The sequence below is a fragment of the Frigoribacterium sp. PhB107 genome, from assembly GCF_003751515.1.
Lineage (GTDB): Bacteria > Actinomycetota > Actinomycetes > Actinomycetales > Microbacteriaceae > Frigoribacterium.
Map to the genome: position 1 here is coordinate 57089 of NZ_RJKU01000002.1, position 56348 is coordinate 113436.

Consider the following 56348-nt stretch of genomic DNA (forward strand, 5'->3'; position numbering starts at 1 on the left):
GAGGCCGACCACGATGCCGAGGAACCCCGCGCCGAGGTCGACGCTGAGGCCTGCGGCGACGAGGCCCGCGGCCGCCGTGACGAGCGAGCCGAGCACGGCACGCCGGGCACCGACGGCCGCGATGACGTGGCTCGAGAGCGTGATGCCCACGATCGACCCGACGCTGAGCCCGGTGACGAGCAGCCCCATCTCGAGAGTGCTGGCGTCGAGCGCGTCGCGGACGGCGGGCACGCGGCCGAGCCAGGTCGCGATGCCCAGGCCGGACAGGCCGAAGACGACGAAGAGGGCGTTCCGCCAGGCGACCACCTGCCGACGGGTGAGCCCGCCGTCGTAGGTGCGCTGGTCGGCGGGGGCGGCGGTCATGGCTGTGTCACCTCGGACGTCGGTGTTCGAATCGATTCGATCGCCAGCGTAGGGCGTCGGGGCGGCGACCGCCAGGGGCCCGGCGGGCCCGGTCGCGGGCGCGGCGGCCGACGGCCGTGGGCCCGGCTCCGTCGGCTAGGCTGCGGCCCATGAGCCGGGCAGAGGGCGACGTCGCCGCGAGGCCGACCCTCGCCGCGGTCGCGCGGGCGGCCGGGGTCAGCGCGAGCACCGCCTCGTTGGCCTTCAGCGGTGCCGGCCCCGTCTCGGACGAGACGCGCAGCCGCGTCTTGGCCGTCGCCGCCGACCTCGGCTACGGCGGGCCCGACCCCCGCGCCCGGTCGCTGCGCCGCGGCCGCTCGGGCATCGTCGGCGCCGTCCTCGAGGACACCCTGAGCAACGCCTTCCGCGACCCGATCAACGTGGCGATGCTCGACGGCATCGCCGACGTCACGGGCCCGGCCGACAACAGCCTGCTGCTGCTCACCGAGACCGAGGGCGAGCACACCCGCCTGCTCGACGCCCCGGTCGACGCGCTCGTGCTGTTCGGCTGCAGCACGCGCCTCGATGCCTCCGTGTCGACGGTGCGACGTCGCGGGATCCCGCTGGTGTCGATCGAGGCGCCGCCGATGGAGGGCGTCCTCGACATCGGCGAGGACAACGTGGGCGCGTCCCGGCTGCTGGCGCAGCACCTCCACGACCTCGGCCACCGCCGCGTCGCCGTCGTCGCGCTCGAGCTGGGCCCGGGTCGCGAGACCGGGGACATCACCGACGCACGGGTCGCGGCGGGCACGACCTGGCCTGCACTCGAGCGGCTGCGCGGCACGCGCCTGGTCTACCCCGACGCCGGCGGGCTCGTCACGCGCGGCAGCTGGACGTCCGAGGGGCACCGCGCCGGCACGCAGCTGCTCGACGTGCCCGCGTCCGAGCGCCCGACGGCGATCATCGCCCAGAGCGACCTGCTGGCCTCGGGGGTCATCGCCGCGGCGGCGGACCTCGGCCTCTCGGTGCCCGGCGACCTCAGCGTCGTCGGCTACGACGGGGTTCGGCTCGACGACCCCCGGGCCGCCGACCTGACCACCGTGGTGCAGCCCGCGGTCGAGAAGGGCCGCGCGGCCGGTCGAGCCGTGCTCGCGCTGCTCGCGGGCGAGGCCGCCACGGGCACGATCTTCACGAGCGTGTTCCGCCCGGGCTCGACGACGGCTCCGCCGCGCGCCTGACGCTCGGTCGCCGGTCAGCGCGCGCCGACCACCATCCACCGGTCGGTGCGGGCGCGCAGGCCGAGCGTGACCGCACGGGCACCGATGTAGCCGAGGCCGAACGTGAGCCAGAGCGCGACCGCACCGGCCGTGCCGGGGCCGACCCGCGCCTCCACCGGGAGCAGCAGCGCGAGGTAGACCAGCACGCTGACGACGCTGGCGACGGCGAGGTAGCGGGCGTCGCCGGCGCCGAGCAGCACCCCGTCGAGCACGAAGACGAAGCCGGCCAGCGGGATCCCGACGGCCATCGCGACCACCACCGAGGGCAGCAGTGCGCGCACCCCCTCGTCGCTGCTGAAGACGGGCGCGAGCACCGGGGCGAGCACGGCGAGCAGGGCGCCGAGCAGCACGCCGCCCCCGACGCCGAACAGCATCAGCCGCCGAGTGATCGCCCGCACGCGCTCGGGGTCGCCCTGGCCGAGCGCGTGCCCGACCATCGCCTGGCCCGCGATCGCGAGGGCGTCGAGGGCGAACGCGAGCGTGCTGAACAGCGTCAGCGCGATCTGGATCACGGCGAGCCCGGCGACCCCCGAGGAGGCGGCTGCCGCGACGGTCGCGACGAGCGCGGCCCGCAGGCCCGCGTTCCGCACCAGCAGCCACGCGCCCGAGCGGGCGGTCCGGCCCACCCCGGCGAGGCCGGGACGGAGGTCGGCGCCGACGTCGCGTGCCGCCCGGACGGCGATGACGACGTAGACGGCGGCCATGCCCCACTGCGCGACGACGGTGCCCGCCGCGGAGCCGGCGATGCCCCAGCCGAAGCCGTAGAGGAACAGCGCGTTGAGGGCGGCGTTGGCCGCGAACCCGACGCCGGCGACGACGAGGGGCGTGCGGGTGTCCTGCAGGCCGCGGAGCAGACCCGTCGCCGCGATGACGACCAGCATGCCCGGCAGGCCGATCAGCGAGACGGAGAGGTACGTCGTGGCGGCGCGGGCCACGTCGGCGTCGACCCCGAAGAGGCCGACGAGCGGCTCGGCGACGAACGCGCCGGCGACGGCGATCGCGACGCCGACGAACAGGGCGAACCAGAGGCCGTCGACGCCGGCGCGGATCGCCCCGCGACGGTCGCCCGCGCCCAGGCGCCGAGCGACTGTCGGGGTCGTCGCGTAGGCGAGGAAGATCAGCAGGCCGAGCGCCGTCTGCAGGATCACGCTCGCGATGCCCAGGCCCGCGAGCGGGACGGAGCCGAGGTGCCCGACGAGGGCCGTGTCGGTGAGGAGGAACAGCGGCTCGGCCACGAGCGCACCCAGCGCGGGCAGGGCCAGGCGGAGGATCTCGCGGTCGAGCGGCGACCGGAGGCGCACGTCTAGTCGGTGCCGCGGAGGCGGCCGACCACGGTCATCAGGTGGTAGACGACGATGGCGGCGACGGTGCCGAGGATGATCCCGCCGAAGCTCGCGCCGCCGAGCGCGAAGGTGAAGTCGGCGATGCCCATGATCAGGGCGACGCCGGCCGTCAGCTGGTTCTTCGGGCGGCTGAAGTCGACCTCGTTCTCGACCCAGATGCGGATGCCGATGACGCCGATCAGGCCGTAGAGCGCCGTCGTGACGCCGCCGAGGACCCCTGGCGGGATGGTGAAGATGACGGCGCCGATCTTGGGCGAGAGGCCGAGGAGGATCGCGACGACGCCCGCGACCCAGTACGCGGCGGTCGAGAACACGCGCGTGGCGCTCATCACGCCGATGTTCTCGCCGTAGGTGGTGGTCGCCGAGCCGCCGCCGAGACCGGCGAGCACGGTGCTCAGGCCGTCGGCGAAGAGGGCACGGCCGGTCAGCGGGTCGAGGTCGCGCTTCGTGAGCTGCCCGACGCCCTTCACGTGGCCGACGTTCTCGGCGATGAGGGCGAGCACGACGGGCAGGAACCCGAGGTAGATCGGCAGCTGGGCCAGGTCGAACGCGGGCGCCGTGAAGGTCGGCAGCCCGATCCAGGCGGCGTCGCCGACGGCGCTGAAGTCGACCTCGCCGAGCAGCACGGCGGCGACGTAGCCGACGACGACGCCGACGAAGATCGACAGGCGGCCGAGCAGGCCCGTGAAGAGCACGGCGCTCAGCACCACGGCGGCGAGCGTGATGACGGCGGTGAGCGGGGCCTGCGCGAAGTTGTCGCGCGCCGCGGGCGCCAGGTTGAAGCCGATCAGGGCGACGATGGCGCCGCTGACGACCGGGGGCAGCAGCGTGTTGATCCAGCGCGTGCCGGCCAGGTGCACGACGACGCCGACGATCGCCAGCAGGGCGCCGACGACGATGATCCCGCTGAGCGCGAGCGGGATCCCGCCGACCGCCGTCGCGGCGCCGATGGGCGCGAGGAACGCGAACGACGAGCCGAGGTAGCTCGGCAGCTTGTTCTTCGTGATGATCAGGAACAACAGCGTGCCGATGCCCGAGAAGAGCAGGGTCGTGCTCGGCGGGAAGCCTGTGATGATCGGCACGAGGAACGTCGCGCCGAACATGGCGACGACGTGCTGACCGCCCAGGCCGATGGTGCGCGGCCAGGTGAGCCGCTCCTCCGGGGCGACGATCTCGGTGGAGTCGACCGTCTTGCCGTCGCCGTGCAGTGCCCAGGGGAGTGCCATGGGCAGAACTGTAGCGGCGCGCTGTTTCCTGCTCGTTTCCTGCACCGCGCCTGTGGAGGGGCAGGGCGCTCTGCACAGGCCCTGCCGCGTCGGGCGCGGCGTCGCCGGCCCCGCCTAGGCTGGCGGACATGACGACCGACGCGCTGTCCTCCGGCATCACCACCGACGAGCTCGACCCGGGTGTGCGCCCCCAGGACGACCTGTTCCGCCACGTCAACGGGCGGTGGATCGAGCGGACCGAGATCCCCGACGACAAGGCGCGCTACGGCTCCTTCTACCTCCTCGCAGAAGAGGCGGAGGCGGCGGTCCGCGACATCGTGCACGAGTCGCAGTCGGCCGAGCCGGGCACCGAGGCACGCAAGGTCGGCGACCTGTTCACCAGCTTCACCGACGAGGCCCGGGTGGAGGCGCTCGGCGCCGAGCCGCTGCGCCCGCTCCTCGAGACGGTCGCGTCCGTCGACGACGTGCCCGGGCTGCTCCGCCTCGTCGGCGCCTTCGAGAAGCAGGGCGTCGCGAGCTTCGTCCAGCTCTTCGTCGACAACGACCCGGGCGACCCCACGCGGTACGTCGTGCAGGTCGAGCAGGGCGGCCTGGGGCTGCCCGACGAGTCCTACTACCGCGAGGAGAAGAGCGAGGCGATCCGCACCTCCTACGTTGCCTTCGTCTCGCGCATGCTGGGGCTCGCGGGCCTCGACGACGCCGACGAGCGGGCCTCGCGCGTGATGCAGCTCGAGACGGCCATCGCCTCGCACCACTGGGACAACGTGGCCACCCGCGACAGCGACGCGACCTACAACCTGCTGCCGTGGTCCGAGGCCGCCGCGCTCGCCGAGGGCGTCGACCTCGACGTGTGGCGCGACGCGGTGGGCGCGCCCGCCGGCGTCTTCGACGAGGTGGTCGTGCGCGAGCCCTCGTTCGTGACGGGCCTGTCCGGGCTGATGACCGACGAGCAGCTCCCGGCCTGGCAGGACTGGCTGCGCTGGCAGGTCGTCCGCTCGTTCGCCGCGTACCTGTCGTCGGCCTTCGTCGAGGCGAACTTCGACTTCTACGGGCGCACCCTGACGGGCACCCCCGTGCAGCGGGCCCGCTGGAAGCGCGGCGTCTCGTTCGTCGAGGGCGCCATGGGCGAGGCCGTCGGCCGCATCTACGTCGAGCGCCACTTCGCGCCCGAGGCGAAGGAGGCGATGGACGTGCTGGTCGAGAACCTCGTCGAGGCCTACCGTCGCAGCATCGCCGACCTGTCGTGGATGACCGACGAGACGCGGGCGCGCGCCCTCGACAAGCTCGAGAAGTTCACGCCCAAGATCGGCTTCCCCGTGAAGTGGCGCGACTACTCGGCCCTCGAGGTCGACCCCGGCGACCTCGTCGGCAACGTCCGGGCCTCGGCCGTCGTCGGCTTCGACCGCGAGCTGGGCAAGATCGGCCAGCCGATCGACCGCGACGAGTGGTTCATGACGCCGCAGACCATCAACGCGTACTACAACCCCGGCTTCAACGAGATCGTGTTCCCGGCGGCCATCCTCCAGTTCCCCTTCTTCGACGCGAGCCGCGACGCCGCGGCCAACTACGGTGCGATCGGCGCCGTGATCGGCCACGAGATCGGCCACGGCTTCGACGACCAGGGCTCGAAGTACGACGGCGACGGCAAGCTGACCGACTGGTGGACGCCGGCCGACCGCGAGGCCTTCGAGCGCCTCACGACCTCGCTCATCTCGCAGTACGACGCCCTCGCCCCGGCACAGGTGCCCGAGCACCACGTCAACGGCGCGCTCACGATCGGCGAGAACATCGGCGACCTCGGCGGGCTGTCCATCGCCTACGACGCCTACCTGATCTCGCTCGACGGTGCCGAGGCGCCCGTGATCGACGGGATGACGGGGGCTCAGCGCTTCTTCCTCAGCTGGGCGCAGGCGTGGCAGATCAAGCTCCGCGACGAGGAGGCGATCCGGCTGCTGTCGATCGACCCGCACTCGCCCAACGAGTTCCGCTGCAACCAGATCGTGCGCAACATCGACGACTTCTACGACGCGTTCGAGCTGACGGAGTCCGACGCGCTCTGGCTCCCCGCCGAGCAGCGCGTCACGATCTGGTAGCCGTGCCGCCCGCGGAGGGCCCGATCGGCCGGGAGGATCTGCCCGGTCGAGAGGGGCAGCCCGACCACGAGGGGCAGCCTGAGCACGAGGGGCTGTCCGGTCAGGGAGTCCCGGGTCGGCCCGGCCGGCCCGGCCGGCACAGCAGTCGGGCGGACGAGGCGGTCGAGGCAGGGCGGCACGCGCCGCCCTCGCCGCCGGCGGGTCTCGGGGGAGCGCTGACGGCTCTGGGCGACCTCGCGGCCGAGGGCGTGACGGTCTCCGCGTCGGTCTGGGACCTCGACGACGGTACCGAGCTGCTCGCCGTCGACGACCGCGTCGTGCTGCCCGTCGGACAGCTCGGGGCCGTGCTGCTGCTGATCGAGGTCAGCGCGCAGATCGAGGCAGGTCAGCTCGGCGCCCTCGACGAGCTCGAGCGCATCGCCGGTCCGGGCAGCCGGGCTGCCCTCGGCGGCGGTGGCATCTGGTCGTACCTGCAGCGACGTCGGCTGGCCGTCACCGACGCGGCCGCCCTCGTCGGGGCCGTGCGCGACCCCGCCGCCGTCAACGCGCTGCTCGCCAGGGTCGGGCTCGAGGCGGTCAGGGCCAGGGCCGACGACCTGGGCGTGCGCGACACCGCACTGCTCGACGAGATCCGGTCCGAGCGCGGTCCCGACGACGCGCCTGCCCCCTCCGTCGGCTCGACCCGGGAACTCGCCCAGCTGACGGCCCTGCTCGCGCAGGGGCAGGTGGTCGGGTCCGCGGTCAGCAGCCGGGTGCTCGGCTGGCTGTCGCTCGGGGTCGACCTGTCGTTCGTCGCGGCGCCCCTCGGCCTCGACCCCGTCTCGCACCGCCGGACCGACCACGACCTGCAGCTCGTCAACGCGGTGGGCAGCGACCGCGGTGTCCGCTCCGAGCTCGGGGTGCTGCGCGGGCCGCGGGGCGGCGTGGCCTACGCCGTGACGATGACGTTCGACGACCTCACGCTCGAGCGCCGCCTCCGGGTGCTCGCCGCGGCCCGAGCGGTCGGCGTCGACCTGCTCGCACGCGTCCGCTAGCGCGCGGTCGGCCTGCCCGCCCCATTCACTCCCGTCTCGCAGGTGCCACCCGGCACATCCCGCCCAGCAAATGCCGACCAGCAAATGCCGACCGTTCGGCCCTCTAAGGCTCTGCAACAGGGGGAGATCCCGTCGCTGCAGCACTCGAGGTCGGGTTCTGCAGCGGCAGCGGCAGCGGCAGCGGCAGCGGCAACAGCAGGGCGGGCCGGGCCCAGGGGCGGGGGCGAGCTCAGCTCAGCTCAGTCGATCAGGTCGAGCTCGACCGCGACGCGCAGGGTCTCGACGCCGGCGGGAGGGCACCGGTCCACGTCCGCCGACGTGACCCAGTGCAGTGCGCCGATCTCGCCCGAAGGCGACGGCTCGGCTCCGTCGTCCGTCGGCCTCGCCGACCAGAGGCGCATGTGCACCTCGCGCCCCTCGGGCTCGCCGTGGGCCTGGGTCCGGACGGCGCCGAGCTCGCGGAGCGACGAGCGGTCGAGCTCGAGACCGACCTCCTCGCGGGTCTCGCGGACGAGGGCGTCCTCGCCGGTCTCGCCTGCCTCCTGCTTGCCGCCGGGGAGGTAGAGCACGTCGCGTCCGCGAGCCGTGACCATGAGGAGGCGGCGGTCGCGCACCAGCACGAGCGCACTGACGACGATCGGGTCCATCCCCCCATCCTCGGGCACCACGGAGCGGCGCTCGCGATACGACCCTCGAGACGCGAGTGATCTGCGTTGGCACACCCCGACACGCTGCTGTCTCGAGGCCCTCACCACCGGATCACGCGCACATTGCGGGGAGGAAGAGCAGAGCAGAGCGGAGGTGCGGGGGCGCGTCAGCCGACGTCGCGGTGGCGGAGCCGCTCGTCGTCGGCAGGGCGCAGCACGGCGGGCTCGACGGCGGCCGCCCGGGTGTCGGTGAGGCCGAACAGCGACTCGAGGCCGTCACGGAACTCCTCGCCGCGCCCCTCGCGGGCGAGCTCGCGAGCCCGGACCGACGGGGTGTGCAACAGCACGCCGGCCAGGTGGCGCAGCGCCGACTCCGTGCGCTCGGACGAGTCGCCGCGCGACCGGGCGCGCTCGATCTCGGCGTCGAGCACGTCGAAGACGTGGCGACGCAGCGCGACGACGGCCGGGGTGAGCGACTGCTCGGCCGCGACGGCGTGGAACTCGGCGGCAGCGCTCGAGACGAGTGCGCGGGCGTCGTCGGCGGCGGTCAGCTCGGCCATCGGGGCGTGCAGGCTGATCGTCTCGAGGTCGAGCAGCTCGACCCCGGGCACGCGGGCGACGAGGGGGTCGACGTTGCGGGGCAGGCCGAGGTCGATGACGAGGCGGCGCGACGCGTCGACGACCTCGGGCACGACGACGGGCTCGGTGGTCGAGGTGCAGGTGATGAGCACGTCGCTCCACGAGATGGCCTCGGCCAGGTCGTCGAAGGGACGCAGGTCGTGCTTGAGCCCGAACCAGGAGGCGCGGCCCGATGCCGAGAACACGGCCAGGTCGCCCGCGCCCCGGTCGCGCAGCGCGGCCACGGTGGTGGCGGCGTACTGGCCGGTGCCGACGATGAGCACGCGCGCCTGCGACCAGTCGGTCACCCGCGACGAGGCGAGCTCGAGGGCGAGGCGGACGAGCGAGCGCCCGGCTCCGCCGACGTTGGTGCGGTTCTTGACCCCACGCGAGGTCTGGGACGCCTTCTGGAACAGCCGCTCGAGGTCACGCGACGTCGTGCCGCGCGTCCGTGCGGCCTCGAGGGCCCGGCGGACCTGGCCCGAGATCTCGTCCTCGCCGATGACGACCGACTCGAGGCCCGAGCTCACGGCGAACAAGTGCTCGACGACCTCGTCGCCGGTGATGACGCGGACGTTGTCGCGCATCTCGTCGGCCTCGATGCCGCTGGCCTCGCTCATGGTGCTGATGGTGGCCTCGACCGCGACGGAGGCGGCGGCCGTGAGGGGCTCCTCCACGTCGACGTAGGCCTCGAACCGGTTGCAGGTCGCGAGCACGACGGCCCCGCCCACGAAGTCGTTCGCGTCGACCAGGGTGCTCGCCGCGGAGGGTGCGCCGATGCTCAACTTCTCGAGGAGGTCGAAGCTGGCGTTCCGGTGGGACGCCGTGAGGCAGATGAGCACCCGTCGATGATAACTCTCATGCGCCGGTCGAACCCGGGGGTTGCCTCGATGTCGAGGCTGTGCGCAGGTGATCCGTGCACAGGCTGCACATTCCGCAGCGCGCGTTCAGGAGGTGCCTGTCAGCCTGGCAGACGGCCTCGCATCACCGGGGCCCCGCACGACCAGAGGAGCACCACCATGACCGAAGGCACCACCCGCACCACCGACGCCGGCAGCACCGCCACGAGCACCCAGTGGCAGCTCGTCGCCCGCCCGCACGGCGAGCCGACCACCGACGACGTCCGCGAGGTCGAGGTCGAGCTGCCCGCGCTCTCGGCGGGCGAGGTGCGCGTGGCCAACGAGTTCCTCTCGGTCGACCCGTACATGCGCGGCCGGATGAACGACGTGAAGTCGTACGTGCCGCCCTTCGCCCTCGGCGAGACGATGACCGGCGGCGCGATCGGCCGGGTCGTCGCGTCCGCCTCCGACGACCTGCCCGTCGGCACGGTGGTGCAGCACGACCTGGGCTGGCGCGACGTCGCGCAGGGCGCCTCCTCGTCGTTCCGGGCCGTCGAGCCGGCGCCCGGCGTCGAGCTCTCGGCCTACCTCGGCGTGCTCGGCCTGACCGGCCTGACGGCCTACGTCGGGCTGACCGAGATCGCGGGCATCCGCGAGGGCGACGTCGTCTTCGTCTCGGGCGCCGCCGGTGCGGTCGGCACGATGGTCGGCCAGATCGCCCGTCTGAAGGGCGCCTCCCGCGTGATCGGCAGCGCCGGCAGCGCGGAGAAGGTCGAGCTGCTCACCTCGAAGTACGGCTTCGACGCCGCGTTCAACTACAAGGACGGCGACGTCGCCGAGCTGCTGGCCGAGGCCGCGCCCGACGGCATCGACCTCTACTTCGACAACGTCGGAGGCGACCACCTGTCGGCCGCGCTGGCCAGCTTCAAGGACGGCGGCCGGGCAGCGCTCTGCGGCTCGATCGCCGGCTACAACGCGACCGGCGCGCCCGTCGGGATCACCGGCACCACGAACATCGTGACCCGCGGCCTGATGCTCAAGGGCTTCACGCTCGGGAACTACCGCCACGTCGCTCCGGCGTTCCAGGCCGAGATGGGCCCGTGGCTCGCGGCCGGCGAGGTCGTGCACGACGAGACCGTCGTCGAGGGCATCCACTCGGCGTTCGACGCGTTCACCGGCCTGATGCGCGGCGAGAACGTCGGCAAGATGGTCGTCGCGGTCTGATCTCGGTCTGACCTCGATCTGACCTCGAGCGGACATCGAGGTGACGCTCCGGGGGAGTGCGTCCGACGCGCACCCCTCGGCCGCGTCACCTCGATCCCGGCGCTGCCCAGCGGGCGGGTGGGACAATGGGGCACGTGACCCTGCCCGACACGCACCCGCTCCTCTCCGGCCGCACCGCCTCCTCGTCCCTCGTCCGTGCCCTGCGCGGCGACCGGCCCGAGGTGCTGCCCGTCTGGTTCATGCGCCAGGCCGGCCGCTCGCTGCCCGAGTACCGCGCGCTGCGCGTCGGCACGGCGATGCTCGACGCCTGCCTCGACCCGGCGCTCTCGAGCGAGATCACCCTGCAGCCCGTCCGTCGCCACGGCGTCGACGCCGGCATCTTCTTCAGCGACATCGTCGTGCCGATCAAGCTCGCGGGGGTCGGCGTGGACATCGTCGCCGGGCGCGGTCCCGTGCTGGACCAGCCGATCCGCACGCCCGACGACGTCGCCGCGCTGCGTCCCCTCGAGCAGGAGGCGCTCGCCCCGATCGCCGAGGGCGTCGCCCGCACCGTGGCCGAGCTGGGCGACACCCCCCTGATCGGTTTCGCCGGCGCCCCCTTCACGCTGGCCGCCTACCTCGTCGAGGGCGGACCGTCGAAGGACCACATCCGCGCCCGCGCCCTCATGCACAGCGACCCCGAGACGTGGCAGGCCCTGCTCGGCTGGGCCGCCGACGTGACCGGGGCGTTCCTCCGCGCCCAGGTGCTCGCCGGGGCCAGCGCCGCCCAGCTCTTCGACTCGTGGGTCGGCAGCCTGTCGCTGTCCGACTACGAGCAGCACGTCGCGCCGTTCTCGGCCCGCGCGCTGTCGCACGTCGCCGACCTCGACGTCCCGACCATCCACTTCGGCGTCGGCAGCGGCGAGGTGCTGAGCGCCATGCACGGCGTCGGGGTCGACGCCGTCGGGGTCGACTGGCGCATCCCGCTCGACGAGGCCTCGCGGCGACTCGGCGGCGGCGTGCCCGTCCAGGGCAACATCGACCCGGCGATGCTGCAGGCGCCCTGGCCGGTGCTCGAGGCGCACGTCCGAGAGGTCGTCCGCCGGGGCCGTGCCGCACCCGCGCACGTCCTCAACCTCGGCCACGGCGTCGGGCCCGACACCGACCCCGACGTGCTGACCCGCATCGTCACCCTGGCCCACACCCTGTAGGAGGCGCGCGACCGTGACCGAGGCGACCCGCTCCTCCGGGGCGGCCGCGCAGCGCGCCCTCGTGGTGGGCGGCGGCGTCGCCGGCCTCGTCGTCGCGCGCGACCTCGCGGCGGCCGGCGTCGCGGTCACGCTCGTCGAGGCCTCGGACCGGCTCGGCGGAGAGGTCGGCCGCCACGTCGTCGGCGGCCTGCCCCTCGACGCCGGCGCCGAGAGCTTCGCGACGCGCGGCGGCACGGTGCAGGCGTACCTCGACGAGCTCGGGCTCGGCGGCGACGTCGTGCTGCCCGACCCGCGCGGGGCCTGGGTGCAGCACGGCGCCGGACAGGCCTTCCCCCTGCCCCGCACGGGCCTGCTCGGCATCCCCGGCGACCTGACGGCCGACGACGTCGTCGCGGTCGTCGGCGCGGCGGGCACGGCCGAGGCGGCGCGGCTCGACGCGGCGGCGGGGGACGTCGGCGCTGACGAGACCTCGGTCGGCGGCCTCGTCCGCGTGCGGATGGGCGACGCCGTGCTCGACCGGCTCGTCACCCCGATCATCGGCGGGGTCCACTCCGTGCACCCCGACCTGCTCTCCGTCGACCGGGTCGCCCCCGGCCTCCGGGCGGCGCTGCGGCGGGAGGGCTCGCTGGCCGCGGCCGTCCTCAGCGTGCGGGCGCTCGCGCCGGCGGGCTCCGCGGTCGCCGGGCTGCGCGGCGGCATGGCGAGCCTGGCGGAGGCGCTGGTCGCCGAGCTCGACCGCCTCGGCGTCGAGGTGCGGCTCGGCGCCCACGTCGCAGTGCTCGACGCCCGCTCGGTGACGCTGACCGGCAGCGACGACGTCGCACACGACGAGCACGGGCCGACGCCCGAGCGCCTCGAGGCCGACGTCGTCGTGCTCGCCGTCGGCGACGGCGCGGGGCGTGTCCTCGGCGGCCGTCCGGCCCACGCCGCGGGACTCATCACGTTGGCCACGCTCGTGCTGTGCGACGACCGCCTCGACGCGGCGCCCCGCGGCACCGGGGTGCTCGTAGCGCCCGGTGCCGACGGCGTGCGCGCCAAGGCGCTCACCCACGCGACGGCGAAGTGGCCGTGGCTCGCGGAGCGGGCCGACGGTCGGCACGTCCTCCGGCTCAGCTACGACTCCCCGGTCGTCACGGCGGCCACGAGCGACGACGAGCTGCGCTCCACGGCGCTCGCTGACGCATCGGTGCTGCTCGGGCTGTCGCTCGACCCCGCCACGGTCGAGGACGCGGCGCGCGTCGAGTGGTCCGCGCCCCTCCCACAGGAGGCGGTGGGCGCCTCCTCGTCCCTGCCCGACGGCGTCGTCCGCGTCGGCGGCGCCGTGGCCGGCCGGGGGCTCGCCGCCGTGATCGCCCACGCACGTCGCGTCGCCGCCGACCTCGTCGCCCGCTGACCGCGAGCGGCGCGGCGGCCGAGCACGGGCGCGTCCGGGCGGCGGCGGGCGGCACCGGGCTACATTGGGACAGCGCGTCGGGCACCGGTCCGTGCGCCCCCACACATGAATGGAGCGACATGCGAGGCAAACTGATCTTCGTCGCCGGAGCAGCCGTCGGATTCGTGCTGGGCGCTCGCGCCGGCCACGAGCGCTACGAGCAGATCGCCGCGAACTCGTCGAAGCTGTGGAACAGCCGCGCCGTGCAGCGGCAGGTCGTCAAGGCAGAGGACTTCGCGGGCGCCAAGGCCGCCGACGCGGTCGACGCGGTCGTCAACGGCGTGAAGACGGTGGCCGTCAAGGCCGTCGGAGGCGGGAAGAAGAAGAAGTGACCGACTCCACCCGGAGCGACAAAGTGCGCCGGCGACGCGGCTCGGGGTCGCGCTCGTTCTTCGCCCTGGTCCAGGACGTCCCGAGCCTGGTCACCGACCTCGTCAAGGGCGAGCTCGCCCTGCTCAAGTACGAGATCATCGGCACGCTCAAGGCGTTCGGCATCGGCGCGGGGTTCCTCGTCGGCGCACTCGTCTTCGTCTTCGCCATGCTCGGGGTGCTGCTCACGGGCATCGTCCTGCTGATCGCGATCTGGCTGCCCGGTTGGCTGTCGGCGCTGATCGTCGCCTTCGTGCTCCTCCTCGTCGCCGCCCTGCTGGCGTTCCTCGGCTACCGGAGCATCAAGAAGGGCCTCCCGGCCGTGCCGGAGAAGACGATCGCGAGCCTCAAGCGCGACCTCAAGGCCGTCAAGGGCGTCGGGACCATCCCGGGGCACGACGTCACCGAGTTCTGAGCCGCCGCCTCCGCGACTCCCTGCGAGCCCCGCTCGATCCCTCCTCCCCGCCCGCACCGATCGGAGACCCCGTGAGCGACAGCACCGCCAAGAACGACAGCAGCGACAAGGCCGACAAGGCCGACAAGGCCGACGGCAGCGACATCCAGGCCCACATCGACCGCACCCGTGCGGAGCTGGCCGCGACGCTCAACGAGCTCGAGGACAAGCTCAACGTCCCGAAGCAGCTCGGCATCGCGGGCCACCGCGCGAAGTCGTCGTTCTCGCGCGACCCGCTGCCCTGGGTCGCGGGTGCCGGCGTCGCCGCGCTGGCGCTCGCGGGCGTCGTCGTCGCGGCCGTCCGGTCGCGCTGAGCGCGAGCCCGTCCGACGGCCCCCGCCGGACGGCCCCCGGGCGACCGGCCGGAGATCGCTCGACGACGTCGCAACCTGGTTGGGCTCCCAGCCCGCACAGGTGGAGAATGGCTCCATGAGTCACAGCGCCGACTCGCCAGTCCCCGAGCTGCCGACGTCCGATTCCCCTCCTGCCGAGAGCCCCGGCGCCGAGCGCCTCGGGTACACCCTCTGGGCAGTCCTCCGACGCGACCCCCAGAACCCGTACGCCCCCGAGCACGAGGACGTCGCGCAGCTCGACGAGCTCGTCGACTCCCTCGCCTCCGAGGGCGTGGTCGTCCGCGGCTTCTACGACGTCAGCGCCCTCCGTGCCGACGCCGACGTGATGATCTGGCTGCACGGCGAGGTCCCCGAGGCGATCCAGTCGGCGTACCGCCGCCTCCTGCGCACCGACGTCCTCGGCGGCCTGCTGCCGACCTGGAACGCGATGGGCATGCACCGCGACGCCGAGTTCTCGCGCAACCACAGCCCCGCGTTCATGCGCGGCAAGGAGCCTGAGGCGTGGCTCACGGTCTACCCCTTCGTCCGCAGCTACGAGTGGTACCTGCTGCCCGAGGCCGAGCGTCGTCAGATGCTCGCCGACCACGGCAAGCAGGGCTCCGAGCACCGCGCCGTGCTCACCAACACGGTGGCCAGCTTCTCCCTCGGCGACTACGAGTGGATCCTGGCCCTCGAGGCTCCCGAGCTCGTGCAGCTCGTCGACCTCATGCGCGACCTCCGCTACACCGAGGCCCGCCGACACGTCCGCGAAGAGGTGCCGTTCTACACGGGCCGTCGCATCACCACCACCGAGATCATCGAGGTCCTGTCGTGACCGACACCACCGGCATCACCAACGGCCAGCTCGTCCGTGCCGCCACCCCCGCCGCCGCGCAGGGGCCCGAGCACGTCAGCGTGCCCACCGACTACGACGCGATCCTCCTCGCCGGCTTCGGCGGGCCCGAGGGCCAGGACGACGTCATCCCCTTCCTCCGCAACGTCACGCGCGGCCGCGGCATCCCCGAGGAGCGCCTGGAGGAGGTGGCGACGCACTACCGCCACTTCGGCGGCGTCAGCCCCATCAACGAGCACAACCGCGAGCTCAAGGCCGCCCTCGAGGGCGAGCTGTCGCGGCGCGGCATCGACCTGCCCGTGATCTGGGGCAACCGCAACTGGGACCCGTACATGGCCGACGCCGTGCGCGAGGCCGACGAGCGCGGGTTCACCAAGCTCATCGCGGTCGCGACCAGCGCCTACTCGTCCTACAGCTCGTGCCGCCAGTACCGCGAGGACTTTGCGATGGCACTCGAGGCCACCGGGCTCGAGGGCAAGGTCATGATCGACAAGGTGCGTCAGTTCTTCGACCACCCCGGCTTCGTGCAGCCGTTCATCGACGGCGTCCGCGAGGGCCTCGAGAAGGCCCGGGCCGAGAACGCCGACCTCGACCTCGCGACCGAGGTGCAGGTGCTCTTCGCGACGCACTCGATCCCGTCGACCGACGCCGCCCGCAGCGGTCCCGAGGCGCGCGGCTTCGACGACGAGGGCGCGTACGCGGCCCAGCACAAGGCCGTCGCCGAGGTCGTCATGGCCGCGGCCGAGGCCGGTCTCGGGCTCGACCTGCCCGCCGGCGGCGGCACCACCGTTCCGTGGCAGCTCGTCTACCAGTCGCGCAGCGGCCCGCCCTCGATGCCGTGGCTCGAGCCCGACATCAACGACGCCATCGACGACCTCGCCGGCGGCCCGACGCGCGCCGTCGTCATCGTGCCGCTCGGCTTCGTGAGCGACCACATGGAGGTCATGTGGGACCTCGACGAGGAGGCGCTCGAGACCAGCGAGAAGAACGGCTTCTGGGCCACGCGCACCCCCACCCCCGGCATCGACCCGAACTACGTGACCGGCCTCGTCGATCTCGTCCTCGAGCGCGTCGAGGGCACCCCCGTCGACGACCGTCCGCACCTCACCGACATCGGGCCCTGGTACGACGTGTGCCGTCCGGGCTGCTGCGAGAACGTGCGCCTCGGGTTCAAGCCCGCCGTCTCGGGATTGGTGCCGTAGGAGCGTGGCGACACTCCGAGTAGGCACCCGGGCCAGCGCGCTGGCCGTCGCGCAGTCCACCACGGTCGCGGAGCGCCTCGCGGCCGCGACCGGCCACGACGTCGAGCTCGTCCGCGTGCACACCGAGGGCGACCGCACCCAGGCGACGGGCGAGTCGCTCTCGCTCGGCGGCACGGGAGTGTTCGCGAGCGCGCTGCGCGAGGCGCTGCTCGCCGACGAGTGCGACGTGCTGGTGCACTCCCTCAAGGACCTGCCGACCGCCTCCCACCCGGGTCTGCATATCGGGGCGGTCCCGGGCCGGGCCGACGCCCGCGACGCGCTCTGCGCCCGTGACGGCCTCACCCTCGAGACGCTGCCGCAGGGCGCGAAGGTCGGCACCGGCTCGCCGCGTCGCGTGGCCCAGCTGCTCGCCCGGCGTCCCGACCTCGAGGTCGTGCCGATCCGCGGCAACGTCGACACCCGCCTCCGTCGCCTCGAGGACGACCTGGACGCCGTCGTGCTCGCCGCCGCCGGCCTCGGCCGTCTCGGCCGCTCGGCCTCGGTGACCGACCTGCTCGGCCTCGGTCCGTGGCCCAGCGCCCCCGGCCAGGGTGCGCTCGCGGTCGAGGTGCGCGAGGGCGACCCCAGCGACGACCTGGCCCGTGGGCTGCGAGCGATCGAGCACGTCGAGACCCGTCTCGTCGTCACCGCCGAGCGCGAGGTGCTCGCCGGGCTCGAGGCCGGCTGCTCGGCGCCCATCGGCGCGACCGCCGTCGTCGACGCCGGCCTGCTGCTGCTCAGCGCCACGGTCTACAGCCCCGACGGCTCGCGCCGCATCAGCTCGTCGCACGCGGTGTCGCTCGAGGAGGGGCCCGTCACGGCCCAGCTCGCCGACGTCCACGAGGTGGCCGGCCGCGTCGTCGACGAGCTGCTCGAGCTCGGCGCGGCCGAGCTCGCGCCGATCGGCGGGGGCCCCTCGGGCGGAGACCCCCTGGGGAGCGCGTCGTGACCGCCGCCAAGCCGCTCAAGGGCGTGCGCGTCCTCGTGCCGCGTGGCGGCAAGTGGGGCGACGGCGTCTCGGCGTCCCTCCGCTCGTACGGCGCGGCGCCCGTCATCGCGCCGCTCATCAACTTCGCGCCCGCCGAGACGCCCGAGCTGCTCGCGGCCGCGTTGGCGCGACTGCAGACGGGCGTCTACGAGTGGCTCGTCGTGACGAGCGCCACCACCGTCGACGTGCTCGTCGGCAACGGAATCCGACCCATCCCCGCGACGCGCATCGCGGCGGTCGGCGAGACGACCGCCGCGGCCCTGACGCTCGCCGGCTACCACGTCGACTTCGTCCCCGAGGGCGACAACTCCGCCCGCGGCCTCGTCAAGGAGTGGCCGTCGGAGCTCGTCGCCGGGCGCGTGCTCGTGCCCCAGTCCGACATCGCCGAGCCGACCCTGGTCGCCGGCCTGTCCGCCCGGGGCTTCGACGCCGAGTTCGTCTCGGCCTACCGCACCGTGGGGGTGCCCGTCACGGACGACGTGGTGCGCGACGTCGCCTCCGGCGACATCAGCGTGCTCCTCGTCACCTCGGGCAGCGTCGCACGCCAGATCGCCGCCCAGCTGGCGCCCCTGCCCGAGAGCACGGTCGTCGCCTGCATCGGCCCGCGCACGGCGTTCGACGCCCGCGCGGCCGGACTGCCCGTCCACCTCATCGCCGAGACGCGCTCCGCCGCGGCCCTGGTGGAGGCGGTGGTCGAGAACGCCGTCGCGGGCGGCGCGGCCGACCTCGACGACGCGCACGGAGGGGGTCGCTGACGCGACCCTCCCGCGGTGCCCGCACCGCGCCTCCTCGGCTCGACCGTGCCGGGGCCCCGACATCGACGACCATCGACGACCCGAGAAGGACCATGTCCCAGTTCCCCCGCGTGCGGCCCCGCCGGCTGCGCGCCACCCCTGCCCTCCGCCGCCTGACCGCCGAGACGCGCCTGCACCCGGCCGACCTCGTGCTGCCGATGTTCGTGCGCGAGGGCATCGACGAGCCCGTCGCCATCAGCTCGATGCCGGGCGTCGTGCACCACAGCCTCTCGAGCCTGCCGCGTGCGGTCGAGGAGGCGGCCGCGTCCGGGGTGGGAGGCGTCATGCTGTTCGGCGTGCCGCTCGAGAAGGACGCGGTCGGGTCGGGCGCCACGGACCCCGAGGGGATCCTCAACGTCGGCACGCGTGTGGCGGTCGACGCGGCGCAGGGCGCCCTCGTCGTGCAGACCGATCTCTGCCTCGACGAGTTCACCGACCACGGCCACTGCGGCGTGCTCGCCGCCGACGGCTCGGTCGACAACGACGCGACCCTCGTCCGCTACGACGAGATGGCGGTCGTGCAGGCCGAGGCCGGCTCGCAGCTGATCGGGATGAGCGGCATGATGGACGGCCAGATCGGCTCGGCTCGCGAGGCACTCGACGACGCCGGTTTCGGCGGCACGGCCTTGCTCGCCTACGCGGCCAAGTACGCCTCGGCCTTCTACGGCCCGTTCCGCGAGGCGGTGCAGTCGACGCTCGTCGGCGACCGGCGCACCTACCAGCAGGACGCGGCCAACGGTCGCGAGGGCATCCGCGAGGTCGAGCTCGACATCGCCGAGGGCGCCGACATCGTCATGGTGAAGCCGGCGATGAGCTACCTCGACGTGCTGGCCGAGACCGCGGCGATGAGCCCGGTGCCCGTCTGGGCGTACCAGATCAGCGGCGAGTACTCGATGATGCACGCCGCCGCCGCGAACGGCTGGATCGACCTCGACGCCGCGTCGTACGAGAGCGTGCTGTCGATCAAGCGCGCCGGTGCCGACGCGATCCTCACCTACTGGGCCACCGAGCTGGCCACCCGCCTGCGCAAGGGAGACATCTGATGGGCGACCACGCCAACGAGCACTTCTTCACCCGTGCCAAGCAGTCGATCCCGGGAGGGGTGAACTCCCCGGTGCGCGCCTACGGCAGCGTCGGGGGCACGCCCCGGTTCCTCGTGGGGGCGAAGGGTCCGCACGTGACCGACGCCGAGGGGCGCGAGTACGTCGACCTGGTGGCCTCGTGGGGCCCCGCGATCCTGGGGCACGCGCACCCCGAGGTGGTGCGCGCGGTGCAGGAGGCGGCGGCCCGCGGCCTGTCGTTCGGCGCGTCGACGCCCGCCGAGACCGAGCTCGCCGAGCTGGTGCGCGAGCGCGTGGCCGTCGGCGACGCCCGCCCGATCGGCAAGATCCGCATGGTGTCGACCGGCACCGAGGCCACGATGACGGCCATCCGCCTGGCCCGCGGCTACACCGGTCGCGACCTGCTCGTGAAGTTCGCCGGCCACTACCACGGCCACTCCGACTCGCTCCTGGCCGAGGCCGGGTCCGGCGTCGCCACGCTCTCGATGCCCGGCTCGGCCGGCATCACCGCCGAGACCGCTGCCCAGACGCTGGTGCTGCCCTACAACGACCTCGACGCCGTCCGCGCCGTGTTCGACGAGCACGGCCCGCGCATCGCGGCGGTCATCGTGGAGGCGGCGGCCGCCAACATGGGAGTGGTCGCGCCCGACCGCGGCTTCAACCGCAGCCTGTCCGAGATCACGAGCCGCCACGGCGCGCTGCTGATCGTCGACGAGGTGCTCACGGGCTTCCGCGTCGGCCCGGCCGGCTGGTGGGGCCTCGAGGCGTCGAAGGTCGTGCCCGACGGCGCCGGCTGGCAGCCCGACCTCGTCACCTTCGGCAAGGTGATCGGCGGCGGCATGCCCCTCGCCGCGCTCGGCGGCCGCGCCGAGGTGATGGACTACCTCGCCCCGACCGGCCCGGTGTACCAGGCCGGCACGCTCAGCGGGAACCCCGTCGCCGTCGCGGCGGGCATCGCGACCCTGCGCCTGGCGACCCCCGAGATCTACGCCCGGCTCGACGCCGTCGCCGACACGCTGTCGCGCGAGGTCTCCGCGGCCCTGTCGGCCGAGGGAGTCGAGCACAGCGTGCAGCACGCGGGCTCGCTGTTCTCGTTCGCCTTCACGACGGCCCCGCCGCGGAACTACGACGACGTGCGGGCGCAGCAGACCTGGCGGTACCCGGCGTTCTTCCACTCGATGCTCGACTCGGGGGTGGCCCTGCCCCCGTCGGTGTACGAGGCGTGGTTCGTCACCGCCGCGCACGACGACGCGACGGTGTCGCGGATCCTCGACGCCGTGCCGGCTGCGGCGCGGGCGGCCGCGGCGGCCACGGCCCCCGGCGCGTAGCCGCGGCGCGGGCCGGGCGGCGCGGGCCGCGAGCCGTCAGCGGCGGCGCGCCCGAGCCAGCCAGCGCCCGTCGACGCGGTCGATCGTCAGCGGGTGGCCGAAGGCCGCCGAGACGAGCTCCGACGTGAGCACCGACTCGGCGGTGCCCGACGCCGTGACGCGCCCGTCGCGCAGGAGGAGCGCGTGGGTGGTGCTCGCCGGCAGGTCCTCCAGGTGGTGCGTGACCGTGACCGACGCGGTCTCGGGGCGCTCTCGGCGGAGGGCGTCGACGGTGTCCAGCAGGTGCTCTCGGGCGGCGACGTCCAGTCCGGTCGCCGGCTCGTCCAGGAGCAGCAGCGCCGGCTCGACCAGCAGCGCCCGGGCGATGAGCGCCCGGCCTCGCTCGCCCTGGGAGAGGACGCTCCAGCGGCTGTCGCGGCGCGCCCCCAGGCCGACGGAGGCGGTCAGCAGGTCGGCACGCGCCTCCTGGACTGCGGTCGGCGACCACCGCATCGCGGGGTCGCTGCTGCCCGTCGCGCCGGTGAGGACGACCTCGCGGACCGTGTTGTCCCCGAGCATCCGGTGACGGGGGTCGACGTGGCCGACGTGCTGCCGCAGCTCGCGGAGGTCGACCCGGCCGAGGCGCCGGCCGAGCACGTCGACGGTGCCGGCGGTCGGATGGCCCTGCGCGCCGCAGAGCGCCAGCAGGGTCGTCTTGCCGGCGCCGTTCGGACCGAGGAGGGCCCAGTGCTCGCCGGCGCGCACCCGGAGCGAGACGTCGTGGAGCAGGTCGCGTCCCTGACGCACGACCCGCACGGAACGCACGTCGAGCACGGGGCGCGCGTCGAGCACGGAGCTCGGCGCGCTCGGCGCGCTCGACGTCATGCCCGGTAGACGCCCGCCTCGCGGACGGCGTCGAACCAGCCCTGCAGGCGGGACGGCTGGAGGCGGACGGCCGCGGCCGCCGCGTCGGCGTCGCCGTCGCGCACCGCGTCGCGCAGCTCGACCGTGAAGGCACGTGCCTGCGCGTGGTCGAAGACCGCGTTCGCGACCGGGCGGCGCGAGAGCAGCAGGAGGCGGGGCCCGCCGCTGGCCCAGAGGCGGACGAGCGACGGGCTCGCCGCCGCCTCGAGGAGGATCGCGTTCATCCTGACGATGCCCGCGACGTCCTCGTCCTGCTCGGCGGCGAACGCGTCGGCACGGGCGTCGAGGAGGCGGACGATCTCGTCGCGCTGGGCGCTGGTGAGCTTGGGCACAGCACGTTCGAGGAGCAGCGACCAGACGGCGTAGCCGACGTCCATCGTGTCGACGAACTCGTCGAAGGTGGGGTCGACGATGCGGGTGTACCGGTTCGCCTCGATGTCGACGAGGGCCTGCTCGGCCAGCTTCGCGATCGCCTCACGGACGGGGGTGCGGGAGACGCCGAGCCAGGCGACGAGCTGGTCGTCGTTGAGGCGCTCCCCGAACTCGAGGGTGCCGTCGATGATCGCCGCGAACATCTTGTCGTAGACGACGTCGCGCAGGAGGCGGCGGGGTGCTTGCGGCTGGTCGGTCGTCTTCGGGATCGGCATCCGGGTTGCTCCATGTCGAGAGAAGGGGCGGACGGCGGGGCTCCCTGTGCCTGGCGCTGTTCCGCCGTGGTGGACGGGGTGCTGCGGGGTGCTGCGGGGACGCATCGGACATTCCGATACAGCATGCGAGCCTAGCGGCGGCGCCTGGACGGGCACCTCAGCGACGCGGCCTCCGGCAGGTCAGCGGCGGACGTCGACGACGATCCTGCCGCGCACGGACCCCGCGACGATCTGCGGACCGTGGTCGACCACGTCGGCCAGCGCGATCTCGGTCGTGAGCTCGTCGAGCAACCCAAGGTCGAGGTCGGCGGCGAGGCGCCGCCAGGCCTCGCGGCGGAGCTCGACGGGGGCCTCGACCGAGTTGACGCCCACCAGCGAGACCGCGCGCAGGATGAACGGCAGCACCGTCGTGGGCAGGTCGCTGCCCTGGGCGAGCCCGCAGGCGGTGACCGTTCCGCCCCAGGCCGTCTGCGCGAGCACGGTCGCGAGGGTGTGGCTGCCGACGGAGTCGACCCCGCCGGCCCAGCGGGCCGACTGCACCGGGCGGCCTGGCTGGTCGAGCTCGCCGCGGTCGATCACGTTCGAGGCGCCGAGGCGCGTCAGGTAGTCGCGCTGCTCGTCGGCCCGCCCCGAGGAGGCGGTGACCGAGTACCCGAGACCGCTCAGCAACGCGATCGCCACCGATCCGACGCCACCGGCGGCGCCGGTCACGACGACGTCGCCGTCGCCCGGGCGCACGTCGCGCTCGAGGCGCAGGACGCTGAGCATCGCGGTGAACCCGGCCGTGCCGACGGCGGCGGCCTGCCGGGGCGAGATCCCCTCCGGCACGGCGACGAGCGACGCTCCGTCGACGACGGCCTGCTCGGCGTAGCCGCCGTGGCGGCCCTCGCCGATGCCGTCGCCGTTGAGCAGCACCTGGTCGCCCGGCGACCAGTCGGGGGAGGACGACTCGGCGACGGTGCCCACGAGGTCGATGCCGGGCACGAGCGGACTCGTCCGCACGATGCCGGGATCGCCCGAGAGGGCCATGCCGTCCTTGTAGTTCAGGCTCGACCAGGCGACGTCGACGACGACGTCTCCCTGCCCGAGGAAGGCCCGGTCGACCTGCTGCAGGGCAGCAGGCCGACCCTTCTCGACGACGACGGCACGCATGCCGTCACGCTACGCGGCCTCGGCGCCCTACGGCTGGTCGACCGGCGGCGTCGTCGTGCGCGGGGACGCCGCGGCGGACGCGCCGGACTGGGCGCCCAGGAACCCGCCCAGGGCGCCGACGAGGTCGAGCCCGGTGGTCGCCTTGACGACGTCCTGCAGCTGGGTCATGTTGTTCGCGACCGATTTCGTGAGCTGGTTCGCGCCGTCGGTCGAGACCACCGTGAGGGCGTCGATGTTGCCCATCGGCGCGGCCATCTCGCGGGCGATCTCGGGCAGGCGCGAGATGACCTGCGACGCGAGCGCCGCCTGGCCGAACTTGCCCTGGGCCTCGGCCAGCGCGTCGACGGCCTCGGCCTCGGCGAGGCCCTTCGCCCTGATCGCGGCAGCCTCGGCGCGACCGGCGGCCTCGACGGCGGCGGCCTCGTTCTCGGCGGCCGCACGGGCGGCGTCGGCCAGCTGGGTGCGGCGGAACGCCTCGGCCTCGACGGCGGCGTTGGCCGCGTCGCGCTCGGCCTCGGCGTTCTGCACCGAGGCGTAGGCGGCGGCCTCGGCCGGCTGGCGCACGTCGATGTTGAGGCGCTCCTGGTTGACCTTCGCCTGCTCGGCGACGGCGATGCTCTCCTGCTCGGCGACGAGCTTGTCCTGCGTGGCGCGTGCCAGCTCGCCCGCGGCCGATGCCTCGGCGTTGGCGCGGTCGGTCTCGGCCTTGATCTGCGCTTGGCGCACGTCGAGCTGCAGCTGGCGCTCGGCCGTCTGCTGGGTGTTGCCGATGCGGGCCAGGGCCGCGATGCGCTCCGCCTCCGCCTCGGCCACGTCGGCGTTCTGCTTGGCGACCGCCGCCTCCGCGCGCCCGCGGTCGGCGAGGTACGTGCTGCCGGGCGTCTCGATCTCGCGGATGTTCATCGTCTCGATCTGCAGGCCGAGCTCGGCGAGCTCGCCCTTCGTCTCGTTCACGGCGTCCGCGGCGAGGCGCGAGAAGTTCTTGACGAGGTCGTCGACCGGCTGGCCGCCGATCAGCCCGCGGATCGAGCCCTCGAGCGACTGCTGGACGATCACGGGCAGCTGCTGCTGCTGCAGCAGGTAGCGCTGGGCCGCCCGGCGGACGCCGTCCTCGGTGCCGGTCACCTTGAAGTTGACGGTGGCCTTGACGGCGGTGCGGATGTAGTTGGCGTCGATCGCCTGCACCTCGACCGGGGTCTGGTACTGCTCGAGCGAGAGCGTGAAGCCCTCCTGGAAGATCGGCCAGACGAACGTGCGCCCGCCGATGATCACCTTCTGCGGGCTCGAGATGCCGCCGCCCTCGGAGCGCTCGGCCCCGCGTCCGACGACGATCAGCGCCTCGTTCGGCGGGACGCGGCGCACGCGGCTGGCGACGAACGACAGCAGGGCGAGCACGATGACGACGGCGACGACGACCGCGACGACGCTGGTGTTTCCGGTGATGAAGTCCACAGGGCTTCCTTCCAAGGGGCGGGGTGGTGCAGGGCTGGAGCGGTGCTGGGCGGGAACGGTGCTGGTCGGGGTGCGCCGGTGCGGCGAGGTGGGCCGGCGGCTGCGGCGCGGCGAGGGCTACGGGACGACGGGCCTACGGGGCGACGGGGCCCGCCGCGTCGACGGGCTCGACCTGCACGCGGGGCCCGGTCTCGGCCACGACCCGGACGCGGACCCCCCGGGCGATCGGGGCGTCGCTGTAGGCGAGGCGCCGCTCGAGCTCGCGGACGTCGTCGAGGCGGACCTCGCCGCCGCTCGGCGTGGTCGCCTCGGTCGTGGTGCCGGTGAAGCCGACGGGCGACCAGTGGCCGCCGCTCTCGCGCCGGGTGACCCGGCGGACGAAGAGCTGCACGAGCACGAGCACGGCTGCCGCGACGAGCACGGCGACCACGTAGGTCCAGACCGTGTCGAGACCGGCCTGGGTGGTCACGAGCCCGGCCAGGCCGAAGATCGACAGGGCCGCGCCGAGCGCGACGCCCGAGACGAGGCCGTCGCCGACGTCGAACAGGTCGAGCAGGTCGCCGACGACGATGCTGGCGAGGAGGACGACGAGCCCGACCGCCCCCACGACGATGAACGTGATCATGCGTCGAGACTGACAGGTCCGGAGGCGCCGCGCATCGCCTGCGCGGCGGAGCCCGGACGGACGGACGCCTCGCGGCCCCGGGGGAGGAGCGACCCGCGCCCTAGCCGAAGAGGATCGCGGCCTCGTCGTAGCGGTGCTGCGGCACCGTCTTCAGGCTGTCGAGCGCCTCCTCGAACGACACGTGCACGATGTCCGTGCCGCGCAGGGCGACCATGCGCCCCCAGCGGCCCTCGACGACGGAGTCGCTGGCCGCCATGCCGAGGCGGGTCGCGAGCACGCGGTCGTAGGAGGTGGGGGTGCCGCCGCGCTGGATGTGGCCGAGGGTGGTCGCGCGCGTCTCGATGCCCGTGCGCTCCTCGATGATCGGGGCCAGCGCCTCCCCGATGCCGCCGAGGCGCGGGCGGCCGAACGCGTCGAGGCCGCGCTCGGAGTGCGCGTCGCTCTCGTGGTCGGGCACGAAGCCCTCCGCGACCACGACCAGCGGCGCGCGGCCGCGGTCGTAGGCCGACTGCACCCACGCCACGATCTGGTCCATGCTCGTGGCCTGCTCGGGGATGAGGATGGCGTGCGCGCCGGCGGCCATGCCCGAGTGCAAGGCGATCCACCCGACGTGCCGGCCCATCACCTCGGCCACCATGCAGCGGCTGTGCGAGTCGCCGGTGGTGCGCAGGCGGTCCATGGCGTCGGTCGCGATCTGCACGGCGGTGTCGAAGCCGAAGGTGTAGTCGGTGGCGCCGAGGTCGTTGTCGACGGTCTTGGGGACGCCGACGATCTTCAGGCCGGCGTCGGTCAGGCGCTTCGCGGCCGCGAGCGTGCCCTCGCCGCCGATGGCCATGATGGCGTCGATGCCGAACCGCTCGAGGTTCTCGGTGATGCGCTCGACCCCGCCCGCGCCCTCGAAGGGGTTGGTGCGGCTCGTGCCGAGGATCGTGCCGCCCTGCTTCGCGATGCCCTGGATCTCCTTGCGGGTGAGGGGCATGACGTCGCCGTCGACGACCCCGCGCCAGCCGTCGCGGAACCCGACGAACTCCTGGCCGTGGATCTGCGTCCCCTTCAGCACCGCCCCTCGGATGACCGCGTTGAGTCCGGGGCAGTCGCCGCCGCTGGTGAGGATCCCTATCCGCATCGTGTCGCTCCGTCGCATGTCGGGCCCGGGGTCGGGCCGAGGTGCGTCCCATCATGGCGCACGGGGCTGCGTGCGCGGGTCCCTGCACGCCCGCGCCCGTACGGTCGGCAGCACGAGTCGCCGTACTACCCTCGGTGCATGACCGACCATCCCCCGCCGCGGCCTCCGTCGCCGTGGGCGAGGTTCGCACGGCCAGTGACGGGCGAGCAGCGCGGGCAGTCCGTCGTGGGCCCGCCTCCGACCCTGCACCAGGAGGCGCGGGGCCGCCACGAGGCCGCCGCCGTCCCCGAGCCGGCCTGGCCCCCGGCCCCGGCGCCCGCCCCGTCGGACGAGGCGAGCCTCTGGGCACCGCAGCCGACGAGCTCGTCGGCCGGCGCCTCCTCGTCCTCGCCCCACGCCACAGGCGGCCAGGGCTCGTACTTCACGGCGTTCGACGACGACGACTCCTGGGACAGCCGGCCTCCCCGCAGCGAGGACCCGGGACGCGGCCTCGCGATCGCCTCGGTCGTCTTCGGCGTCTTCGCCGCGCCCCTCGGCCTCGTGTTCGGGCTGGTCTCGGCGCGCAGGTCGCGACAGGCGGGCCACGTCCCGACCCTGGCGCTGGTGGGCATGGTCCTCTCGGGCGTCGTGATCGTCGCGACCCTCGTGTGGGGCATCTCCGCCCTCGACTACGTGACGCGGCTCTCGTCGACCTGTGCGCAGCTCGGCCCGGGCGACTACGTCGACGCGGACGGGCGCCCGGTCACCTGCGGCTGACCGTGCGCCCGTCGGGGTGCGCCGGGCGCTGCCCGGCACCCTGGCTAGAGCTGGACGGTGCCCGTGTCCGCCACGTTGTGCGGGTGCCCCCCGGTCAGCGCCGCCTTGGCGTACTTCAGCAGGGTCACGGCCTTCGGCTCGTTGCTGACCCAGTACTCGGCCGTGTCGACGTCGACCTCGATCAGGGCGACGGTGGGGTCGTCGCGCCCCTCGTCGAACCACGCCTCGGCGCCGGCCGTCCAGAACTCGTCAACCAGCGCGGAGTCCCTCGTCACCGAGGCCTCGCCGGCGAGCGAGAGCCAGCCCTTGCCGGTCTCGACGGCGACGTTGACCTGCGGGTGGGCCTTGATGTCGTCGACCTTGGGGGAGGGGTCGCGGGTGAAGAAGTACACCTTGCCGTCGAAGTCGCGGTCGACGATCGCGAGCGGCCGGCTCACGAGGCGGCCGTGGCCGCTGCGGGTGGTCAGGATGCCGATGCGCCCGGCGTCGAGCACCTCGGCGACGAGGGAGATGTCGTTGGTCTCAGTCATGCAGGAGACGCTACGCCGGGGGCTCGGGGAAGGGTCCGGTCGCCGGAGGCGCGGTGCGGGTCGCAGAGGACGACGTCGCGTCCCGCGCACGGCTCGCACACGACCAGCTGCTCGCGGCACTGCAGGTCGGAGCAGTTCTGCATCCGGCTGGTCGCCTCCCCGCAGACGGAGCAGCGGCCGACGACCGCGGCGTGGTCGCTGAACTCGACGGACCCGCGCCGGTCGAAGACGTAGAGCGACCCCTCCCACAGGCCGTCGTCGCCGTAGCGCTCGCCGTAGCGCGCCACGCCGCCGTCGAGCTGGTACACCCGGCCGAACCCCCGCGAGACCATCAGCGAGCTGAGCACCTCGCAGCGCACGCCGCCCGTGCAGTACGTCACGACGGTCTCGTCCTTGAGGTGGTCCCACCGGCCGCTGTCGAGCTCGGCCACGAACTCGCGGGTCGTCGCGACGTCCGGCACGACGGCGTCGCGGAACCGGCCGATGCGCGACTCGAACTCGTTGCGGCCGTCGAGGAAGACGACGTCCTCGCGCGCGACGAGCTCGTGCAGCTCCTCGGGCGTGAGGCGCGTGCCGCCGCCCACGACGCCCGACCCGTCGACGACCAGCTCGTCGGGTGCGCCGAACGTCACGACCTCGTCGCGGACCTTCACCGAGAGCCGCGGGAAGTCGTCGGCGCCGCCGTCGCTCCACTTGACGTCGAGGTCACGGAAGGGGGCGTACTCCCGGGTCTTGCGGAGCCAGCGCTTCACGTCGGACATCTCGCCGCCGAGGGTGCCGTTCACGCCGTCCGGCGAGAGCAGCACTCGGCCCCGGAGGCCGAGCGACTCGGCCAGGTCGCGCTGCCAGAGCCGCACGGCGTCGGGGTCGGCCAGAGGCACGAACACGTAGAACAGGACGATCTTCGAGACGGACACCGCTGGATCGTAGTCGACGGGCCCGGTGACAGGGCATCTGTACCCTAGTGTTGTACACACCATGTGCCACACACGAGGAGGCGCCGTGCCCGTTCCGCTCGAACGTCGTCGGGTCATCGCCCGGCGTCTGCACAAGGACGAGGTCCACGACAGGCTGCTGGCCGCGATCGTCTCGGGAGACCTGCCGGCGGGCTCGCGACTGCGCGACGCCGACCTCGAGGCCTGGTCGGGGGTGTCGCGCACTCCCATCCGGACCGCGCTCGTCCGGCTCGAGCGGATCGGCCTCGTGGAGGCGGCCCCGCAGCGCTGGACGCGGGTGGCGCGGCTCCGTCCCGCCGTCGTCCCCGATCTCGTGGTGGCGCTCTGTTCGCTCTGGCGTGACCTGCCGCGCGCCGGGCGCGGGCTCCTCTCCCCGGCACGGTCGCGCGACGCCCGCCGGTCGCTCGCGCGCTGCGCCGACGCCCTCGCGGCGTTCCGCGAAGTCGCCGAGCCCGGGAGTCGTCGAGTCGCGGGCTGTCGTCGACGCCGCGTTCGCCTGCGTGGCGCACCTGGAGGGCGACGGGCTGCCCGAGGTGACGGAGCAGCTCCTCCGTGACCTCGGCGCCCGGCTGCGGCACCAGGCCGCCGCGCTCGGGCGGGGCCTCGACGTCGGCCCGCTGGCGGCGTGCCTCGACGAGGTCGACGCGGCGGTGCGGGCGGGCGACCCCCGCCTCCTGCGGTCGGCGTTGGACGGTCTCGCACGTCGGACGGCCGCGTCACGACCCGCCCTCGAGGCCCCGCGGTCGTCCTGGTGGCGACGGTGAGCGGCGTGGACCTCGCCCCCGGAGTCGACGACCGACGGCTGCTCAGCGAGGACGCGTTCCGCGTGCTCCGCGACGCCGTGGTCGACGGCACCCTCGAGCCCGGCGAGCACCTCCACGACGACGAGCTCGTGGCCTGGCTCGGGGTCTCCCGCACGCCGATCCGCAGCGCCCTCGACCGGTTGCGCGGCGTCGGTCTCGTCGAGCTGTCGGCGAACCGCTACACGAGGGTGCGAGACCCCGACGGCGCGTGGCTCCGGGACAGCGCGTCGGCCGTCGCCGCCCTGCACCGAGCCGCCGCCGTGGGGGTGCTGCCGCGGCTCGACCGGCGCTCCCTCGACGACGTCGTCTCGAGCGTGGCGGCGGTCCGGCCCCTGGTGCGACGTGCCTCCGGCCGTCCCGTCACCGGGGCGCTGCTGTGCTGCCTCGGCCTGGCTGTCGGCGGGCTCGCCGCGAGGTCGCCGAGCGAGGTCGTGGCGTCCGCCCTCGACGTGGCCGAGCTGCGGCTCGCGCACGGCCTGCTGTCACGTCGCTGCGTCGTCGAGCCGGGCGTCTGGGACGACTTCGCTGCGTCGTCGGTCGCGGCCCTGGCGGCGCGGGACGCCGACGCCTGGGGCGACGCCGTGTCGCAGTTGACCCGCCGGGTGGTGGCGACGGCCTGAGGGCGCCGTGCCGGCGCGGGCCCCGCGTCAGTAGGCGCCGACCGGTCGCAGCACCGCGCCGACCGTGCGGAGCAGCAGCACGGGGTCGGTCGCGGCCGTCCAGTGGTGCACGTAGCCGAGGTCGAGGGCGAGGCTCGCGTCCCAGTCGAGGTCGGAGCGACCGCCGACCTGCCAGGGGCCCGTGAGGCCGGGCAGCACGAGGAGCCGCTGGCGTGCCCGGTCGTCGTAGAGGGCGACCTCGCACGGCAGCGCGGGACGCGGGCCGACGAGGCTCATCTCGCCCCGCAGGACGTTCACCAGCTGGGGCAGCTCGTCGATCGAGTACCGGCGGATGACCCGGCCGACCCTGGTGACCCGGGGGTCGGCGTGGAGCTTGAACAGCGGGCCGGCCCCGTCGTGCCGCCCCTCAGGTGGTGCGCACTGCTCGGCGCGCATCGAGCGGAACTTCAGCATCGAGAACTCGCGCCCGTGCAGACCCGCGCGCTGCTGACGGAAGAGCGCGGGGCCGCCGCTGTCGAGGCGGACCGCGAGGCCGACGACGAGGAGCAGGGGGAGGAGGAGCGCGAGGCCGACGAGGGCCGCGACCGCGTCGACGACGAGCTTGACGCACCGGGCCGCGCCCCGGCGGGCCGGGGCCTCGATCGGTCGTGGGGGGTGGGCGTCGCCGGTGTGCCGTCGAGACGTCGACGACCGCGCGAGGTGGCCGTCTCCCGTGGCGTCGCTCGTCGTCCCCCGGCGCGTCGTGGACAGGGTGGCGGTCACCGGCGCACCGCCGGGATGCGAGGCAGGGTGCCGGTCGGGTCGACGTCGGTCTGGTCGGTGATCGACGGGGAGGTGCCGGTCGGGGCGACGGGGGCCGGGGCCGCGCCGCGCGAGTGCCCGGTGACGGACAGCGTCGCGGACGGGCGGGTCATGATCGCGTCGTGCAGCGACGACCGGCGGAAGACGCGGTGGAGCGCGTCGGCGGCGCTCGGCCAGTCGCGGGTGCGGAACGACCTGCCCAGGTCGCCGAGGTGGCCTGCGACGGAGGCGCGCGACCAGTCGACGGCGAGGTGGCGGCACAGGAACGCGGCCCGGATGTCGAGGGGCTCGGCCGCCCGCCTCACGAGGGGGTTCCGGGCCAGCTCGAGGAACGCCCCGCTGGCCTCGACGAGGCCGAGGCAGGTCGGGCCCGAGTCGAGGACGGCCAGCGCCCGGTCGGCGCGCTGGGCGGCGCCCTCGGAGGCGGTGCGCGGCAACGACCGGACGGCCTCGCCGTGCAGGACGCCGATCAGCTCGAGCGTGTCGAGCAGGTCGAGGTCGTCCGCGGTGGCGACGCGGGTGAAGCGGTTGGCCTCGATCTGGACGAGGTCCTGTGCGGACAGCCGGGCCAGGGCCTCCTTCACGGGCGTCTTGGAGACGCCGAGCCACGCGGCGAGGTCGTCCTCGAAGAGCCGCTCGCCCGGGGTCAGGGTGCCGTCGACGATGGCGTCGCGGATCGTCTCGAACGTGAGGTCGCGGAGCAGACGTCGAGGATGGCGGGTGGCGTAGGCCGGCACAGGCATGTTCCTCCAATGTGGAGTACGCAAAATATCACACGTAGGTACGAGACCACCAGGGCTGACGGAGGAGCGGGTTACCATCGCCGGGTGGTCCTGGTCCCCGAGGCGTCCGTCGGCGCCGCCCCCCTCCGACCGGTCGAGACGGTCTACCGGCCGGCCGACCCCGTCGACGTCCGGGCGACCCTGCGGACGCTGGCGAGGGGAGCGGGCGACCCTGCCTGGCGCGTCGAGGGCGAGCGCGTGTGGCGTGCCGTCCGCACGCCCTCCGGTCCCGGCACGCTGTGCCTCGCGGGCGGACGGTCCGAGGTGCGCGCGACGGCGTGGGGCCCGGGTGCCGAGTGGCTGATCGAGGGCGTTCCCGAGCTGCTCGGCCACGGCGACGACTGGGGCGGCCTCGACGTCTCCGGCAACGCCTTCCTCCGTGAGGCCCGCCGGCGGTCGCCCGGGCTCCGGCTCACCCGTGGCCGGCAGGTGGTGCAGGTGCTCGTGCCGGCCGTCCTCGAGCAGAAGGTGACGAGCACCGAGGCGTGGCGCGCCTGGCGCCAGCTCGTCCGGGCGCACGGCGACCCTGCCCCGGGGCCGGCTCCCGAGGGGATGGTCGTGCCGCCCTCAGCCGAGACGTGGCGCCGTGTGCCGAGCTGGGAGTGGCACCGGGCGGGGGTGGGGCCGCAGCGGTCCGCGACCGTCATGCGGGTCTGTGCCGTCGCCTCCTCGCTGGAGCGCGTGGTCGACCTGGGCCGAGGTGGGCCCGAGGCCGAGGCCCGCCTGCGCTCGGTGCCGGGCGTGGGCGTGTGGACGTCGGCCGAGACGACGCAGCGGGCGCTGGGCGACGCCGACTCGCCGAGCGTCGGCGACTACCACCTCCCTGCCCTCGTGGGGTGGGCGCTGATCGGCCGGCCCGTCGACGACGACGGCATGCTCGAGCTGCTCGAGCCGTGGCGCGGGCACCGCGAGCGGGTCGTGCGGCTCATCGGGGCCAGCGGCTTCGCGAAGCCGAGGTTCGGGCCCCGCATGACCATCCAGGACCACCGCCGACACTGAGCCGCCCGGCGGGCGAGAGCGCGCCCGGGTGCGGACTAGGAGGCGCGGGCCACGACGCCGGGGTCGCCCCCCGACGTGTCGTGGTCGGGCGAGGCGGCGTGGTCGGGCGACGCGGCGTGGTCGGGCGACGCGTCGTCGCCGATGGCCTCGAGCACGCGCCGCGAGAACGACTCGAGGGTCGCGGCGTCGTCGTCCAGCGCCCCGACGAAGTAGCGCTGGATCGCGGCGGTGTGCCCCCGGGTCGCCGCGAGCATCGCCCGCCGGCCGTCGGCGGTGAGTTCGACCCAGGTGCCCCGGGCGTCGGACGCGCAGTCGGTGCGGCGCACGAGGCCGCGCTTCTCCATGCGCGTGACCTGGTGGCTGACCCTGCTCTTCTCCCAGCCGATCTGCTCGGCGATGTCGCGCACGCGCAGCCGCCGGTCGTCGCTGCGGCCGAGGCCCACGAGGATCTCGTACTCGGGTGCCGAGACGCCGGAGTCGTCGTGGAGCCTCAGCTCGAGGGCACGGTCGAGACGCCGACGCATCGAGTAGAAGGCGTCCCAGACGGCCCACTCGTCGTCGGAGAGTCGCTCGGCCATTCGCCCAGTGTAGGGACGGGGGTCCGGCCTATCCTCGACCCATGTCCGATGTGCGCGCCGCCGATCTCACCTCCCAGGTCGTCGACACGGTGCGACGGTGGCTGGTCGTCGCGTCCTCGGTCCCGGGCGACGCCGCGGCCGAGCGCTTCGCGGCGCTGCTCCGCGACCCCGACGGGCTCGCCTTCGCCGTGGCCTTCGCGGACCGCGTGGTGCGTCCTGAGGACCCTGCGGTGGCCGCACGGCAGCTCGACCGCCTCAGCCGGGACATGCCCGCCTCGCTGCCGTGGCAGCTCAAGGCCGCCGTCGCCGCGGGCGGCGGGTTCGGCCCGCTGGCGCCGCGCACCGTCGTGCCCGTCGCGCGGAAGGCCCTGCGACGCCTCGTGCAGCACCTCGTCGTCGAGGCGGCCCCCGACAAGCTCGGCCCGGCCCTCGCGGCCGCGGCCGACGGCGCCCGCCTCGACCTCGCCCTGCTCGGCGAGCCCGTGCTCGGCGAGGCTGCGGCCCGCCGCAGGGTCGAGGCGACCCGTGCGCTGCTCGAGCGGGACGACGTGAGCCACGTCTCCGTGCCCGTCGCCTCCGTGGTCGGGACGGGCGCGGCCTGGGGCGCCGACGAGCGGGCCTCCGCCGCGGTCGAGGCGCTCACCCCGCTCTACGAGCTGGCGCTCGCGTCCGACCCGCCGAGGACGATCGACCTCGAGGTCGGCGAGCACCGGCACCTCGACCTCGCCATCGACGTCTTCACCCGGCTCCTCGACCAGCCGCAGCTGGCCGACCTCGAGGCCGGCATCGAGATCCAGGCCGACGTGCCCGACGCCCTGGCGTCCCTGCAGCTGCTGACCGACTGGGCCCGCGGGCGCGTGGCCCGCGGCGGGGCGCCCATCCGCGTCCGGCTGACCGTCGGCGGCGTCGCGCTCGAGGCCGTCGACGCCGCGCTGCACGACTGGCCGGTCGCGACCCACACGTCGAGGGCCGAGGCCGACGCCGCGCTCCTCCGGGTGCTCGACCACGCCCTCCGTCCGGTGTCGGCCGAGTTCGCCCACCTGGGGCTCGTCACCGACGACCCGTTCGTCGTGGCCCACGCCTGGACCCTGGCGAAGCGGCGCGAGGTGACGCAGCACCTCACGATCGAGATGCCCCTCGGCACGTCGCGGGGGCTCCTCCGGGCGGTGCGGGCCGAGGTCGGCGACCTGGTCGTGCGGGCCCCGATCGTGCAGCACGGCGACCTCGAGGCCGCGGCCGACCACGTCGTGCGCCGCCTCGCCGAGGTCGCCGCGCCGGGCTCGCCCCTCGCCGCGACGGCCGACCTCGCCCCCGAGGGGACGGTCTTCGACCGTGAGGCCGTCCGCTACCGCGACGCCGTCGCGGCGGCGGAGGCCGCGGTCGACGGCGACGTGCCGCTGCCCGCCCGTCGTCAGGACCGCTCTCGCCCCCACCTCGCGGGGGCCGACCTCGACCTCGACGGCTCGTCCTCGTTCCGCAACGAGCCCGACACCGATCCCGGGCTCGAGGGCAACCGCGCGTGGGCACGGCGCGTGCTCGCCGCCTCCCGGCGGTCGGACGCCGGTCTCGACGCGATCGAGGCCGCCCAGGTCGACGGCGACGACGGCGGGGCCCTCGTCGACGAGCTCGTGACCGACGCCGCCCAGGCCGGTGCGGCCTGGGGCCGGGAAGACCCGGCGACGCGCGCCGAGCTGCTCGAGCTCGCGGCCGACGGCGTCGCACGTCAGCGTGCCGCCCTGCTCGAGGTGCTCGTCAGCGAGACCGGCTCCGTGCTCGACGGCGCCGACCCCGAGGTCAGCGCCGCGGTCGACTCGGCGCGGCACCACGCCGGCCTCGCCCGCGGCGAGGCGGGCCTCCTCGGCGCCCGGCACGCGCCTCCTCGCCTCACGGTCGTCGTCCCCTCGTGGCGTGCGCCCCTCGTCTCCGCGGCGGAGCCCGTCCTCGCCGCGCTCGCCGCGGGCAGCGCGGTCGTGCTCTGCCCGGTGCGGGAGTCGCGCCGCACCGCGGCCGTCCTGGCCGAGGTGCTCTGGGGCGCGGGGGTGCCGCGCTCGCTGCTCGTCCTCGTCGACCTCGAGCTCGACTCCGAGGCCGGCCGCCGGCTCGTGGGCCACCCTGCCGTCGACCGGGTGCGGCTGACGGGCTCGCTCGACCAGGCGCGGCAGCTGCGGTCGTGGCGACCGGACCTCGACCTGGTCGCCGAGGTGGCCGTGGCCGCCGTCGCGGTCGTGACCCCGAGCGCGGACGCCGACCTCGCGGCGGCGGACCTCGTGGCCGGCGCCTTCCGCTTCGCCGGCCAGGCCCCGTCGGCCTCACGCACCGCCCTGCTCGTCGGCTCGGCCGCCCACGCCGAGCGGTTCCGCCGCCAGCTCGTCGACGCGGCGGCGAGCCTGCGGACCGGCTGGCCCGACGACGCGACGACGCAGGTCGGCCCCCTGATCGACCCGGCCGAGGGCGCCGTGCTCGAGGCGCTCACGGTCCTGGCGCCCGGCGAGAGCTGGCTCGTCGAGCCCCGGCAGCTCGACGACGACGGCGGCCTGTGGTCGCCCGGCGTCAAGGTCGGCGTGACGCCCGAGGGGGCGGCCCGCACCGCTGCCGCCGCCGCGCCCGTGCTCTGCCTGGTCGAGGTGGACGACCTCGACGCCGCGATCGAGCTGCAGCAGAGCCTGAGCGCCGATGGCTCGGCCGCCCTGCACAGCCTCGACGTCGACGAGGTCGACACGTGGCTGCGACGCGTCCGGGCGGGCACGCTCGTGGTCGGACGACCCACGTCGCCGATGGTCGTGCGTCGTCGGCCCGCCGCCTCGTGGGGGCGCTCCGTCGTGGGCCCCGCGGTCGCGCCGGGCGGTCCCGACGGCCTGCTCGTGCAGGGCTCGTGGTGGCGGCTGTCTCGCGAGCCCCACCCGTCGCTGCGCCTCACCGGGGTCCCCGACGTGGTCGTGCCCCTGATCGAGGCTGCCCGGTCGTCCCTCTCGTTCGAGCAGTTCGACCGCGTCCGGTCGGGCGCGGTCAGCGACGAGCGCGCCTGGCAGGCGCACGTCGGCGTGGCGCACGACGACTCCGACCTGCGGGTCGAGCGCAACGTGACGCGTTACCGGCCGCGGCCCGTGCTCCTGCGCCTGTCGTCCGACGCCGACCTGTCCGACCTCGTGCGCCTCCTCGTCGCGGCGGCCCGGGTACGCGCGCCCGTGACGGTCAGCTCGGCCGTGCCCGTGCCGGCGTCGCTGGTCCAGCTGCTGCACTCGCCGGCGTCGCCGATGCGGGTCGGCGCCGTCGTGGTCGAGAGCGACCAGGCCTTCCTGGCCCGCGCCTCCGCCGGTCTGCTCCAGGCGCGGGAGGCGACGCACGAGCTGGACGACCTCAGCCTGCTCGCCCGTGCGACCGGGTCGCGCGACCCGGCCGCCGAGGTCGAGGGCGACGGCGACGGCGACGTCCCCCCGCCCGACGACGCCGCGGTCGCGGCGTACCGCGACCTGCACGTGCGGCTCATCGGGGGCGACCCCCGGGCCCTGGCCCGTGCGGTCGGCGGCAGCGTCGACGTCGTGGTGCACGGCGGCGACGTCACCGACGAGGGCCGGGTCGAGCTGCTGACGTTCGTGCGCGCGCAGAGCGTGACGGTCACGGCTCACCGCTCGGGGCTCGTCGACCCCGACCTGCGCGACCTCAAGATCTGAGCGCACCCGCTGCGCCGCCGCACCCTCTGTCCTCCACCCCCCCCGTAATTTGAGAGTGATCCGCCCCGCCGAGCGCGATCTGCCCCGCAGATCGGCCTCGCGGCCACTGATCTCTCTCGCTTTGCCCCTCGCCCCCGCCCCCCTCAGCAAATGCCGACCGATGAGCCCTCTCAGCGGCTCGGATACCTGGAATTCACACTATTGGGGGCGGCGAGGTCGGCATTTGCGGAGGCGGAAGCGGAGGAGGCGGGCGCGGCGCGGCGCGGCCTCAGGCGGTGCGGCGGCTGATCAGCTTCGACAGCACGATGGCGCTGCGCGTGTGGTCGACGTTCGGGGCGTTTCGCACGCGCTCGAGCGCCTCCTCGAGGGAGGGGATGTCGCGGCTGCGCATGTGCACGATCGCGTCGGCGCTGCCCGTGACGGTGCCGGCGTCGACGACCTCGGGCACCGTGCTGAGGATGCGCTGCAGCTCGGCGGGCGAGACCGTGCCCCGGCAGAACAGCTCGACGAACGCCTCGGTGCCGAGGCCCTCGACGGCCGGGTCGACCTGGACTGTGAACCCCTTGATGACGCCGTCCGCCACCAGGCGGTCGACGCGGCGCTTGACGGCCGAGGCGCTGAGGCCCACCGACGACCCGATGTCGCCGTAGCCCGCACGGGCGTTCTGCCTCAGCAGGTCGATGATGCCGTAGTCGAGATTGTCCACATCGGGCACTGTACGCCATTTTATTGCGCAGGGGGTAATGTAGGCGCAAGATCGTTGCGTGGAGAGCAGCCAACGTGCGCGTTGTCGGTGTGACACTGAACTCCGTGAGCATCGCCGCCGAGACCGTCCAGCCCTCTCCCGAGGCCCCGCAGCCGCCGACCAGACGCGCGTCGCACCGCAGCGTGCTGATGTGCCGGCCCGAGCACTTCACCGTCAGCTACCGGATCAACCCGTGGATGGACCCGCAGGTGCCGACCGACACCTCGCGCGCCGTCGAGCAGTGGCAGACACTCTACGAGACCTACCTCGGGCTCGGCTTCGACGTGCAGCTGATCGACCCGCTGCCCGGCCTGCCCGACATGGTCTACTCGGCCAACGGTGGCTTCGTGCTCGACGGCAAGGCCTACGGGGCGAGCTTCACCTACCCCGAGCGCCAGCCCGAGGGGCCGGCCTACATGGAGTGGTTCGCCGCCGCCGGCTTCGAGGTGGTCGTGCCCGAGGAGGTCAACGAGGGCGAGGGCGACTTCCTCCTCGTCGGCGACGTCGTCCTCGCGGGCACCGGGTTCCGCAGCGCGTCCGACTCGCACGCCGAGGTCGCCCGGGTCTTCGGCCGTGAGGTCGTCGGCCTCACCCTGGTCGACCCGAGCTTCTACCACCTCGACACGGCGATCGCCGTGCTCGACCCCGAGCCCGTCGACGGCGTCCACAACATCGCCTACCTCGAGAGCGCCTTCGACGAGCCGTCGCTCGCGGTGCTGCGCGAGCGGTTCCCGGACGCCGTGCTCGTGGGCCAGGAGGACGCCTCGATCCTCGGGCTCAACTCGTACAGCGACGGCTACAACGTCGTGATCGCCGCGGCCGCCACCGGCTTCGAGCGCCAGCTGCGCGAGCGCGGCTACAACCCGATCGGCGTCGACCTGTCCGAGCTGCTGCTCGGCGGGGGCGGCGTGAAGTGCTGCACCCTGGAGCTGCGACGATGACGACCGACACGACCGACACGACCCGCACCTCCTCGTCCACCGCCGCGGCGATCGCCGTCGAGGACGCGTCGCTGGCGCACAACTACCACCCGCTGCCCGTCGTCGTGTCGACGGCCGAGGGCGCCTGGGTGACCGACGTCGAGGGGCGCCGGTACCTCGACTGCCTGGCGGCGTACTCCGCCGTCAACTTCGGCCACGGCCACCCGACGCTCGTCGCCGCGGCGCGGGCGCAGCTCGACCGCGTCACCCTGACGAGCCGGGCGTTCCACAACGACCAGCTCGGCCCCTTCGCCGCCGAGCTCGCCGCCCTGCTCGGCAAGCAGATGGTGCTCCCGATGAACACGGGCGCCGAGGCCGTCGAGTCGGGCATCAAGGTCGCCCGTGCCTGGGGCTACCGGGTCAAGGGCGTCCGGCTCGGGGCCGCGAAGATCGTCGTGGCGGCGGGCAACTTCCACGGGCGCACGACGACCATCATCAGCTTCTCCGACGACGAGGAGGCGCGGGCCGACTTCGGTCCGTACACCCCCGGCTTCGTGACGGTGCCGTACGGCGACTCCGCCGCGCTCGAGGCCGCGATCGACGACGACACCGTCGCCGTGCTGATCGAGCCGATCCAGGGCGAGGCCGGCGTCGTCGTGCCGCCCGCGTCGTACCTGCCCGAGGTGCGTCGGATCACCCGCGAGCGGAACGTGCTGTTCATCGCCGACGAGATCCAGTCGGGCCTCGGGCGCACCGGCGCGACGGTCAGCTGTGACCTCGTCCACGTGGTGCCCGACCTGTACCTGCTGGGCAAGGCACTCGGCGGCGGCATCGTCCCCGTCAGCGCCGTGGTCGGCGACCGTGACGTCCTCGGGGTGCTGCGGCCCGGCGAGCACGGCTCGACCTTCGGCGGCAACCCGCTCGCCGCAGCGGTGGGCCTCGCCGTGGTGCGGATGCTCGCGACCGGCGAGTGGCAGGAGCGCGCGACGCGACTCGGCACCCGCCTCCGCGACGGCCTCGAGGACCTCGTCGGCTCGGGCGTCGTCACCGTGCGCGGAGCCGGCCTGTGGATGGGGATCGACATCGACCCGGCCGTCGGCACCGGCCGCGAGGTCTGCGAGGAGCTGATGCGCCGCGGGGTGCTCGCCAAGGACACGCACGGCTCGACCATCCGCCTCGCGCCGCCCATCGTGATCACCGAGGATGAGGTCGACGAGCTCGTGTCGACCCTCGGCTCGGTGCTGCGCGACCTGCGCCGGGGCTGATCGCGGTCGCTGTCGCCGTGCCCCTCGCGGATGTCGGCGGGTCGCCGTAGTCGGCGGCGGGTCAGCGCCCGCCCGCCGCGGGGCACGGGAACCTGCCGCGGGCGACAGGAACCCGCCGACATCCGGAGCCCGAGCCCGAGCCCGAGCCCGAGCCCGCGCCCGCGCGGGCGCCTCAGCCGCGGCCGGTCGGCGTGACGAAGAGATAGACGACGCTGCGGGCCGTGCGGTGCTCCTGCGCGTTCGTGAAGCCGAGCCCCCCGAGGGTGCGGCGGTCGGCGTCGTCGAGCGCGTCGGTCTGCAGCCGGGCGATCCAGAGGCGGTCGACGCCGTCGAGGCGCTCGCGGAGCACGACGGCGTCGTCGGCGTCCTCCAGGTCGAGCGTGACGTCGGTGAAGCGCCCCTCGGGGATGCCGCTGCGGACGAAGGCCAGGTCGTCGAGCTCGTCGAACCGGTCGGGGTACGCGTAGAGGGCCTGGCGCGGCCTCGTCGAGACCGTCCCGGTGGCGTCGAGCAGGAACGCGTCGCCCGGTCGGGCCTGGCTCTCGATGTAGGTCGAGAGCTGCGCGAGGTCCGCGCCGCCGCCCTTCGCCGCCGGCAGCCGCTGAGCGACCCAGGTCGGGGCGGAGGCCACGACGAGCAGCGCGATGAGGGCGATGCTGATCCGTCGACGCCGGAACCCGGTGATCGCGACGGCGAGCAGCAGGGCCATGCCGGGTGACGACCACGTCACGATCCGCGCCTGGTACACGGGCGAGAGCACGACGCCGAGGACGAGCATGAGGCCCGCAGGGATCGCGGCCCAGAGCGCCCCGAGCAGCACGACGCTGCCGGGGGTGCGCGACCTGTCCCGCAGGCGGGTGCCGAGCAGGATCAGCAGCACGACGGCGATGGCCGCCCACGTCACGGACGTCGCGAACCACGGCTCGACGAGCACGCTGTACCAGGTGATGTCGGAGCCCGTCGACGGATCGTCGGCCGTCAGCAGCCTGGTCCGCTCGGAGAGCACGGTGCCGATCACCGGCGCCGAGGCGAGCAGGGCCGAGCCGGTCGAGATGGACCAGCCGAGGAGGCGGTGGCGGGCTCCCCGACGACGGCGCTGGGCCGGTGCGAGGACGAGGAACACCCCGTGCACGACGACGATCAGCCCGAGCGGGACGAAGGTGACGATCGCGCCAGCGAGGGCGGCCCCGTAGCCCATCCACCACCTCCTCTGGTGCCGGCGGGAGGCGACGAGCACCAGCACGGTGAGCCAGACGGCCACGGCCGCGGTGAGCGCGTACGGGCGTGCCTCGGTCGCCTCGAGGGTGAGGCGGGGCAGCACCGCCGAGATGCCGGCGGCGAGCAGGGCCGTGCGGCGGTCGGTGAGCATGCGCGTGAGCACGAGCACGCCGGCCGCGACGACGCCGACCGCGACCGCGCTCGGCAGCCGGGTGACGAGCGTGCTCTCGCCGAGCAGGCCCGTCCAGAAGTGCATGAAGACGTAGTAGGCGCCGTGCACGAGGTCGCGCTGGTCGAGGAACGCGAGCAGGGCAGGCAGGGGGAGGCGCGCGGCCTGGAGGGTGGTGGCCTCGTCGCTCCAGTAGGAGGGGACCCAGGCGGCGGCGAACCCGACGACCAGCGCCGCGACGCCGGCCAGCAGCGGGTCGAGCCAGCGGCTGCGGGAGGGGACGACGGCCGGGTCGTGGCCGATGCTCACGCGGCTCCTGCCGACGCCGGGCCGGCCGACGACGGGTCGTCAGGCGACACGGGTCCTGCCTGTGCGCGGCCCTCTGTCGCGGAGGCCTGCGTGGCGGGGCACGGCATCGATCCGTGGACCTCTCGATCGTCAGTCGGTGCGGTTGAGGAGTGCGTGCTGTCGAGCATCTGTCCCGAGCGTATCGTCCTGGCGTCCAGGACGGCTGGCCACGACGGCGTCCACGACCGGAGAGCGACGCAAGAAGCCCCCGGCTTCACCGGGGGCTTCGTGATGTGGCTGGACGCGGCGTCGATCCGCGGACCTTTCGATTTTCAGTCGAACGCTCTACCAACTGAGCTACCCAGCCGTGGGGTCCAGCTCGTGAGCTGGTCTCTCGGAGGGACGTGCCCTCCAGACGAGTGACTCGCCTTGGCGACCCTGACCGGACTTGAACCGGCGACCTCCGCCGTGACAGGGCGGCGCGCTAACCAACTGCGCTACAGGGCCAAACTGGTGCTGCTGATGTTGCTTCTGGTGGTGCGTCGTGCTGATGATACGTCGTGTCAGAGACGCTGCCTCGAGAGATACTACCTGGACCTGGTCAGAAGGAGAAACCGGAGCTTCTCGATCGGACCGTGACCCCAACGGGATTCGAACCCGTGCTGCCGCCGTGAAAGGGCGGTGTCCTAGGCCACTAAACGATGGGGCCGAGTGGTCCACGAGGAACCACAGGCAACCGAGGAGCAAGCATACAGATCGGAGACCCTCCGCGCAAAACGGTCTCGACGGGCCCCGTGGCGGCCGCACCTCGCCACGACTCGCCGCCGGGCGCGACCTGCTGGCGGGTCGGCACGGGGCCGTCTACCTTCGACCTGTACTCCACAGTTCGTCGGTCGCGAGATCGGCGGACGATCGGACGGCTCGGGCCTCCCGGGCGAGCTCGACCTCGTGCACGACGAAATCGGAACCTCGATGACCTCCAGCCGCACCCGCCGCCGCCGCGCCTCCTCGGCCCTCGCCGTCCACCTCGGCCCGCACGGCGCGCGCATCGCCGCCGCCCTCGCGGCCGTCGCCCTGCTGGTCGGCGCGGGCGTCGCGTCGCCGCAGGCCGCCCACGCGGCGGACTACCCGTCCTGGGCCGACGTGCAGGCCGCCCGCGGCGACACGGCCGCGAAGCAGGGGGAGATCGACACGCTCCAGGGCCTGCTGACCCAGCTCGACGCCGATCTCGACGCGAAGAACGAGGACGCCCGGCAGAAGGGCGACGCGCTCCAGGCGGCGCAGACCGCCTACGACGACGCGCAGTTCCGCACCGCCCAGCTGCAGGCCCAGGCCGACGACGCCGCGAAGGTCGCCGCCGCCAGCGAGGAGCGGGCCGGCCAGCTCGCCGCCCAGCTCGGACGGTCCGGCGGAAACGACGGCATCAGCAGCAGCCTCATCGCCGACCCGGGCGACGCGGGCCAGCTGCTCTACAAGCTCGGCGCGATGAGCAAGCTCACCGAGCAGGCCGACGGCATCTACTCGCAGGCCACGCAGGACAGGAACACCGCGCAGTCGCTCAGCGACCAGGCCGCCGTCGCGGCCGCCGCCCTCGAGGAGCTCGCCGACGAGGCCCGGGTCGCCCTGGCCGCCGCGAACGAGGCGGCACAGGCCGCCGCCGACGCGCTCGCCGAGCAGGAGGACAACAAGGCCCGGCTGGAGGCGCAGCTCGCGATCCTGCAGCAGGACCTGCAGACCACCGAGGCCGAGTTCCAGGCCGGCGAGGAGGCGCGCAAGGCGGCCGAGGCCGCTGCGGCAGCCGAGGCGGCCAAGTACGGCAGCCCGACCAACGGCACCCCGGCCGGCGTCATCTCGAGCGCGGGCTGGACCCGCCCCTCTGGCGGCAACGTCGTCAGCGGCTTCGGCATGCGCGTCAACCCGGTCACCCACGCGTACGTGCTGCACGCCGGCACCGACCTGGCCGCCGCCTGCGGCACGCCGATCTTCGCCGCCACCGCGGGCACGGTCAGCTACGCGGGCTGGATGGGCGGCTACGGCAACTTCGTCCAGGTCGACCACGGCGGCGGCGTCAGCACCGGCTACGGCCACCAGGTCAACGGCGGGATCATGGTGTCCGTCGGCCAGCGCGTCGAGGTCGGCCAGCGGATCGGCACCGTCGGCTCGACCGGCAACTCGACCGGCTGCCACCTGCACTTCGAGACGCGGCAGGGCGGCGTCGCGGCCGACCCGGTCCCGTTCATGTCGGCGCGGGGCATCCGCCTCTAGCCCGACGAGCGACGACGAAGGGCCCGACGCGCGTGCGTCGGGCCCTTCGTCGTGTGCGGGAGGCGCGGGTCAGTGGCCCTCGGCCGCCAGCTTCACGATGCCGGCCTCGACGATGGCCTCGGCCTCGGCGGCGTCGCCCCAGCCCTCGGTCTTGACCCACTTGCCGGGCTCGAGGTCCTTGTAGTGCTCGAAGAAGTGCTCGATCTCCTTGCGGAGGAACTCGGGCACGTCGGCGACGTCCTGGATGTGCTCCCAACGCGGGTCCTTCGCGGGGACCGCGATGACCTTGGCGTCGCTGCCGCCGTCGTCGGTCATGTTGAAGACGCCGACGGGACGGACCTTGACGCCCACCCCCGGGAACAGCGGGTAGTCGAGCAGCACGAGCACGTCGACGGGGTCGCCGTCGAGCCCGAGCGTGTTCTCGAAGAACCCGTAGTCGGTCGGGTAGACGAAGCCGGTGAAGAGCACGCGGTCGAGGTACACGCGACCCGTCTCGTGGTCGACCTCGTACTTGTTGCGGCTTCCCTTGGGGATCTCGATCACGGCGTCGTACGCGGCCATGGGTGCTCCTGGTTCAGTCTCGGGGGCACGCCGACCAGGCCGGTCGGCGGCTGCCGGTAACGTTACAAGATGCCCGAGAGACCGCGCCTGACCCCTGCCGTCGCCGACGTCCGACGTGCTGTCCGCGCCTCCTTCGCGGGCCTCGCGACCGGCGACCTGGTGCTGGTGGCGCTGAGCGGCGGCGCCGACTCGCTCGCCCTCGCCGCGGCGACCGCCTTCGAGGCCCCTCGTGCCGGGCTCACGGCCGGTGCGGTCGTCGTCGACCACGGCCTGCAGCCGGGCTCGGCCGAGGTGGCCGAGGCGGCGGCTGCCCGGGCCTCGGCCCTGGGGCTCGCGCCCGTGGTCGTCCGTCGGGTCGACGTCGGCGCCGAGGGCGGCCCCGAGGCCGCCGCCCGCGAGGCCCGCTACGCCGCGCTCACGGCCGTGGCCGACGAGACGGGCGCCGTGGCCGTGCTGCTCGGGCACACCCTCGACGACCAGGCCGAGACGGTGCTGCTCGGCCTCGCCCGCGGCAGCGGCCCGACGAGCCTGCAGGGCATGGGCGCCGTGTCGGGGCGGTGGCGACGGCCGCTGCTGGCGGTCCGGCGCGAGGCGACCCGCGCCTCCTGCGCCGATCTCGGCCTCGAGCCGTGGGACGACCCGCACAACGACGACCCCGGGTACGCCCGGGTGCGCGTCCGCACGACCGTGCTGCCCGCGCTCGAGCGCGAGCTGGGGCCCGGCGTCGCCGAGGCGCTCGTCCGCACCGCGGCGCAGCTGCGCGAGGACTCGGAGGCGCTCGACCACTTCGCCGAGGAGCAAGCGGAGGAGGTGGCCGACCACGCCGAGGCCGGCATCTCGCTCGACGTCCGGTCGCTGGCCGCGAACCCCGCGGCGCTGCGGCAGCGGCTGATCCGCCTGGCCGTCGAGAGCGAGTTCGCGCTGACGCTGAGCCGCGCGCAGACCCTCGAGGTCGCCCGGCTCGTGACCGACTGGCACGGCCAGGGAGCGGTGTCCCTGCCGGGCGTTACAGTTGTCCGCACCGGAGGCGCGCTGCACTTCGCCGCGACCGCCGCCTCCTGAGGCCCCGCCCCTCCCTCCCCCTCACGACTGGAGAACGCCCGACCATGGAACTCAGCGACATCGAGAGCGACCTGACCAGCGTCCTGTACACCGAGGAGCAGATCCACGCGGCGATCGCCGAGGTCGCCCGTGCGGTCGAGGTCGACTACGCCGGGCGCGAGCCGCTGCTGGTGGGCGTGCTCAAGGGCGCCGTCATGGTCATGGCCGACTTCGCGCGCGAGCTCAAGCTGAACGCGCAGATGGACTGGATGGCCGTCTCGTCGTACGGCTCCGGCACCAAGTCGTCGGGCGTCGTCCGCATCCTCAAGGACCTCGACACCGACCTGCACGGCCGCGACGTGATCATCGTCGAGGACATCATCGACTCGGGCCTCACGCTCTCGTGGCTGCTCGAGAACCTCAAGAGCCGCGGTGCCGCCTCCGTCGAGATCTTCGCGCTGCTGCGCAAGCCCGAGGCCGCCAAGGTGCACGTCGACGTCAAGTACGTCGGCTTCGAGATCCCCAACGAGTTCGTCGTCGGCTACGGCCTCGACTTCGCCGAGAAGTACCGCAACCTGCGCGGGGTCGGGGTGTTGGCTCCCCACGTCTACAGCTGAGGCCCGTCCACCACCCCAGTACGGGAGCGGGCAGCCCGCTATGAGCGAACACCCATCAGGCCCCTAGGCGGCCCGTTGTAGCCTTTCGCTCACGTTCTTCCTGCAGAAAGGTGTCGGGCGTCGCCCGTACTGACATGGACTTCAAGAAACTGTTCCGCGGACCGATCATCTACATCGTGATCGCGGTGATCGGCATCGGCATCGGCTGGAGCGTCATCAGCGCCTCCGGCACGACCCAGGTGTCGACGCAGGAGGGGCTCAAGGCCCTGAACGACGACAAGGTCTCGTCGGCCACGATCTTCAGCAACGAGCAGCGGGTCGACCTGGTCCTCAAGGACGGCGACGCGCAGCAGCAGTTCTACTACTCGACGCCCCGCGGCGACGAGGTCGTCACCGCGATCAACGACGCGGACCTGAAGGACTTCGACGACACCGTCACGCAGACCAGCTGGTTCGTGTCGCTGCTCAGCGTCCTCCTGCCGTTCCTCATCATCGGCGTCATCTTCTGGTTCCTCCTGTCGTCCATGCAGGGAGGCGGCAGCAAGGTCATGCAGTTCGGCAAGTCCAAGGCGAAGCTCGCGTCGAAGGAGACGCCGCAGGTGATGTTCACCGACGTCGCCGGCGCGGACGAGGCCATCGAGGAGCTCGAGGAGATCAAGGAGTTCCTGAAGGAGCCCGCGAAGTTCCAGGCCGTGGGCGCCCGCATCCCCAAGGGCGTGCTGCTCTACGGCCCTCCCGGCACCGGCAAGACCCTGCTCGCCCGCGCCGTCGCCGGCGAGGCGGGCGTGCCCTTCTTCTCCATCTCGGGATCCGACTTCGTCGAGATGTTCGTCGGCGTCGGCGCCAGCCGCGTGCGTGACCTCTTCGAGCAGGCCAAGCAGAACTCGCCGGCCATCATCTTCGTCGACGAGATCGACGCCGTCGGCCGCCACCGCGGCGCCGGCGTCGGCGGCGGCAACGACGAGCGCGAGCAGACCCTCAACCAGCTGCTCGTCGAGATGGACGGCTTCGACGTCAAGACCAACGTCATCCTGATCGCCGCGACCAACCGCCCCGACGTGCTCGACCCCGCTCTGCTCCGTCCGGGCCGTTTCGACCGCCAGATCGGTGTCGACGCCCCCGGCCTCGACGGTCGCCGCCAGATCCTCGAGGTGCACGGCAAGGGCAAGCCCCTCGCCGCCTCCGTCAACCTCGAGGTGCTGGCGCGCAAGACGCCGGGCTTCACCGGCGCCGACCTCGCCAACGTGCTCAACGAGGCGGCCCTGCTGACGGCCCGCTCGAACGCGCAGCTGATCGACAACCGCGCCCTCGACGAGGCGGTCGACCGCGTCATGGCCGGCCCCCAGCGCCGCAGCCGCATCATGAACGACCACGAGAAGCTCATCACGGCGTACCACGAGGGCGGCCACGCGCTCGCGGCGGCGGCGATGCGGCACACCGACCCGGTGACCAAGATCACGATCCTGCCGCGTGGCCGGGCCCTCGGCTACACGATGGTGCTGCCCCTCGAGGACAAGTACTCCGTCACCCGCAACGAGCTGCTCGACCAGCTGGCCTACGCCATGGGCGGCCGCGTCGCGGAGGAGCTCGTGTTCCACGACCCCACCACCGGCGCCTCGAACGACATCGAGAAGGCCACCGGCACCGCCCGCAAGATGGTGACCGAGTTCGGCATGAGCAACAAGGTCGGGTCGGTCAAGCTGGGCCAGGGGTCCGGCGAGCAGTTCATGGGCCGTGACATGGGCCAGCGCGACTACTCCGAGACCATCGCCGAGACGGTCGACGCCGAGGTGCGCGTGCTGCTCGAGCAGGCGCACGACGAGGCCTGGGCGGTCATCAACGACAACCGCGACATCCTCGACCACCTCGCGGCCGAGCTCCTCGAGAAGGAGACGCTCGACCACGACGAGCTCGCGGTGATCTTCAAGGACGTCAAGAAGCTGCCCGAGCGCCCGCAGTGGCTCTCGAGCGACAAGCGTCCCGTGTCGGACCGCCCCGCGATCCCGATGCCGACCAAGGCACCGGTCGACGCCGAGGCCGTCGACGGCGGAGTGGGCTCCGAGCCCGAGGAGGCGCCCTCGCGGAAGCGCCCGCCGCGCACCACCCCCGGCATCGCCACGGCCTAGGCGCGCAGGCCGATCCGGGCGGCGCACCGCGTCCGCCCGGGTCGGTAGCCTTGCCTCTCGACCCGTGGCCCTGATCGGAGGAACCTCCCCGTGACCGACTCGCCGTCCGACGGTGACCACCGCTCGTCGTCCGAAGCGTCCGAGCCGCGTGCCTGGAAGCGGCCGCGTGGTCGCGAGCGGTACCCGGACCCGGTCGTCGTCGACGCGCCTCCGCCGGCCAGCGCCCCGGCCGCCGGTGCCGAGCGTCGTCTCGCCCTGTCGCTGGACGAGCGCGCCGCCGTCCGGCCGCCCGCCCAGCTGCCGCCCGTGACGCACACCCCGGCGACGCAGTCGTCGGCTGCGCAGGCGGCTGCGCAGGCGCCCGCCCGGCAGCACCCGCCCGTGCCGACCCCGCCCGCGGGTGCCCGTCCGGGCGTGCCGCCGGCCGTCGCGCCGCGGGCCTCCACTGCTCCCGCCGGGTCCGGAGCACCTGCCCCGACGGCCGCCGCCGGCCACGTCGCCGGGCGACGCCTCGTGGTCGGAGGTCGCTACGACGGCCCGCTCCCCGGCGGCGACGCGACGCGCACGCGGTCCGGGTCGCACGCGGCGCCCGGCCTCGTCGACGCGCCTGCACGTGAGCTCGACGAGCCCGGCCGCCCACCTCGCGAGCGCACCCGCGTCGCCTCGCACGCCGCGCCTCCTGAGGACCGGGCCGAGCTGCTCCGGCTCGAGGCCGACGACGTGGCCGCCGTGGCTGCCGCCGACTCCGCCCGCGCGGCCGACGCCGGTGCGCACTCGGGGCCGGCTCCTGCCGCCTCCGGCCCCCGGGCACGCCGCCGGGCACGCGGCCGCGCCGACGAGGTCGACCCGCGCGACGTCGCGACGCGGGCGATCCCGGTCCAGCGGCCCGCCGCCTCCGTGCGCCCGACCGGTGCGACGCGGGACGACCACGGCTCCGTGACGGTCTCGCGGACGCTCGTGATGGGGATCCTCAACGTCACGCCCGACTCGTTCAGCGACGGCGGGCGCTACGTCGGCCTCGACGACGCCTTGCGCCACGCTCGCGAGCTCGTCTCCGCCGGGGCCGACATCGTCGACGTCGGGGGCGAGTCCACCCGGCCGGGCGCCCGCCGCGTCGACCCGGTCGAGGAGCAGCGTCGGGTGCTGCCGGTCATCCGGGAGCTCGCCTCCGAGGGCGTCCGGCTGAGCATCGACACCATGAACGCGGCCACCGCGTTCGCCGCCGTCGACGCGGGCGCCGACGTCATCAACGACGTCTCCGGCGGCCTCGCGGACCGCTACATGGCGCAGGTCGCCGCCGACACCGGCCGGCCGTTCGTCGCGATGCACTGGCGAGGACACCTCGCCGACGCGACCGCGGGCATGCGGGGCGACGACGTGGCAGGCCAGGTGCGCGACGAGCTGCGGCGCCGCGTCGACGACCTCGTCGACGCCGGCGTCGAGCGCGACCAGATCGTGCTCGACCCCGGCCTCGGCTTCTCGAAGGACGCCGACCAGAACTGGGAGGTGCTCGCCAGCCTCCACGAGCTCGGCCGGCTCGGCCACCCGATGGTGGTCGGTGCGTCGCGCAAGCGCTTCCTCGGCGACCTCCTGCCGGACGGCGCCGAGCCCCGTGACCGCGACGCTGCCACGGCGGTCATCAGCGTGCTCGCCGCCCAGGCAGGGGTCTGGGCGGTGCGGGTGCACGACGCCGCGTCGACGCGCGCGGCCCTCGACGTCTGGCAGGCGTGGCAGCGCGGGTCGGGCCCGGCCCGCTCGGCGAGGCACGCGTGACCGCGGTGGGCGACGGGCGCGGGCCCGACGAGGCGGCCTCGGTCCGCACGGCACCCGTCGGGCTCGACGTGCTGCGGCTGCTCGGCGTCCGCGCCACGGGCCACCACGGCGTCTTCGACCACGAGCGCCGCGACGGGCAGGAGTTCGTGATCGACGCCGTCGTGCACCTCGACACGATCCCGGCCGCCGACGACGACGACCTCGCGCAGACGGTGCACTACGGCGTCCTCGCCGAGCAGCTGGTCGCCGCGGTCGAGCGCGACCCCGTCGACCTGATCGAGACCCTGGCCGAGCGCCTCGCCGCCCTCGTGCTGAGCCACCCCGCCGCCGCGCGGGTCGAGCTGACCGTGCACAAGCCGAGCGCCCCGATCACCGTGCCCTTCGGCGACGTGTCGATCACCGTCGTGCGGGAGCGCGCGTGAGCGGCGCGAGCGGCGCGAGCGGATCGAGCGGCGTCGCCGGTGCCGCGTCCGTCGCGCGCCGCGGCGTGGTCGCGCTGGGCTCGAACCTGGGCGACCGCGACGAGCTGCTGCGCGACGCCGTCGCCGCGCTGGCGGCGACCCCGGGCGTGACCGTGACCGCCGCCTCCTCGCCGGTGTCGTCGGTCGCCGTGACGCTGGACGGTCCGGACGAGAGCAAGCCGACGTACCTCAACGCCGTCGCGCTCGTCGAGACGACGCTCGAGCCCCTGGCGCTGCTCGACGCGCTGCAGGCGATCGAGCACGACCACGGCAGGGTACGCGACGAGCGCTGGGGCGACCGGACCCTCGACCTCGACGTCGTCGTGCTCGGCGACCTCGAGCTCGAGACCGAGAGGCTCACGCTGCCGCACCCCCGTGCGGCCGAGCGCGCGTTCGTGCTCGAGCCGTGGCTCCAGGTCGACGAGGAGGCGCGGCTCGGCACCCGGGGACGCGTCGCCGACCTGCTCGCCGCGCTGCCCGACCGCACCCGGCCCGTGCCCGGGGCGACCGGCCTGCTCGTGCCGGCGCGCGCCTCCTCGGCCCCGGCCCCTGGGGCCGACGACGCCTCCGACGGCCCGTCCGACGAGGCCTCCGACGACGCGTCCGGCCCGGACGACGTCCCCACCCGCGCCCCCGACTCGGCGGGAGGTGCCTCGTGAGGCACACCCGCCCGGCGACGCTCGTCGGCCTCGCCCTCGTGGCCCTCGTCGGCGGCTTCGTCGTCGACGCTGCGCTCGTGTCGTCCGGCCAGCCCTCGATCGTGCCGTCGATCGTGCTCGGCCTCGTGCTGCTCGTGATCGGCGGGATCGTCGTGACGATGGCCCTGCCCGTGCGCCGAGTCGCGAAGGGCACCCAGAAGGAGCGGATCGACCCCTACTACGCGACCCGCGTGCTGCTGCTCGCGAAGGCCAGCAGCCTGGCCGGCGCGCTCTTCGCGGGAGCGAGCGGAGGGGTGCTCGCCTTCATGACGACGCGCGGCGTGGACGTGGCGATAGGCTCCGTGGTGCCCACGATCGTCGCCGTCGTGGGGGGCCTCGGCCTCCTCGCGGCCGGGATCGTCGCCGAGCACATGTGCACGGTGCCGCCCGGGGACGACGAGGGCGGACCAGGAGCCCAGGCGGCCTGACCGCAGGCCGGCAGCCCCGCCGACAGCACTGCTGCAGGGCGACCCGCAGCCGACCCGGAGGTACGCGCCATGGACCGACTCGACGTGGCAGAGCCCGCCTGGACCGGCATCTCGCCCAAGTACGTCTGGCCCGAGCTCGTGGGCTGGCTGGTCACCGGGCTGATCGCCGCCGCGGCCACGACGCCGCTCTGGTTCATCGGCGCCTGGTGGTGCTACGCGATCACCGCCGCCGTCGTGGTCGTGATGGTCGTCGTCATGGCGTTCGTGCCCCGACGCGTGCGCTCGATCCGGTACCAGCTGCGGGAGGACGACCTGCTCGTCCGCCGCGGCATCCTGTACCTGCGCTTCGTCGCCGTGCCCTACGGCCGGATGCAGCTCATCGACATCAACCGCGGCCCCGTCGTGCGGGCCCTCGGCCTCAGCGACCTGAAGTTCGTCACGGCGGCGGCGTCGTCGGGCGTGACGATCCCGGGGCTCCCGGAGGCGGAGGCCGACTCGCTGCGCGACCGCCTCGTCGAGCTCGCCGAGTCCCGCCGGGCGGGGCTGTGAGCGGGCCGCTGCCGGGGGAGGGGGCACCGCCTCCTGCGGACGGGCCCGCCGCGCCTGACTCGCCTGCGACGCCCGCGACGCCTGCCGCGTCCGCCGCGCCCGCTGCGGTGGCCGAGCTCACCGACGGCGAGTGGCACCGCCTGCACCCCGCGACGCCGCTGCTCAAGGGTGGCATCGCCCTGATCGTCGTGCTGGGCATCATCGTCAACAACGCCCGCGAGTGGGTCGTCGGCTTCTTCGTGCCGGGCGGGCGGCGCCCGGACGGCGACGGTGAGGGCGACCCGTTCGGCTACGTCGTCGAGCACGGGTACCTCGGGTTCGTGCTGCTCGGGGTGCTCGTCGTGGCCGCCGTGCTCGTGCTCGTCTTCTGGCTGTCGTGGCGGATGAACACGTTCCGCGTCACGGAGGAGATCGTCGAGGTCCGCAGCGGCGTCGTCTTCCGCACGAACCGGCGGGCGCGGCTCGACCGGGTCCAGGGGATCAACATCCAGCGACCGGTGCTGGCGCGCGTCTTCGGCGCCGCCAAGCTCGAGGTGAGCCAGGCGGGCGACGACGCGAACGTCTCGCTCGCGTACCTCCGCTCGGCGGCGGCGGACGACCTGCGGCGCGAGATCCTGCGGCGTGCCTCAGGCGTGCAGCGGTCGGCCGTCGACGGCGTGCAGGCCGCGCCTCCTGCCCGTGCGGCCGCGTCCGCCCAGCCTGCGTCCGCCCAGCCTGCGCCCGGCCAGGCGATGCCCGGCGACGCGATGCCCGGCCACGCCGCGCCTGCCGACACCCGTCAGCGCTTCGTCGGGCTCGTCGAGCAGCGCGCCCAGGACTTCCTCTCCGACGGCCTCGACCCGCAGGAGGCGCCCCCCGAGTCGGTCGTCAAGGTGGACGTCGGCCGCCTGGTCGGCTCCGTCCTGCTGAGCGGGTACACGCTGTTCCTCGTCGCGGCGGCGATCGCCGTGGTCGTCAGCGTGCGGCTGACGGGCGAGTTCTTCCTGCTCTTCGCCCTGCTGCCCGCCGTGCTCGGCTCGAGCGGGTACTACGTCAACCGGGTCACCAAGTCGCTGCGCTACAGCATCTCGTCGTCCCGCGACGGCATCCGCATCGGCTACGGGCTGTTCTCGACGACGAACGAGACGCTCCCGCCCGGGCGCATCCACTCGGTGAGGGTGAGCCAGCCCCTGCTGTGGCGGCCGTTCGGCTGGTGGCAGATCAGCATCAACCGGGCCTCGCGCTCGTCCACCGACGGCTCGGGGCACCAGGGCAACTCGACGCTCCTGCCGGTCGGCGACGAGACGGACGTGCGGCGGGTGCTCGAGCTCGTGCTGCCCGAGCTCGTCGGCGTGCCCGCCGCCGAGGTGCAGGCGGAGGAGCGGGCCGAGGAGGCGTCGGCCCTGTCGGCCGAGACCGCCGCCGGCACCGGGACGGCGGGCGCCGAGCCCGCGCTCGCGGAGCCCACGCACGCCGAGATCCCGGGCGCCGGCCCTGGGCGCACCGAACCCGAGCCCGCGCTCGAAGAGCCCGAGCGTGCCGTCGTGCACGAGCGCGCCTCGCACACCCTCTCGCTCGTCGAGGACGGCCTGACCTCGCGCGGCAGCGAGGGCGGCTTCACCACGTCGCCCCGTCGTGCTGCCGTGCTGCGCTGGTTCTCGTGGCGCCGCAACGGGTTCCGGACGGCTCCGGGCGCCCTGCTGCTGCGCAAGGGAGCGATCTGGCGCGAGCTCGTCGTCGTGCCGCTGCCCCGGATGCAGAGCGTCGGCCTGTCGCAGGGCCCGCTGCTGCGGCGCCTCCGGCTCGCCGCCGTGCACCTGCACACCGTCCAGGGGCCGATCATCGCGACGATCGGCGCGCTCGACCAGGACGACGCGATGGCCTTCTTCGAGGGTGCCGCGCGCGACGCGGTGACCTCGGCCCGGGCCGACCGCACCCACCGCTGGGGCGCCTCCTCGGCTCCCGTCGCCCCTGAGGAGCCGCGCCCGTGAGCCCGCAGCAGAGCGGACGCCTCGGCGTCGGCGTGATCGGCGCCGGCCACGTGGGGCCGGTGCTCGGCGCCGCCCTGGCCGCCGCGGGCCACGCGATCGTCGGCATCTCGGCCGTGTCCGAGCGCAGCCTCGACCGGGCGGAGGCGATCCTGCCGGGCGTCCCCGTGCTGACGGTCCCCGAGATCGTCGAGCGCAGCGAGCTCGTGCTCATCGCGGTGCCGGACGACCAGCTCGCCGACCTCGTGCAGGGCCTCGCCGCGACCGGGGTCTGGCAGCCGGGTCAGCTCGTCGTCCACACGTCGGCGGCGCACGGCCTCGAGGTGCTGCGGCCGGCTCTCGCGGCGGGGGCGATCCCGCTGGCGATCCACCCCGCGCTCACGTTCACGGGGACCACGATCGACCTCGTCCGGCTCCGTGAGGCGTGGTGCGCCGTGACGGCGCCCGGGCCGGTCCAGCCGATCGGGCAGGCGCTCGTCGTCGAGATGGGCGCCGAGCCCGTGCTCGTCAGCGAGGCCGACCGGCCGCGCTACGCCGAGGCCGTGGCGACCGCCACCGAGTTCTCCGCCGCGATCGTCACGCAGTCGGTCTCGATGCTCGCCGAGCTCGGCGTCCCCGAGCCCGGTCGGCTCATCGCGCCCCTGGTCCGCTCCGCCATGGACCGCGCCCTGGGCGTCGCCGGCGGCTCGAGCGGCCCCGGTACCATCGACATGGCGGCGTTCGACGACCCGCCGTCCCCGTTCGGCGGGGGCCTCGGCGCCTGACGGCTGCGCGCCCGCTCGTCCGCTCGTCGCCGTCGCAGCCCACGCCGCGCCTCCTCGACTCCCCGTTCTCTCCGTCCCCCACCACCCCGCTGGAGCCCCCGCACATGACCGACGCCCCCGAGACCACCACCCCCTCCGACGACGCGGCCGCCGTGGTCGCCGCCGCGGCCGAGGCGGCTCGCGAGGCCTCCGAGCAGAAGCAGGTGCGGCTCGAGAAGCGTGCCCGGCTGCTCGAGACCGGGCGCGACGCGTACCCGGTCGGCGTCCCGCTGACCGACACGATCCCCGCCGTGCGGGCGCGTCACGCCGAGCTCGAGGCGGGTGCCGAGACCGGCGAGGTGGTCGGCCTGGCCGGACGCGTCGTGCACGCGCGCAACACCGGCAAGCTCTGCTTCGCGGCGCTGCAGGCCGGCGACGGCTCGCGCATCCAGGCGATGGTGTCGCTCGCCGAGGTGGGCGACGAGTCGCTCGCCGAGTGGAAGGACCTCGTCGACCTCGGCGACCACGTCTTCGTCAAGGGGCAGGTCATCTCGTCGCGCCGCGGCGAGCTGTCGATCATGGTGAGCGAGTGGGCGATCGCCTCGAAGGCGATCCTGCCCCTGCCGAACCTGCACGGCGAGCTCAGCGAGGAGACGCGGGTGCGTCAGCGCTACCTCGACCTGATCGTCCGCGACCAGGCCCGCGCCACGGTGCGCGCCCGCGCCGCCGCGGTCTCGTCGCTGCGCCGCACCTTCGACCAGCACGAGTACCTCGAGGTCGAGACCCCGATGCTCCAGACCATGCACGGCGGCGCGGCGGCGCGTCCGTTCCAGACGCACAGCAACGCGTTCGACACCGAGCTGTTCCTCCGCATCGCGCCCGAGCTGTTCCTCAAGCGCGCCGTCGTCGGCGGCATCGACCGCGTCTTCGAGATCAACCGCAACTTCCGCAACGAGGGCGCCGACTCGACGCACTCGCCCGAGTTCGCGATGGTCGAGGCGTACCAGGCCTACGGCGACTACGAGCAGATGGCCCGGCTCACGCAGCAGCTCGTGCAGGAGGCGGCGCTCGCGGTCGCGGGGACCCACCTCGTCACGCTCGCCGACGGCACCGAGTACGACCTCGGCGGCGAGTGGGCCCGCGTGCCCATGTACGAGTCGCTCAGCGAGGCGGCCGGAGTCGAGGTCACGCCGCTGACGACCGTGTCCGAGCTGCAGCGCCTCGCCGCGACCGTCGACCTGGTCGTGCCGCACGAGACGCACGGCAAGCTCGTCGAGGAACTGTGGGAGCACTTCGTCAAGCCCTCGCTCGACCGTCCCACCTTCGTCGTCGACTTCCCGGTCGACACGAGCCCCCTCGTCCGCCAGCACCGCTCGAAGCCCGGCGTCGTCGAGAAGTGGGACCTCTACGTGCGCGGCTTCGAGCTCG

General features: G+C 74.1%; 54 protein-coding genes and 3 tRNA genes (2 of these 57 running past the window's edge). 35 read left to right on the forward strand and 22 right to left on the reverse strand.

Annotated features, from left to right (window positions below; all coding sequences use genetic code 11):
• Nucleotides 1-363 carry the beginning of an MFS transporter gene (locus EDF18_RS08345; RefSeq protein WP_123547426.1) on the reverse strand. It extends 873 nt beyond the left edge of the window, so only the first 363 of its 1236 coding nucleotides appear in the window; its start codon is at nt 361-363; its stop codon lies beyond the left edge, outside the window.
• A gap of 149 nt (nt 364-512) precedes the next feature.
• Between EDF18_RS08345 and EDF18_RS08350 the strand changes: the two genes are divergently transcribed.
• Nucleotides 513-1580: a LacI family DNA-binding transcriptional regulator gene (locus EDF18_RS08350; RefSeq protein ID WP_123547427.1), complete on the forward strand. Its 1068-nt coding sequence runs from the start codon at nt 513-515 to the stop codon at nt 1578-1580.
• A gap of 14 nt (nt 1581-1594) precedes the next feature.
• Here EDF18_RS08350 and EDF18_RS08355 read toward each other — a convergent pair whose 3' ends face one another.
• Complete coding sequence (locus EDF18_RS08355) at nt 1595-2920, reverse strand: MATE family efflux transporter (protein WP_233569071.1); 1326 nt, start codon at nt 2918-2920, stop codon at nt 1595-1597.
• Between the two features lie 2 nt (nt 2921-2922).
• On the reverse strand, nt 2923-4188 hold the full coding sequence (locus EDF18_RS08360; RefSeq protein ID WP_123547428.1) for a uracil-xanthine permease family protein: 1266 nt from the start codon (nt 4186-4188) through the stop codon (nt 2923-2925).
• Nucleotides 4189-4316: 128 nt separating this feature from the next.
• Between EDF18_RS08360 and EDF18_RS08365 the strand changes: the two genes are divergently transcribed.
• Nucleotides 4317-6281: a M13 family metallopeptidase gene (locus tag EDF18_RS08365; protein ID WP_123547429.1), complete on the forward strand. Its 1965-nt coding sequence runs from the start codon at nt 4317-4319 to the stop codon at nt 6279-6281.
• A gap of 248 nt (nt 6282-6529) precedes the next feature.
• Nucleotides 6530-7315: a serine hydrolase gene (locus EDF18_RS08370; protein WP_233569072.1), complete on the forward strand. Its 786-nt coding sequence runs from the start codon at nt 6530-6532 to the stop codon at nt 7313-7315.
• A 239-nt stretch (nt 7316-7554) separates the two neighbouring features.
• On the opposite strand, the gene EDF18_RS08375 is transcribed toward EDF18_RS08370, so the two are convergent.
• Nucleotides 7555-7962 (reverse strand): NUDIX domain-containing protein, encoded by a 408-nt coding sequence (locus EDF18_RS08375; RefSeq protein ID WP_123547430.1) that lies wholly within the window; start codon nt 7960-7962, stop codon nt 7555-7557.
• A 167-nt stretch (nt 7963-8129) separates the two neighbouring features.
• Nucleotides 8130-9422 carry a glutamyl-tRNA reductase gene (locus EDF18_RS08380; protein WP_123547431.1) on the reverse strand — a complete coding sequence of 431 codons (1293 nt, stop codon included), beginning with the start codon at nt 9420-9422 and terminating at the stop codon, nt 8130-8132.
• A gap of 177 nt (nt 9423-9599) precedes the next feature.
• On the opposite strand from EDF18_RS08380, the gene EDF18_RS08385 reads away from it, so the two are divergent.
• The 12 genes from EDF18_RS08385 (at nt 9600) to hemL (ending at nt 20685) form a co-directional block, all read left to right on the forward strand.
• Nucleotides 9600-10643: an NADP-dependent oxidoreductase gene (locus EDF18_RS08385; protein WP_123547432.1), complete on the forward strand. Its 1044-nt coding sequence runs from the start codon at nt 9600-9602 to the stop codon at nt 10641-10643.
• Nucleotides 10644-10768: 125 nt separating this feature from the next.
• Nucleotides 10769-11833 carry a uroporphyrinogen decarboxylase gene (hemE, locus tag EDF18_RS08390; RefSeq protein ID WP_123547433.1) on the forward strand — a complete coding sequence of 355 codons (1065 nt, stop codon included), beginning with the start codon at nt 10769-10771 and terminating at the stop codon, nt 11831-11833.
• Nucleotides 11834-11846: 13 nt separating this feature from the next.
• On the forward strand, nt 11847-13226 hold the full coding sequence (locus EDF18_RS08395) for an NAD(P)/FAD-dependent oxidoreductase (protein ID WP_304982825.1): 1380 nt from the start codon (nt 11847-11849) through the stop codon (nt 13224-13226).
• A gap of 119 nt (nt 13227-13345) precedes the next feature.
• Nucleotides 13346-13597, forward strand: a complete 252-nt coding sequence (locus EDF18_RS08400; protein ID WP_123547434.1) for a hypothetical protein — start codon at nt 13346-13348, stop codon at nt 13595-13597.
• Nucleotides 13594-14049 carry a phage holin family protein gene (locus tag EDF18_RS08405; protein ID WP_233569073.1) on the forward strand — a complete coding sequence of 152 codons (456 nt, stop codon included), beginning with the start codon at nt 13594-13596 and terminating at the stop codon, nt 14047-14049. The genes EDF18_RS08400 and EDF18_RS08405 overlap by 4 nt, the downstream gene beginning before the upstream one ends.
• 71 nt (nt 14050-14120) lie before the next feature.
• The gene (locus EDF18_RS16335) at nt 14121-14402 is read left to right on the forward strand and encodes a DUF3618 domain-containing protein (protein ID WP_158614654.1); all 282 of its coding nucleotides are present in this window, start codon (nt 14121-14123) and stop codon (nt 14400-14402) included.
• Nucleotides 14403-14517: 115 nt separating this feature from the next.
• Nucleotides 14518-15255, forward strand: coding sequence for a hydrogen peroxide-dependent heme synthase (gene hemQ / locus EDF18_RS08415; RefSeq protein ID WP_123547436.1), 738 nt, complete (start codon nt 14518-14520; stop codon nt 15253-15255).
• Nucleotides 15252-16475 (forward strand): ferrochelatase, encoded by a 1224-nt coding sequence (locus EDF18_RS08420; protein ID WP_123547437.1) that lies wholly within the window; start codon nt 15252-15254, stop codon nt 16473-16475. The genes hemQ and EDF18_RS08420 overlap by 4 nt, the downstream gene beginning before the upstream one ends.
• Nucleotides 16476-16479: 4 nt before the next feature.
• The gene (hemC, locus tag EDF18_RS08425; RefSeq protein ID WP_123547438.1) at nt 16480-17463 is read left to right on the forward strand and encodes a hydroxymethylbilane synthase; all 984 of its coding nucleotides are present in this window, start codon (nt 16480-16482) and stop codon (nt 17461-17463) included.
• Nucleotides 17460-18257: a uroporphyrinogen-III synthase gene (locus tag EDF18_RS08430; protein ID WP_123547439.1), complete on the forward strand. Its 798-nt coding sequence runs from the start codon at nt 17460-17462 to the stop codon at nt 18255-18257. Before hemC ends, EDF18_RS08430 begins: the two co-directional genes overlap by 4 nt.
• A 92-nt stretch (nt 18258-18349) precedes the next feature.
• A complete protein-coding gene (hemB, locus tag EDF18_RS08435; RefSeq protein ID WP_123547440.1) occupies nt 18350-19339 on the forward strand; it encodes a porphobilinogen synthase in 990 nt (329 codons plus the stop codon).
• Complete coding sequence (gene hemL, locus EDF18_RS08440; protein WP_123547441.1) at nt 19339-20685, forward strand: glutamate-1-semialdehyde 2,1-aminomutase; 1347 nt, start codon at nt 19339-19341, stop codon at nt 20683-20685. The genes hemB and hemL overlap by 1 nt, the downstream gene beginning before the upstream one ends.
• Before the next feature lie 36 nt (nt 20686-20721).
• On the opposite strand, the gene EDF18_RS08445 is transcribed toward hemL, so the two are convergent.
• The 6 genes from EDF18_RS08445 to EDF18_RS08470 form a co-directional block, all read right to left on the reverse strand.
• Entirely contained in the window at nt 20722-21549 is an 828-nt protein-coding gene (locus EDF18_RS08445; protein ID WP_123547442.1) for an ABC transporter ATP-binding protein, read from the reverse strand.
• Complete coding sequence (locus EDF18_RS08450) at nt 21546-22235, reverse strand: GntR family transcriptional regulator (protein ID WP_123547443.1); 690 nt, start codon at nt 22233-22235, stop codon at nt 21546-21548. The genes EDF18_RS08445 and EDF18_RS08450 overlap by 4 nt, the downstream gene beginning before the upstream one ends.
• 180 nt (nt 22236-22415) lie before the next feature.
• Nucleotides 22416-23387 (reverse strand): MDR family oxidoreductase, encoded by a 972-nt coding sequence (locus tag EDF18_RS08455; RefSeq protein ID WP_123547444.1) that lies wholly within the window; start codon nt 23385-23387, stop codon nt 22416-22418.
• Between the two features lie 27 nt (nt 23388-23414).
• Entirely contained in the window at nt 23415-24839 is a 1425-nt protein-coding gene (locus EDF18_RS08460; RefSeq protein ID WP_123547445.1) for an SPFH domain-containing protein, read from the reverse strand.
• A gap of 133 nt (nt 24840-24972) precedes the next feature.
• Nucleotides 24973-25464, reverse strand: coding sequence for an NfeD family protein (locus EDF18_RS08465; protein WP_123547446.1), 492 nt, complete (start codon nt 25462-25464; stop codon nt 24973-24975).
• A 100-nt stretch (nt 25465-25564) separates the two neighbouring features.
• Nucleotides 25565-26590, reverse strand: coding sequence for a 6-phosphofructokinase (locus EDF18_RS08470; protein ID WP_123548256.1), 1026 nt, complete (start codon nt 26588-26590; stop codon nt 25565-25567).
• A gap of 138 nt (nt 26591-26728) precedes the next feature.
• On the opposite strand from EDF18_RS08470, the gene EDF18_RS08475 reads away from it, so the two are divergent.
• The gene (locus tag EDF18_RS08475) at nt 26729-27346 is read left to right on the forward strand and encodes a DUF4190 domain-containing protein (RefSeq protein WP_148050066.1); all 618 of its coding nucleotides are present in this window, start codon (nt 26729-26731) and stop codon (nt 27344-27346) included.
• A gap of 44 nt (nt 27347-27390) precedes the next feature.
• On the opposite strand, the gene EDF18_RS08480 is transcribed toward EDF18_RS08475, so the two are convergent.
• Together EDF18_RS08480 and EDF18_RS08485 are read right to left on the reverse strand one after the other, a co-directional pair.
• Nucleotides 27391-27876: a pyridoxamine 5'-phosphate oxidase family protein gene (locus EDF18_RS08480; RefSeq protein WP_123547448.1), complete on the reverse strand. Its 486-nt coding sequence runs from the start codon at nt 27874-27876 to the stop codon at nt 27391-27393.
• Nucleotides 27873-28793, reverse strand: a complete 921-nt coding sequence (locus tag EDF18_RS08485; protein WP_123547449.1) for a rhodanese-related sulfurtransferase — start codon at nt 28791-28793, stop codon at nt 27873-27875. Before EDF18_RS08485 ends, EDF18_RS08480 begins: the two co-directional genes overlap by 4 nt.
• Before the next feature lie 85 nt (nt 28794-28878).
• Here EDF18_RS08485 and EDF18_RS08490 point away from each other — a divergent pair, with 85 nt between their 5' ends.
• The 3 genes from EDF18_RS08490 to EDF18_RS08500 are packed head-to-tail and all read left to right on the forward strand — an operon-like array spanning nt 28879 to nt 30255.
• On the forward strand, nt 28879-29388 hold the full coding sequence (locus EDF18_RS08490) for a GntR family transcriptional regulator (protein ID WP_233569074.1): 510 nt from the start codon (nt 28879-28881) through the stop codon (nt 29386-29388).
• The gene (locus EDF18_RS08495) at nt 29366-29596 is read left to right on the forward strand and encodes a hypothetical protein (protein ID WP_148050067.1); all 231 of its coding nucleotides are present in this window, start codon (nt 29366-29368) and stop codon (nt 29594-29596) included. Before EDF18_RS08490 ends, EDF18_RS08495 begins: the two co-directional genes overlap by 23 nt.
• Nucleotides 29597-29601: 5 nt before the next feature.
• Nucleotides 29602-30255: a GntR family transcriptional regulator gene (locus EDF18_RS08500; RefSeq protein WP_123548257.1), complete on the forward strand. Its 654-nt coding sequence runs from the start codon at nt 29602-29604 to the stop codon at nt 30253-30255.
• A gap of 27 nt (nt 30256-30282) precedes the next feature.
• On the opposite strand, the gene EDF18_RS16470 is transcribed toward EDF18_RS08500, so the two are convergent.
• Together EDF18_RS16470 and EDF18_RS08510 are read right to left on the reverse strand one after the other, a co-directional pair.
• Entirely contained in the window at nt 30283-31017 is a 735-nt protein-coding gene (locus tag EDF18_RS16470; protein WP_199732408.1) for a sugar transferase, read from the reverse strand.
• Complete coding sequence (locus tag EDF18_RS08510) at nt 31014-31793, reverse strand: GntR family transcriptional regulator (protein ID WP_369878225.1); 780 nt, start codon at nt 31791-31793, stop codon at nt 31014-31016. Before EDF18_RS08510 ends, EDF18_RS16470 begins: the two co-directional genes overlap by 4 nt.
• A 90-nt stretch (nt 31794-31883) precedes the next feature.
• Between EDF18_RS08510 and EDF18_RS08515 the strand changes: the two genes are divergently transcribed.
• Nucleotides 31884-32837 (forward strand): DNA-3-methyladenine glycosylase, encoded by a 954-nt coding sequence (locus EDF18_RS08515; RefSeq protein ID WP_233569075.1) that lies wholly within the window; start codon nt 31884-31886, stop codon nt 32835-32837.
• 35 nt (nt 32838-32872) lie between these two features.
• On the opposite strand, the gene EDF18_RS08520 is transcribed toward EDF18_RS08515, so the two are convergent.
• Nucleotides 32873-33415: a MarR family winged helix-turn-helix transcriptional regulator gene (locus EDF18_RS08520; protein ID WP_123547453.1), complete on the reverse strand. Its 543-nt coding sequence runs from the start codon at nt 33413-33415 to the stop codon at nt 32873-32875.
• A gap of 41 nt (nt 33416-33456) precedes the next feature.
• Here EDF18_RS08520 and EDF18_RS08525 point away from each other — a divergent pair, with 41 nt between their 5' ends.
• On the forward strand, nt 33457-37086 hold the full coding sequence (locus EDF18_RS08525; protein WP_148050068.1) for a proline dehydrogenase family protein: 3630 nt from the start codon (nt 33457-33459) through the stop codon (nt 37084-37086).
• A gap of 268 nt (nt 37087-37354) precedes the next feature.
• Here EDF18_RS08525 and EDF18_RS08530 read toward each other — a convergent pair whose 3' ends face one another.
• Nucleotides 37355-37792: an Lrp/AsnC family transcriptional regulator gene (locus EDF18_RS08530; RefSeq protein WP_123547455.1), complete on the reverse strand. Its 438-nt coding sequence runs from the start codon at nt 37790-37792 to the stop codon at nt 37355-37357.
• A gap of 188 nt (nt 37793-37980) precedes the next feature.
• Between EDF18_RS08530 and ddaH the strand changes: the two genes are divergently transcribed.
• Nucleotides 37981-38772, forward strand: a complete 792-nt coding sequence (gene ddaH, locus EDF18_RS08535; protein WP_123548260.1) for a dimethylargininase — start codon at nt 37981-37983, stop codon at nt 38770-38772.
• A complete protein-coding gene (gene rocD / locus EDF18_RS08540) occupies nt 38769-40016 on the forward strand; it encodes an ornithine--oxo-acid transaminase (RefSeq protein ID WP_123547456.1) in 1248 nt (415 codons plus the stop codon). The genes ddaH and rocD overlap by 4 nt, the downstream gene beginning before the upstream one ends.
• Before the next feature lie 172 nt (nt 40017-40188).
• Here rocD and EDF18_RS08545 read toward each other — a convergent pair whose 3' ends face one another.
• The 4 genes from EDF18_RS08545 to EDF18_RS08560 form a co-directional block, all read right to left on the reverse strand.
• Nucleotides 40189-41712, reverse strand: a complete 1524-nt coding sequence (locus tag EDF18_RS08545) for a glycosyltransferase family 39 protein (protein WP_123547457.1) — start codon at nt 41710-41712, stop codon at nt 40189-40191.
• Nucleotides 41713-41985: 273 nt separating this feature from the next.
• A tRNA-Phe gene (locus tag EDF18_RS08550) sits at nt 41986-42058 on the reverse strand.
• Nucleotides 42059-42121: 63 nt separating this feature from the next.
• Nucleotides 42122-42198: transfer RNA gene (locus EDF18_RS08555), tRNA-Asp, on the reverse strand.
• A gap of 129 nt (nt 42199-42327) precedes the next feature.
• Nucleotides 42328-42400: transfer RNA gene (locus EDF18_RS08560), tRNA-Glu, on the reverse strand.
• Between the two features lie 263 nt (nt 42401-42663).
• Between EDF18_RS08560 and EDF18_RS08565 the strand changes: the two genes are divergently transcribed.
• A complete protein-coding gene (locus tag EDF18_RS08565) occupies nt 42664-43956 on the forward strand; it encodes a peptidoglycan DD-metalloendopeptidase family protein (protein ID WP_123547458.1) in 1293 nt (430 codons plus the stop codon).
• 69 nt (nt 43957-44025) lie between these two features.
• Here EDF18_RS08565 and ppa read toward each other — a convergent pair whose 3' ends face one another.
• Nucleotides 44026-44517 (reverse strand): inorganic diphosphatase, encoded by a 492-nt coding sequence (ppa, locus tag EDF18_RS08570; protein ID WP_123547459.1) that lies wholly within the window; start codon nt 44515-44517, stop codon nt 44026-44028.
• Nucleotides 44518-44586: 69 nt separating this feature from the next.
• Between ppa and tilS the strand changes: the two genes are divergently transcribed.
• From tilS to lysS, 11 genes are all read left to right on the forward strand, one after another.
• Nucleotides 44587-45579 (forward strand): tRNA lysidine(34) synthetase TilS, encoded by a 993-nt coding sequence (tilS, locus tag EDF18_RS08575; RefSeq protein ID WP_123547460.1) that lies wholly within the window; start codon nt 44587-44589, stop codon nt 45577-45579.
• Between the two features lie 44 nt (nt 45580-45623).
• Complete coding sequence (gene hpt / locus EDF18_RS08580) at nt 45624-46175, forward strand: hypoxanthine phosphoribosyltransferase (protein WP_123547461.1); 552 nt, start codon at nt 45624-45626, stop codon at nt 46173-46175.
• 134 nt (nt 46176-46309) lie between these two features.
• Nucleotides 46310-48301: an ATP-dependent zinc metalloprotease FtsH gene (gene ftsH / locus EDF18_RS08585; protein WP_123547462.1), complete on the forward strand. Its 1992-nt coding sequence runs from the start codon at nt 46310-46312 to the stop codon at nt 48299-48301.
• A gap of 90 nt (nt 48302-48391) precedes the next feature.
• A complete protein-coding gene (gene folP / locus EDF18_RS16785; RefSeq protein ID WP_369878227.1) occupies nt 48392-50074 on the forward strand; it encodes a dihydropteroate synthase in 1683 nt (560 codons plus the stop codon).
• A complete protein-coding gene (folB, locus tag EDF18_RS08595; protein WP_233569076.1) occupies nt 50071-50496 on the forward strand; it encodes a dihydroneopterin aldolase in 426 nt (141 codons plus the stop codon). Before folP ends, folB begins: the two co-directional genes overlap by 4 nt.
• Nucleotides 50493-51194 (forward strand): 2-amino-4-hydroxy-6-hydroxymethyldihydropteridine diphosphokinase, encoded by a 702-nt coding sequence (gene folK, locus EDF18_RS08600; RefSeq protein WP_123547463.1) that lies wholly within the window; start codon nt 50493-50495, stop codon nt 51192-51194. The genes folB and folK overlap by 4 nt, the downstream gene beginning before the upstream one ends.
• Nucleotides 51191-51661, forward strand: a complete 471-nt coding sequence (locus EDF18_RS08605) for a DUF3180 domain-containing protein (RefSeq protein WP_123547464.1) — start codon at nt 51191-51193, stop codon at nt 51659-51661. The genes folK and EDF18_RS08605 overlap by 4 nt, the downstream gene beginning before the upstream one ends.
• Before the next feature lie 69 nt (nt 51662-51730).
• Nucleotides 51731-52210 (forward strand): PH domain-containing protein, encoded by a 480-nt coding sequence (locus EDF18_RS08610; protein ID WP_123547465.1) that lies wholly within the window; start codon nt 51731-51733, stop codon nt 52208-52210.
• 107 nt (nt 52211-52317) lie between these two features.
• Complete coding sequence (locus EDF18_RS08615; RefSeq protein WP_123547466.1) at nt 52318-54180, forward strand: PH domain-containing protein; 1863 nt, start codon at nt 52318-52320, stop codon at nt 54178-54180.
• Nucleotides 54177-54941: a Rossmann-like and DUF2520 domain-containing protein gene (locus tag EDF18_RS08620; protein WP_123547467.1), complete on the forward strand. Its 765-nt coding sequence runs from the start codon at nt 54177-54179 to the stop codon at nt 54939-54941. Before EDF18_RS08615 ends, EDF18_RS08620 begins: the two co-directional genes overlap by 4 nt.
• Nucleotides 54942-55045: 104 nt before the next feature.
• On the forward strand, nt 55046-56348 hold the 5' portion of the coding sequence (gene lysS / locus EDF18_RS08625; protein ID WP_123547468.1) for a lysine--tRNA ligase. The gene runs 236 nt beyond the window's last position; the window shows 1303 of its 1539 coding nt (coding positions 1-1303); its start codon is at nt 55046-55048; its stop codon lies off the right edge, out of view.

Coding starts and splice junctions, on each gene's coding strand:
- ftsH (WP_123547462.1), top strand. CDS start 46,310: ATGGACTTCAAGAAACTGTTCCGCGGACCGATCATCTACATCGTGATC.
- rocD (WP_123547456.1), top strand. CDS start 38,769: ATGACGACCGACACGACCGACACGACCCGCACCTCCTCGTCCACCGCC.
- hemB (WP_123547440.1), top strand. CDS start 18,350: ATGTCCCAGTTCCCCCGCGTGCGGCCCCGCCGGCTGCGCGCCACCCCT.
- EDF18_RS08365 (WP_123547429.1), top strand. CDS start 4,317: ATGACGACCGACGCGCTGTCCTCCGGCATCACCACCGACGAGCTCGAC.
- EDF18_RS08475 (WP_148050066.1), top strand. CDS start 26,729: ATGACCGACCATCCCCCGCCGCGGCCTCCGTCGCCGTGGGCGAGGTTC.
- EDF18_RS08520 (WP_123547453.1), bottom strand. CDS start 33,415: ATGGCCGAGCGACTCTCCGACGACGAGTGGGCCGTCTGGGACGCCTTC.
- EDF18_RS08360 (WP_123547428.1), bottom strand. CDS start 4,188: ATGGCACTCCCCTGGGCACTGCACGGCGACGGCAAGACGGTCGACTCC.
- EDF18_RS08400 (WP_123547434.1), top strand. CDS start 13,346: ATGCGAGGCAAACTGATCTTCGTCGCCGGAGCAGCCGTCGGATTCGTG.
- ddaH (WP_123548260.1), top strand. CDS start 37,981: ATGTGCCGGCCCGAGCACTTCACCGTCAGCTACCGGATCAACCCGTGG.
- hemQ (WP_123547436.1), top strand. CDS start 14,518: ATGAGTCACAGCGCCGACTCGCCAGTCCCCGAGCTGCCGACGTCCGAT.
- ppa (WP_123547459.1), bottom strand. CDS start 44,517: ATGGCCGCGTACGACGCCGTGATCGAGATCCCCAAGGGAAGCCGCAAC.
- EDF18_RS08450 (WP_123547443.1), bottom strand. CDS start 22,235: ATGCCGATCCCGAAGACGACCGACCAGCCGCAAGCACCCCGCCGCCTC.
- EDF18_RS08610 (WP_123547465.1), top strand. CDS start 51,731: ATGGACCGACTCGACGTGGCAGAGCCCGCCTGGACCGGCATCTCGCCC.
- EDF18_RS08385 (WP_123547432.1), top strand. CDS start 9,600: ATGACCGAAGGCACCACCCGCACCACCGACGCCGGCAGCACCGCCACG.
- hpt (WP_123547461.1), top strand. CDS start 45,624: ATGGAACTCAGCGACATCGAGAGCGACCTGACCAGCGTCCTGTACACC.
- EDF18_RS08565 (WP_123547458.1), top strand. CDS start 42,664: ATGACCTCCAGCCGCACCCGCCGCCGCCGCGCCTCCTCGGCCCTCGCC.
- tilS (WP_123547460.1), top strand. CDS start 44,587: ATGCCCGAGAGACCGCGCCTGACCCCTGCCGTCGCCGACGTCCGACGT.
- hemL (WP_123547441.1), top strand. CDS start 19,339: ATGGGCGACCACGCCAACGAGCACTTCTTCACCCGTGCCAAGCAGTCG.
- hemE (WP_123547433.1), top strand. CDS start 10,769: ATGGGGCACGTGACCCTGCCCGACACGCACCCGCTCCTCTCCGGCCGC.
- EDF18_RS08525 (WP_148050068.1), top strand. CDS start 33,457: ATGTCCGATGTGCGCGCCGCCGATCTCACCTCCCAGGTCGTCGACACG.
- EDF18_RS08470 (WP_123548256.1), bottom strand. CDS start 26,590: ATGCGGATAGGGATCCTCACCAGCGGCGGCGACTGCCCCGGACTCAAC.
- EDF18_RS08350 (WP_123547427.1), top strand. CDS start 513: ATGAGCCGGGCAGAGGGCGACGTCGCCGCGAGGCCGACCCTCGCCGCG.
- EDF18_RS08455 (WP_123547444.1), bottom strand. CDS start 23,387: ATGCGTGCCGTCGTCGTCGAGAAGGGTCGGCCTGCTGCCCTGCAGCAG.
- EDF18_RS08465 (WP_123547446.1), bottom strand. CDS start 25,464: ATGATCACGTTCATCGTCGTGGGGGCGGTCGGGCTCGTCGTCCTCCTC.
- EDF18_RS08375 (WP_123547430.1), bottom strand. CDS start 7,962: ATGGACCCGATCGTCGTCAGTGCGCTCGTGCTGGTGCGCGACCGCCGC.
- EDF18_RS08445 (WP_123547442.1), bottom strand. CDS start 21,549: ATGACGTCGAGCGCGCCGAGCGCGCCGAGCTCCGTGCTCGACGCGCGC.
- EDF18_RS08480 (WP_123547448.1), bottom strand. CDS start 27,876: ATGACTGAGACCAACGACATCTCCCTCGTCGCCGAGGTGCTCGACGCC.